General features: G+C 54.5%; 52 protein-coding genes and 1 tRNA gene (1 of these 53 running past the window's edge). 36 read left to right on the top strand and 17 right to left on the bottom strand.

What is annotated here, in order from left to right; all coding sequences use genetic code 11:
- The 4 genes from LPB19_RS11475 to LPB19_RS11460 form a co-directional block, all read left to right on the top strand.
- On the top strand, positions 1 to 497 hold the 3' portion of the coding sequence (locus LPB19_RS11475; RefSeq protein ID WP_206643038.1) for a DUF2878 domain-containing protein. Its footprint begins 25 nt before the window's first position; the window shows 497 of its 522 coding nt (coding positions 26–522); its start codon lies beyond the left edge, outside the window; it ends in the stop codon at positions 495 to 497.
- The gene (locus LPB19_RS11470) at positions 494 to 1,240 is read left to right on the top strand and encodes a hypothetical protein (protein ID WP_206643037.1); all 747 of its coding nucleotides are present in this window, start codon (positions 494 to 496) and stop codon (positions 1,238 to 1,240) included. Before LPB19_RS11475 ends, LPB19_RS11470 begins: the two co-directional genes overlap by 4 nt.
- A gap of 87 nt (positions 1,241 to 1,327) precedes the next feature.
- A complete protein-coding gene (gene xthA, locus LPB19_RS11465) occupies positions 1,328 to 2,140 on the top strand; it encodes an exodeoxyribonuclease III (RefSeq protein ID WP_206643036.1) in 813 nt (270 codons plus the stop codon).
- A gap of 18 nt (positions 2,141 to 2,158) precedes the next feature.
- Entirely contained in the window at positions 2,159 to 2,788 is a 630-nt protein-coding gene (locus LPB19_RS11460; protein ID WP_206643035.1) for a TetR/AcrR family transcriptional regulator, read from the top strand.
- Between the two features lie 7 nt (positions 2,789 to 2,795).
- Here LPB19_RS11460 and LPB19_RS11455 read toward each other — a convergent pair whose 3' ends face one another.
- Positions 2,796 to 3,212, bottom strand: a complete 417-nt coding sequence (locus LPB19_RS11455; RefSeq protein ID WP_206643034.1) for a phasin family protein — start codon at positions 3,210 to 3,212, stop codon at positions 2,796 to 2,798.
- A 346-nt stretch (positions 3,213 to 3,558) separates the two neighbouring features.
- Between LPB19_RS11455 and LPB19_RS11450 the strand changes: the two genes are divergently transcribed.
- From LPB19_RS11450 to LPB19_RS11420, 7 genes are all read left to right on the top strand, one after another.
- Positions 3,559 to 3,993 carry a YeeE/YedE family protein gene (locus LPB19_RS11450; RefSeq protein WP_206643033.1) on the top strand — a complete coding sequence of 145 codons (435 nt, stop codon included), beginning with the start codon at positions 3,559 to 3,561 and terminating at the stop codon, positions 3,991 to 3,993.
- A gap of 4 nt (positions 3,994 to 3,997) precedes the next feature.
- On the top strand, positions 3,998 to 4,423 hold the full coding sequence (locus LPB19_RS11445) for a DUF6691 family protein (RefSeq protein WP_206643032.1): 426 nt from the start codon (positions 3,998 to 4,000) through the stop codon (positions 4,421 to 4,423).
- 103 nt (positions 4,424 to 4,526) lie between these two features.
- Positions 4,527 to 4,958: a TIGR01244 family sulfur transferase gene (locus LPB19_RS11440; protein WP_206643031.1), complete on the top strand. Its 432-nt coding sequence runs from the start codon at positions 4,527 to 4,529 to the stop codon at positions 4,956 to 4,958.
- Positions 4,959 to 4,992: 34 nt separating this feature from the next.
- The gene (gene hemH / locus LPB19_RS11435; RefSeq protein ID WP_206643030.1) at positions 4,993 to 6,102 is read left to right on the top strand and encodes a ferrochelatase; all 1,110 of its coding nucleotides are present in this window, start codon (positions 4,993 to 4,995) and stop codon (positions 6,100 to 6,102) included.
- 3 nt (positions 6,103 to 6,105) lie between these two features.
- The gene (locus tag LPB19_RS11430) at positions 6,106 to 6,846 is read left to right on the top strand and encodes a 5-oxoprolinase subunit PxpA (RefSeq protein WP_206643029.1); all 741 of its coding nucleotides are present in this window, start codon (positions 6,106 to 6,108) and stop codon (positions 6,844 to 6,846) included.
- Positions 6,843 to 7,529 carry a 5-oxoprolinase subunit PxpB gene (gene pxpB / locus LPB19_RS11425; RefSeq protein ID WP_206643028.1) on the top strand — a complete coding sequence of 229 codons (687 nt, stop codon included), beginning with the start codon at positions 6,843 to 6,845 and terminating at the stop codon, positions 7,527 to 7,529. Before LPB19_RS11430 ends, pxpB begins: the two co-directional genes overlap by 4 nt.
- The gene (locus tag LPB19_RS11420) at positions 7,526 to 8,473 is read left to right on the top strand and encodes a 5-oxoprolinase subunit C family protein (RefSeq protein WP_206643027.1); all 948 of its coding nucleotides are present in this window, start codon (positions 7,526 to 7,528) and stop codon (positions 8,471 to 8,473) included. Before pxpB ends, LPB19_RS11420 begins: the two co-directional genes overlap by 4 nt.
- Positions 8,474 to 8,482: 9 nt before the next feature.
- On the opposite strand, the gene LPB19_RS11415 is transcribed toward LPB19_RS11420, so the two are convergent.
- Positions 8,483 to 8,677 (bottom strand): hypothetical protein, encoded by a 195-nt coding sequence (locus LPB19_RS11415; RefSeq protein ID WP_206643026.1) that lies wholly within the window; start codon positions 8,675 to 8,677, stop codon positions 8,483 to 8,485.
- Between the two features lie 813 nt (positions 8,678 to 9,490).
- Here LPB19_RS11415 and LPB19_RS11410 point away from each other — a divergent pair.
- The 6 genes from LPB19_RS11410 (at position 9,491) to LPB19_RS11385 (ending at position 16,212) form a co-directional block, all read left to right on the top strand.
- Positions 9,491 to 10,663 carry a helix-turn-helix transcriptional regulator gene (locus LPB19_RS11410; protein WP_206643025.1) on the top strand — a complete coding sequence of 391 codons (1,173 nt, stop codon included), beginning with the start codon at positions 9,491 to 9,493 and terminating at the stop codon, positions 10,661 to 10,663.
- A 575-nt stretch (positions 10,664 to 11,238) separates the two neighbouring features.
- Complete coding sequence (locus tag LPB19_RS11405) at positions 11,239 to 12,537, top strand: tyrosine-type recombinase/integrase (RefSeq protein ID WP_206643024.1); 1,299 nt, start codon at positions 11,239 to 11,241, stop codon at positions 12,535 to 12,537.
- Positions 12,534 to 13,433: a hypothetical protein gene (locus LPB19_RS11400; RefSeq protein WP_206643023.1), complete on the top strand. Its 900-nt coding sequence runs from the start codon at positions 12,534 to 12,536 to the stop codon at positions 13,431 to 13,433. Before LPB19_RS11405 ends, LPB19_RS11400 begins: the two co-directional genes overlap by 4 nt.
- A 132-nt stretch (positions 13,434 to 13,565) precedes the next feature.
- Entirely contained in the window at positions 13,566 to 13,757 is a 192-nt protein-coding gene (locus LPB19_RS11395; protein WP_206643022.1) for a helix-turn-helix transcriptional regulator, read from the top strand.
- Positions 13,754 to 15,964: a hypothetical protein gene (locus tag LPB19_RS11390; RefSeq protein ID WP_206643021.1), complete on the top strand. Its 2,211-nt coding sequence runs from the start codon at positions 13,754 to 13,756 to the stop codon at positions 15,962 to 15,964. Before LPB19_RS11395 ends, LPB19_RS11390 begins: the two co-directional genes overlap by 4 nt.
- Positions 15,964 to 16,212: a hypothetical protein gene (locus tag LPB19_RS11385; RefSeq protein ID WP_206643020.1), complete on the top strand. Its 249-nt coding sequence runs from the start codon at positions 15,964 to 15,966 to the stop codon at positions 16,210 to 16,212. Before LPB19_RS11390 ends, LPB19_RS11385 begins: the two co-directional genes overlap by 1 nt.
- A 144-nt stretch (positions 16,213 to 16,356) precedes the next feature.
- Here the strand turns inward: LPB19_RS11385 and LPB19_RS11380 are convergent, their stop codons facing one another.
- Genes LPB19_RS11380 through mads1 form a run of 4 tightly spaced genes read right to left on the bottom strand, consistent with a single transcriptional unit; the run spans position 16,357 to position 24,086 of the window.
- Positions 16,357 to 19,032 carry a TnsA endonuclease N-terminal domain-containing protein gene (locus tag LPB19_RS11380; protein WP_206643019.1) on the bottom strand — a complete coding sequence of 892 codons (2,676 nt, stop codon included), beginning with the start codon at positions 19,030 to 19,032 and terminating at the stop codon, positions 16,357 to 16,359.
- Positions 19,025 to 20,965, bottom strand: a complete 1,941-nt coding sequence (locus tag LPB19_RS11375) for a site-specific DNA-methyltransferase (RefSeq protein WP_206643018.1) — start codon at positions 20,963 to 20,965, stop codon at positions 19,025 to 19,027. The genes LPB19_RS11380 and LPB19_RS11375 overlap by 8 nt, the downstream gene beginning before the upstream one ends.
- 5 nt (positions 20,966 to 20,970) lie before the next feature.
- The gene (locus tag LPB19_RS11370; RefSeq protein WP_206643017.1) at positions 20,971 to 23,880 is read right to left on the bottom strand and encodes an ATP-dependent helicase; all 2,910 of its coding nucleotides are present in this window, start codon (positions 23,878 to 23,880) and stop codon (positions 20,971 to 20,973) included.
- Complete coding sequence (gene mads1, locus LPB19_RS11365; protein ID WP_206643016.1) at positions 23,877 to 24,086, bottom strand: methylation-associated defense system helix-turn-helix domain-containing protein MAD1; 210 nt, start codon at positions 24,084 to 24,086, stop codon at positions 23,877 to 23,879. The genes LPB19_RS11370 and mads1 overlap by 4 nt, the downstream gene beginning before the upstream one ends.
- A gap of 130 nt (positions 24,087 to 24,216) precedes the next feature.
- Here mads1 and LPB19_RS17110 point away from each other — a divergent pair, with 130 nt between their 5' ends.
- Both LPB19_RS17110 and LPB19_RS11350 read left to right on the top strand, forming a co-directional pair.
- A complete protein-coding gene (locus tag LPB19_RS17110; protein ID WP_228289099.1) occupies positions 24,217 to 27,546 on the top strand; it encodes a sacsin N-terminal ATP-binding-like domain-containing protein in 3,330 nt (1,109 codons plus the stop codon).
- Positions 27,547 to 27,894: 348 nt separating this feature from the next.
- Positions 27,895 to 28,518 carry a hypothetical protein gene (locus tag LPB19_RS11350; protein ID WP_206643013.1) on the top strand — a complete coding sequence of 208 codons (624 nt, stop codon included), beginning with the start codon at positions 27,895 to 27,897 and terminating at the stop codon, positions 28,516 to 28,518.
- 270 nt (positions 28,519 to 28,788) lie between these two features.
- On the opposite strand, the gene LPB19_RS11345 is transcribed toward LPB19_RS11350, so the two are convergent.
- Positions 28,789 to 28,879: transfer RNA gene (locus tag LPB19_RS11345), tRNA-Ser, on the bottom strand.
- 213 nt (positions 28,880 to 29,092) lie between these two features.
- Between LPB19_RS11345 and LPB19_RS11340 the strand changes: the two genes are divergently transcribed.
- From LPB19_RS11340 to LPB19_RS11320, 5 genes are all read left to right on the top strand, one after another.
- Positions 29,093 to 29,806: a Bax inhibitor-1/YccA family protein gene (locus LPB19_RS11340; RefSeq protein ID WP_206643012.1), complete on the top strand. Its 714-nt coding sequence runs from the start codon at positions 29,093 to 29,095 to the stop codon at positions 29,804 to 29,806.
- An 80-nt stretch (positions 29,807 to 29,886) separates the two neighbouring features.
- Positions 29,887 to 30,303: a sulfurtransferase complex subunit TusD gene (tusD, locus tag LPB19_RS11335; protein ID WP_206643011.1), complete on the top strand. Its 417-nt coding sequence runs from the start codon at positions 29,887 to 29,889 to the stop codon at positions 30,301 to 30,303.
- Between the two features lie 3 nt (positions 30,304 to 30,306).
- Positions 30,307 to 30,657 (top strand): DsrE family protein, encoded by a 351-nt coding sequence (locus tag LPB19_RS11330; protein ID WP_206643010.1) that lies wholly within the window; start codon positions 30,307 to 30,309, stop codon positions 30,655 to 30,657.
- Positions 30,658 to 30,678: 21 nt separating this feature from the next.
- Positions 30,679 to 30,960, top strand: coding sequence for a sulfurtransferase complex subunit TusB (gene tusB / locus LPB19_RS11325; RefSeq protein WP_206643009.1), 282 nt, complete (start codon positions 30,679 to 30,681; stop codon positions 30,958 to 30,960).
- A 5-nt stretch (positions 30,961 to 30,965) separates the two neighbouring features.
- On the top strand, positions 30,966 to 31,295 hold the full coding sequence (locus LPB19_RS11320; RefSeq protein WP_206643008.1) for a TusE/DsrC/DsvC family sulfur relay protein: 330 nt from the start codon (positions 30,966 to 30,968) through the stop codon (positions 31,293 to 31,295).
- On the opposite strand, the gene LPB19_RS11315 is transcribed toward LPB19_RS11320, so the two are convergent.
- The 3 genes from LPB19_RS11315 to nfuA all read right to left on the bottom strand — a co-directional run bounded on the left by LPB19_RS11315 (position 31,292) and on the right by nfuA (position 33,683).
- The gene (locus tag LPB19_RS11315; protein WP_206643007.1) at positions 31,292 to 31,651 is read right to left on the bottom strand and encodes a hypothetical protein; all 360 of its coding nucleotides are present in this window, start codon (positions 31,649 to 31,651) and stop codon (positions 31,292 to 31,294) included. The genes LPB19_RS11320 and LPB19_RS11315 overlap by 4 nt on opposite strands.
- Positions 31,652 to 31,668: 17 nt before the next feature.
- Positions 31,669 to 32,874 carry a DUF445 family protein gene (locus LPB19_RS11310; protein ID WP_206643006.1) on the bottom strand — a complete coding sequence of 402 codons (1,206 nt, stop codon included), beginning with the start codon at positions 32,872 to 32,874 and terminating at the stop codon, positions 31,669 to 31,671.
- A 221-nt stretch (positions 32,875 to 33,095) separates the two neighbouring features.
- On the bottom strand, positions 33,096 to 33,683 hold the full coding sequence (nfuA, locus tag LPB19_RS11305; protein WP_206643005.1) for a Fe-S biogenesis protein NfuA: 588 nt from the start codon (positions 33,681 to 33,683) through the stop codon (positions 33,096 to 33,098).
- A 244-nt stretch (positions 33,684 to 33,927) separates the two neighbouring features.
- Between nfuA and metH the strand changes: the two genes are divergently transcribed.
- The 4 genes from metH (at position 33,928) to LPB19_RS11285 (ending at position 40,434) form a co-directional block, all read left to right on the top strand.
- The gene (gene metH, locus LPB19_RS11300) at positions 33,928 to 37,626 is read left to right on the top strand and encodes a methionine synthase (protein WP_206643004.1); all 3,699 of its coding nucleotides are present in this window, start codon (positions 33,928 to 33,930) and stop codon (positions 37,624 to 37,626) included.
- Between the two features lie 41 nt (positions 37,627 to 37,667).
- Entirely contained in the window at positions 37,668 to 37,904 is a 237-nt protein-coding gene (locus tag LPB19_RS11295) for a DUF2970 domain-containing protein (protein ID WP_206643003.1), read from the top strand.
- A 381-nt stretch (positions 37,905 to 38,285) separates the two neighbouring features.
- The gene (locus LPB19_RS11290; RefSeq protein ID WP_206643002.1) at positions 38,286 to 39,938 is read left to right on the top strand and encodes a nitrite/sulfite reductase; all 1,653 of its coding nucleotides are present in this window, start codon (positions 38,286 to 38,288) and stop codon (positions 39,936 to 39,938) included.
- Positions 39,931 to 40,434 carry a DUF934 domain-containing protein gene (locus LPB19_RS11285; RefSeq protein ID WP_206643001.1) on the top strand — a complete coding sequence of 168 codons (504 nt, stop codon included), beginning with the start codon at positions 39,931 to 39,933 and terminating at the stop codon, positions 40,432 to 40,434. The genes LPB19_RS11290 and LPB19_RS11285 overlap by 8 nt, the downstream gene beginning before the upstream one ends.
- A gap of 49 nt (positions 40,435 to 40,483) precedes the next feature.
- Here the strand turns inward: LPB19_RS11285 and LPB19_RS11280 are convergent, their stop codons facing one another.
- Positions 40,484 to 41,476, bottom strand: a complete 993-nt coding sequence (locus LPB19_RS11280; protein ID WP_206645783.1) for a YhdH/YhfP family quinone oxidoreductase — start codon at positions 41,474 to 41,476, stop codon at positions 40,484 to 40,486.
- A gap of 32 nt (positions 41,477 to 41,508) precedes the next feature.
- Positions 41,509 to 42,573 (bottom strand): protease SohB, encoded by a 1,065-nt coding sequence (sohB, locus tag LPB19_RS11275; RefSeq protein WP_206643000.1) that lies wholly within the window; start codon positions 42,571 to 42,573, stop codon positions 41,509 to 41,511.
- Positions 42,574 to 42,802: 229 nt separating this feature from the next.
- Between sohB and LPB19_RS11270 the strand changes: the two genes are divergently transcribed.
- Positions 42,803 to 43,117 (top strand): SCP2 sterol-binding domain-containing protein, encoded by a 315-nt coding sequence (locus tag LPB19_RS11270; RefSeq protein WP_206642999.1) that lies wholly within the window; start codon positions 42,803 to 42,805, stop codon positions 43,115 to 43,117.
- 74 nt (positions 43,118 to 43,191) lie between these two features.
- On the opposite strand, the gene LPB19_RS11265 is transcribed toward LPB19_RS11270, so the two are convergent.
- The 5 genes from LPB19_RS11265 to LPB19_RS11245 all read right to left on the bottom strand — a co-directional run bounded on the left by LPB19_RS11265 (position 43,192) and on the right by LPB19_RS11245 (position 47,753).
- Positions 43,192 to 43,833, bottom strand: coding sequence for a multidrug transporter (locus LPB19_RS11265; protein ID WP_206642998.1), 642 nt, complete (start codon positions 43,831 to 43,833; stop codon positions 43,192 to 43,194).
- Positions 43,834 to 43,837: 4 nt separating this feature from the next.
- The gene (locus LPB19_RS11260) at positions 43,838 to 45,544 is read right to left on the bottom strand and encodes a chemotaxis protein (protein ID WP_206642997.1); all 1,707 of its coding nucleotides are present in this window, start codon (positions 45,542 to 45,544) and stop codon (positions 43,838 to 43,840) included.
- 226 nt (positions 45,545 to 45,770) lie between these two features.
- The gene (gene dnaQ / locus LPB19_RS11255; protein ID WP_206642996.1) at positions 45,771 to 46,472 is read right to left on the bottom strand and encodes a DNA polymerase III subunit epsilon; all 702 of its coding nucleotides are present in this window, start codon (positions 46,470 to 46,472) and stop codon (positions 45,771 to 45,773) included.
- Positions 46,473 to 46,500: 28 nt separating this feature from the next.
- Complete coding sequence (rnhA, locus tag LPB19_RS11250) at positions 46,501 to 46,944, bottom strand: ribonuclease HI (protein ID WP_206642995.1); 444 nt, start codon at positions 46,942 to 46,944, stop codon at positions 46,501 to 46,503.
- A 14-nt stretch (positions 46,945 to 46,958) separates the two neighbouring features.
- A complete protein-coding gene (locus LPB19_RS11245) occupies positions 46,959 to 47,753 on the bottom strand; it encodes a class I SAM-dependent methyltransferase (protein WP_206642994.1) in 795 nt (264 codons plus the stop codon).
- A gap of 89 nt (positions 47,754 to 47,842) precedes the next feature.
- Between LPB19_RS11245 and gloB the strand changes: the two genes are divergently transcribed.
- The 7 genes from gloB to LPB19_RS11210 all read left to right on the top strand — a co-directional run bounded on the left by gloB (position 47,843) and on the right by LPB19_RS11210 (position 57,070).
- A complete protein-coding gene (gene gloB / locus LPB19_RS11240) occupies positions 47,843 to 48,637 on the top strand; it encodes a hydroxyacylglutathione hydrolase (protein ID WP_206642993.1) in 795 nt (264 codons plus the stop codon).
- 155 nt (positions 48,638 to 48,792) lie between these two features.
- Complete coding sequence (locus tag LPB19_RS11235; protein ID WP_206642992.1) at positions 48,793 to 50,493, top strand: LysM peptidoglycan-binding domain-containing protein; 1,701 nt, start codon at positions 48,793 to 48,795, stop codon at positions 50,491 to 50,493.
- Positions 50,494 to 50,623: 130 nt separating this feature from the next.
- Positions 50,624 to 52,456 (top strand): extracellular solute-binding protein, encoded by a 1,833-nt coding sequence (locus LPB19_RS11230; protein ID WP_206642991.1) that lies wholly within the window; start codon positions 50,624 to 50,626, stop codon positions 52,454 to 52,456.
- Between the two features lie 42 nt (positions 52,457 to 52,498).
- Positions 52,499 to 53,584 (top strand): microcin C ABC transporter permease YejB, encoded by a 1,086-nt coding sequence (locus LPB19_RS11225; protein WP_206642990.1) that lies wholly within the window; start codon positions 52,499 to 52,501, stop codon positions 53,582 to 53,584.
- A 2-nt stretch (positions 53,585 to 53,586) separates the two neighbouring features.
- Positions 53,587 to 54,609, top strand: coding sequence for an ABC transporter permease (locus tag LPB19_RS11220; RefSeq protein ID WP_206642989.1), 1,023 nt, complete (start codon positions 53,587 to 53,589; stop codon positions 54,607 to 54,609).
- 1 nt (position 54,610) lies between these two features.
- Positions 54,611 to 56,215, top strand: a complete 1,605-nt coding sequence (locus LPB19_RS11215; protein WP_206642988.1) for an ABC transporter ATP-binding protein — start codon at positions 54,611 to 54,613, stop codon at positions 56,213 to 56,215.
- Positions 56,216 to 56,281: 66 nt separating this feature from the next.
- Complete coding sequence (locus tag LPB19_RS11210) at positions 56,282 to 57,070, top strand: enoyl-ACP reductase FabI (RefSeq protein ID WP_206642987.1); 789 nt, start codon at positions 56,282 to 56,284, stop codon at positions 57,068 to 57,070.
- Positions 57,071 to 57,671: the final 601 nt, after the last annotated feature.

Genomic DNA, 57,671 nt, shown 5'->3' with positions numbered 1-57,671 from the left:
ACGTTGTCAATTTCCTGCTGTTCCAGGCTGGCTGGCTGATTTGTGTGATGTTTCCGGGCAAGCTGGCTGCCGCACTGGTGGTCGGGTTTGTCGTGCTTCACTTTATTCTGGTCAGCCAGAAACGTAAGAGCGAACTGCAGTTTATCGCCTTGGGCACGGTGGTGGGGGCCACTCTCGACTGGCTCTGGTTCCGCACCGGCGTTCTTGGGCTGGACAACCAGGAGGTGCTGCATACGCCACCCTGGCTGGTCGCCATCTGGGCGATATTCATGACGACTCTGTGCCACTCACTCGACTGGATCAGCCGGAAGGCCTGGTTGCCGTTCGTGCTGGCCCCTGTTGCCGGTCCGTTTGCGTATTGGTCCGCCAGCAAGCTGGGCGCGATAACACTTCCACAGCTTGCACCGTCGCTGGTGGCCATGGCCCTTGGCTGGCTCGTGGTATTCCCCTTACTGCTGTTCATTCGCAAGTCGCTGTACCCGGAACTTCAGGCATGAGACGCCAACACGCCGCCCTGCTGTTCGTTACTGCGATCGCATGCGGCATTCCGCTGTCCGGTGCCGCTGAAATGCGGTTTATCGGCACCGCCAAAAGCTTCTCCGGCGACACCCTGTACACCGAAACCCATGAAGTGTCTGGCAGTTGTCGTGAAGGAAGTTTTCAGCCAGACGTCCACCAGGTGCTCTACCGGTGGCCGGATCAGGACCAGCCGTTCGCCCAGAAGGATCTGCGCTATCAGGAGTCCCTGATTCGACCCACGGTGGATTTTCGGCAACCCCAGTTCCGTGAATCCATCGCAGTGGATTACACCGGGGCTTTCGAGCTCGAAGTGAACTGGCAATCGCCGCAGGGAGAAACCCTGACCTTCGATGTATCCTTCCCGGAAAACCTCGTAGTGGATGCCGGGTTCGACAATTTTGTGCGCCGACACTGGGGCCAGATAACCGGCGGTGAATCGGTCTTTTTCCACGTGCTGGCCCCCACGCGCGGCGAGCACTTTGCTTTCGTTCTCGAGCCTGCCAAGAGCCCCGATATCGAAGCCGACCATGTCTTTCAGATCCGGCCAACCGGTTTTGTGCTTCGTTTCCTGGTTGACCCCATTCAGCTGGGCTATGACACCAATGGTGCACTCACTGACTATGTCGGACTCACCAATATCCGAAAAAACAAAGAAGAAAACTACACCGCTCATATCCGTTACAGCACAACGACGTGGCCGGATTGTGAACTGACTCCCTGAAACCGTCGCGACTGCCAAGGCAGCCTCCCGGGGCCAATGTGGTACACTCCTTACGCCTTACATTTGTAGAGTTCAGAGTCCGTACCCATGATATTCGTGTCGTTCAACGTGAACAGTATTCGCACCCGCCTGCATCAGCTTCAGGCAGTCATTGATCAGCTCAGCCCTGATGTTATTGGCCTTCAGGAAACCAAGGTCCGGGACGAAGAATTTCCGGTCGATGAAATTCGAAGCATGGGGTATCACGTCAGCTTCCACGGGCAGAAGACCCACTATGGTGTGGCGCTGCTCTCCAGGCAGGAGCCAGATGAGATTATCAAGGGCTATCCATGGGATGGCGAAGACTCCCAGCGCCGCCTGATCACCGGGCACTTCACCATCGACGGCAAGCAGCTAACCGTTATCAACGGGTATTTCCCTCAGGGTGAAAGCCGTGATCATCCGGTGAAGTTCCCGGCCAAGGAAAAGTTTTACGCCGACTTGATGCAATATCTGGACAACCTCAAGGAAAAAGACGGACATGTGGTTGTGATGGGCGACATGAATATCTCCCCCACCGATCGCGACATTGGCATCGGCCCCGATAACGCCAAGCGCTGGCTCCGAACCGGCAAATGCAGTTTCCTGCCCGAAGAGCGGGAATGGCTGGGGCAGGTTGAGTCCCGGGGTTATACCGATGTGTTTCGCCACCTCCATCCTGACGAGGCCAACACCTTCAGCTGGTTCGATTACCGCAGTAAAGGCTTTGAACGGGATCCCCGGCGCGGCCTTCGGATTGACCTGATCATGGCCAGCGACAGCCTGCTTCCAAAAGCTGTGGAGGCCGGTGTCTCTTACGAGATCCGCGGAATGGAACGGCCTTCGGACCACTGCCCCGTCTGGGCGAAGTTTAATCTGTAGGGATGCGTTCGCTATTGCATGAAGAAAATTAAAACCAGGGACCGGATCCTCAACACCAGCCTCGCCCTCTTTAACAACATGGGCGAGCCCAACGTCACCACGCTGCTGATATCCGACGAAATGGATATCAGCCCGGGCAATCTGTATTACCACTTCAAAAGCAAGGGCGACATCGTCGAGGAGTTGTTCAAGCTCTACGAAGCGGAAATGCTGGAACTGCTGGCCGTGCCTGAGGATGCTGAAATCAGCCTGGATCAGAAAGGATTCTTCCTGCATCTGATGTTTGAGGCAGTGGCGCGCTACCGCTTCATCTACCAGGATCTGGTAAACATCCTCTCACGCTATGATCAGTTGCAGTCTCGGTTTCGACGCCTGCGAACGAAGAAAACCGAGGCCTTTCGAGTGATCTGCCAGAGTTTTCAGCGCCAGGGTGTGATGCGCATTGACCCGGAACAACTTGAAGCTGTATGCGAACAGCTTACGCTAACTGCATGCTACTGGAGTAGTTTTGACACGCTTTCGCATTTGAATGACCGGGAATCCGTGGACCCGGGCCGTGGGGTCTACCAGATGTTGCATCAGGTCATCCCCTACCTGACTCCCGAAGAGCAGGAGCAGGCAAGGGTGATGAGCCGGGATTACCTCTAGACCGGCCTTACTCTTCTTCGTCCGCACCACCTTTACCGCGCAGACGCTTGAGTTCGCTTTCCAGCGCTTCGATCCGCTGTTCCAGCGCTTCAATCTCCTCGCGACGATGAATGCCCAGCCGGCGCAACGCTCCGGATACCCGCTCGTCAAACATGTGCTCCAGCTTGTCCCAGGTACCGGTAGCGCGCTGGCGCACGTCATCTACCCGGGTTTCAACCGACTTGATCTGCTTCTCGACAACGCCACGAGTTTTGTTTTCGATCTGCTCGCCTTCCTGTACCAGACGCTCGAAAAACCGACCCGTATCCTCTTCAGCCTTGTTGTAAGCCCCTAAACCCGCCAGCCAGATCTGGCGGGCGGATTCTTTCACTTTTGCCGCCAGCTGCGGATCGTTCTCCGGCTTCTTGTCACTTTCTTCAGACATTTAAAAACCTCAGGGGGTGGGGATTGAATCAAGCCCCTATTGTATTACACCGCCAGCACAATTTCAGTGCGCCGGAAAGCCTTGCTGGGTAAGGCTTCAGTATAAGCAGCTGGCCCATATGAAAAAATGTTTTGATTAGATATAGGGCAGAACTTGCAGTGTTCAAATTATGTACAATACTACCTAATACCGGTGTCCCTGCTGATGCCGGTTTGTCTGGAAGTCTTTCATGGATACTACTCGCACGCCTCTGCCCGGCACCCTCTGCCGGGCTTTTTTTTGCTAAGATCGCCCCCACTGTTTGTGCAATCTATCCATACTGTTACCAGATCCGGAGTCTTCGACAATGACCATTGCCTGGAGTGATTTCACCCCGTGGGCCGCGCTCAGTGGCGGCATCCTCATAGGGGTCGCGGCAGCGATCTTCCTGCTGTTTAACGGCCGTATTGCGGGCATCAGCGGCATACTCGGGGGGCTGCTGAATCCGGCTCAGGGTGGCACTTCATGGCGGATCGCCTTTCTGGTCGGATTGATAGCATCGCCATTGCTTTGGCTGGGTTTTGCTGCCCTGCCGCCCATCGAAATCAATGCTGGCTACCCGTCTCTGGTGATTGCGGGCCTGCTGGTTGGGTTGGGCACCCGGTACGGCTCGGGCTGCACCAGTGGCCACGGCGTTTGCGGTTTATCCCGACTCTCCGTGCGTTCTCTCATCGCCACCCTTGCGTTCATGACTGCGGGCTTCGTCACCGTATTCGTGATCCGTCACGTTCTGGGGGCCTGAACCGATGAAGCATACCCTCGTATCGCTGATTACCGGCCTTGTGTTCGGCCTTGGCCTGATCGTCTCCGGCATGGCTAATCCAGAAAAAGTTCTGGGATTTCTGGATCTCGCAGGCTTGTGGGACCCATCCCTGGCGTTTGTCATGGGCGGCGCCATAGTTGTCGGGCTGGCTGCGTTTGCCGTTGCCCGGCGACGTACCCTGTCTTTCCTCGGTCTTAAAATGAACATCCCGGAAGCCACCCACATTGACAAACGCCTGGTGGGCGGGGGGCTGGTGTTCGGCATTGGCTGGGGTATCGCAGGATTTTGCCCCGGACCCGGGCTTGTCGCCCTGGGTGCTGGCGAGGCCAAAGCAGCGGTATTCGTTGCCTCAATGATCGCTGGCATGGCCCTGTTCGAGATCTTGGAGCGCAAAAAAACAGCTGCCTGATGACCTTGGTACGCGTGCGCTCGTCGCCGCGTATCTGACAGTTCGCATCGGCTTGTGCGATGATGATGGCCACCCTTGTAAACGTTTCCAAAGGCAATATTTCATGGATATCAGAAAGATCGATGACACCATTTCGGTAGCACCCCAGATTTCTGTCGATGATGTCGCAGAGATTGCGCGCCTGGGGTACAAAACCCTGGTTGCCAACCGGCCGGATCAGGAAGAGTTCGGACAGCCGCCAATGAGCGATATCGAAGCCGCAGCGCAGGAACACGGTCTGGCTTGGGTTTACATGCCGGTGGCGTCTGGAAACATCACCGATCAGGACGTCGATCAGTTCGCTCCCATGATCCGCGACGCAGACAAACCCGTACTGGCTTTTTGCCGGTCCGGCACCCGTTGTACCGTCCTGTGGGCGTTAAGTGCCGCACGAAACGGCGGAGTACAAGACATCTTCACCAAAGCACGTAACGCAGGCTATGACATCACTGCTCTGACTCCCAGACTTGCCCAGCAAGCCCAGAGGCAGAACTGAACAACGGACATCACTCACGACATCAGGATGATCTATGCGCTTTAAAGGTTCAGAGAATTTCAGCCACAAACAGCCGGACAAGCTCGGCGTACTGGTCACCAATCTCGGCACCCCCGATGCCCCGACCCCGTCCGCTCTTCGCCGCTACCTTGCTGAATTCCTCTCGGACCCAAGGGTCGTTGAAGTGCCCCGACCGATCTGGTGGTTGGTTCTGCACGGCATCATCTTGAGAATTCGCCCCAGGCGGAGCGCCAAGGCCTATGCAGGCGTCTGGCAACCAGAAGGCTCGCCGCTACTGATCCACACGGCCAAACAGGCCGAGGGCATCCGGGACAGCCTGAAAAAAAAATACGGCCAGAACATCGTGGTGGGTTTTGCCATGCGCTACGGCAACCCCTCTGTGCCCAAGGTGCTGGATGAAATGCAGCAGCAAGGCGTACGAAAGCTGCTTGTGGTGCCACTATACCCTCAGTATTCGGCATCCACATCTGCGTCTACCTTCGATGCCATAGCCAAGGATTTTATGGGGCGGCGCTGGTTGCCGGACTTTCGGTTTGTAAGCCACTATCCGGACTACCCACCCTATATCGAAGCCATGGCCCGTCACATTGAAGCACACTGGGCAAATCACGGGCGCAATGAAAAGCTCATTCTTTCCTATCACGGCGTCCCCTTGAAGTACCTTCAAAAGGGCGACCCCTACCATTGCGAGTGCCATAAAACCTCGCGCTTACTGGCGGAGCGACTTGGCCTGAGCAGTGACGACTACATGACCACCTTCCAGTCCCGGTTTGGGCGCGAGGAGTGGCTAAAACCCTACACCGACCACACGCTCAAAGCGCTGCCGGGCCAGGGTCTGAAATCCATTGATGTCTTTTGCCCCGGGTTTTCTTCCGACTGTCTTGAAACTATTGAGGAAATCAACGAAGAAAACCGGGATTATTTCATGGAGGCTGGTGGCCAGTCCTTCAGCTACATCCCGGCCCTGAACGCGACACCCGGGCATATCGAGGCGCTCGTTAAGTTGATCGAAGAGAACCTTCAGGGCTGGGCGCTGCCTAACAACGAGGCGAACGAACTGGAAGCCCGGGCACAACGGGCTGACAACCGGAAAAAGGCCACCTATCCCGGCAGGAATATCTGAGCCATGAAGCTTAACTGTGACATCGGAGAGAGCTACGGGGCCTGGACCATGGGACAGGATGAGGCCGTCATGCCTCTGATTGACATGGCTAACGTCGCCTGCGGTTTCCACGCAGCCGACCCGGTGGTGATGCGGAATACCGTGGCGCTCGCCCTCGCACATGATGTTGAGATTGGCGCACATCCTTCCTACCACGATCTGGTCGGATTTGGCCGCCGTTCTATTTCGCACACGGCGGAAGAAATCCATGCCCTGCTGCTGTATCAACTCGGTGCACTGGATGGTATCTGTCGAGCCGAGGGCACCGAAATTCGCTACGTGAAACCTCATGGCGCGCTCAACAACGATATGATGCGAGATGACGAGCTACTCCTATCCGTCGCCAGAGCGGTGGCCAGCTATCGCCGGGATCTGCCATTGATGATACCGGTGACGTGCCGCCACACCGAACAGCGCACACTGATCGAATCCTGCGGCGTCCCTGTCTTGCTGGAAGCCTTCGCAGATAGGGCGTATACCGATGAAGGCCTGCTTCTGCCCCGCTCCGAAACTGGTGCTGTGCACACCGATCCGGAAACAATTGTGGCCCAGGCACGCTCTTTTGCCGACAAACGAGGCGTCACTAGCCATAGCGGCCAGTGGTTGGAGCTCCCAGCCGACAGCCTGTGCGTCCATGGTGATAACGAAGCCGCCCTGCAAGCCGTCAAGGCAATCCGCGAGGCACTGACGACCCGGCGCCAATGATCCAGAGCGTTTCAGACGACAGCCTTCTGATCACCCTGGGTGATCAAATTGCCCCGTCACTCACGCCACGCATTGCTCGCCTGTGCACGGCCATCGAACGGGCATGCGAACCCTGGCTGGTGGATATCGTCCCGTCCTACACCACGATTCTGGTCGTGTACGATCCGTTGCGGATCGATTTTCGCGGGGCTGAAGCCCGCATTGGGCAACTTGCGCGGGAATTGAACCATGCAAGGTCGAGCGAACACCGTGACACCGCTGCCTCCCGAACTCATGACATACCGGTTTATTACAGCGATGAAACTGGCCCCGACCTCGAACGGATCGCAGGCGCAAGCGGTGTTGCGAAAAAAGAAGTCATTCGCCGCCATACTGAAATCACCTATCAGGTGTATGCACTTGGCTTCATGCCCGGCTTCGGCTTTCTTGGCTCGGTTGACGAAAGCATCGCTACACCTCGTCTGGAAACGCCGCGAAACCGGGTCCCGGCCGGCAGCGTTGCTATCGCTAACCGCCAGACGGCAGTCTACCCCGAGGCGTCTCCGGGCGGATGGAACCTGATCGGCCGAAGCCCCACCAGGATGTTTGACCCGGTAAATCTTTCACTTCTTAGCGTGGGCGACCAGGTAAAGTTTCGCTCAGTATCCCGCGCCGAATACCTGGACCTGGGGGGACAGCTGTGAAGCTGTTTGAGGTCCTAAGGCCCGGCCCCAGAACCACAGTGCAGGACGCCGGCCGTCGTCATTACCAGCGACACGGGCTCGCGCAAGGCGGCGCCGCCGATCGGTTTGCGTATCTGATTGCCAACAAGCTTCTGGACAACGATCCAGCGGCTGCAAGCCTTGAAATAACGCTCGGCGGCCTCGGACTCCGGGTGCTCGCTGAGACAACCGCGGCCATTACCGGGGCGGATTGCCTCGCGACTCTGAATGGCCTGCCGATAAAGCCGTGGCAAAGCCTTGCCGTTAAGCCTGGCGACAAACTGTGCTTTTCCTCTCCGGCCAGCGGTCGTTACACCTATCTTGCCGTGCGAGGTGGCCTGAGGAGCATCCAGACATTTGGCAGCCGCTCAGTGGTTGTGCGCGAACGTATTGAAGGGCTGGAAGCGCTTCGCGAAGGCACGGTACTGATCGGTCAGGCAAGCCCTGCGGTTCCCGCCCGCCAGCTACCGAATGAATTCCAGCCTGGCTATGAGGACACCTTGCAGCTGAGGATGGTACCCGGTTATCAGCACGAGCAGTTTTCGGTGGCTGATCGGGCACGCGTCATCACCACAACCTACCAAGTCAGCGCGCAGTCAGACCGTATGGGATTCCGGCTCGAAGGCGCCCGCCTTCGCCACCCGCCTCCCGGTATCGTATCCGAGGGCATTGCGTTTGGCTCCGTTCAGGTGCCCGGTGACGGAAATCCGGTGGTACTGCTTCAGGATCGGCAAACGATTGGCGGCTACCCGAAGTTGGGTACCGTCATTGCGGTGGACTGTTATCGACTCGCCCAAGCCCGGCCGGGACAAGCGGTACAGTTTCAATGGGTTGACATTGCGGAAGCGCAAACGGCCCGGCTACTGTTCGAGGAATGGCTCAAGCAATCCCGTTGGACTGAAACCGGATCCCTGACCTGGGCTTAACATCAGGCTCTAGCGCTTTTCGTTCCCGCGAAAGCTTGAATCCGGTACTGGCTTGGCTTCGCAAAACGCGCACTCTTCCAGATCAACGCCTGCACCGCCGGTTTCAACGTACCGAACACGGTGGCGGGAACTGGATCGATTCGCCGAAACCGAGTATTTCCGGTCAGTTTCACGATCTGCGGGGGTGTCTTTTCGGGGGTCCATAACGCTCTCCTATAAGGCACAGAGCCTAAGCAGCGGCAATGAGTTATAAGTAAGAGTGAATACAGGACAATTCAAGTCGGGAGGGATAAAAATGCGCCCCCGAGGTTTGTTGCGGGTAGCCTGAAGCCCACGCATCCAAGACAGTGAAAACTTGCATTTAAGCCACGGCCTCTGATTGCCCGTGGACTGCCCTGCACTAGCTTGCTTTTCGATGCTTTACGCTCTTATCTCTCCAAGTCTTCACGTCTTTATGACTCTCTAGGAGTTCTAGCATCCGTTCCGCAGACCTTATTGCGTCTTCTGCTATCTCCCGCTCACTGGTTGCCCACCTTGGGTCATCCCGAAAATCACCGCACTGATCCCCGGAAGCCGATGACAGCATGACCAGAAAGCGATAGCCGCCAAAAAGCGAATAGAGTTTCATTATTGCATCCCCCACAAATATCAGAGGCGCCACGCCCCCAGAAGAGATGCAAATACCACCAACTCACCCAATACATCATCGGCTGAAGCTGTCCGCATCTCTACTAGATCATCGTCCGGAAAACCGCCGCTTTTCTGAATCACCTGTATGGGGGAATCTCTATTCGAATCGGAACTTTTTACGGGTTACAAGTGCCAAATTGGTATAAGAAGGCACCGCGCTTAAGCCGAATTTCTGAAGGATTGCACCCGACACCACTGGACAGTGGCCGAATCGGAGCTATTTTGACTATCAATCGCAGAAAGCCGCATGGTTGCGCAACCTCGTAAACCGCATTCCGATTATTTACTTAAGGATGAGTCTGGCTCTTTTTTTAAAAGGAGACCGATTTGTCCAGTAACTCTGATTCAACTTTTTGGTCTCCCGACTATCACGACCTGATCGGCCTGATTTACGATGCTATCGGCCACCCAAACGGTTTTTTCCCCTTCATAAACAGGTTTATTCGGGTATTCGATGGTAAGAGCGCTTGCTTTGCGATCTACGATCTCAATGCCGGCTCTGTAGCAGGGGTGTGGCCGGTCAACATCCCAGATGACGTGCTCAAGTTTTATGCTGACCACGTAGCTGACCAGGATGCGCTGCTAGAGGCCGCCCTGGCGGTTAACGAGCAAGGAAAGCTGGGCTTTGTAGCAAGCAACTTGGATCTTGAGAACGTGGAATTCATCCGTTCCCAAACCCGGATCGGTGAATTCATGGATCTCCTCGGAGCGCGCGACGCCGTGTGCGCCGTCACCTTTCGTGATAAAAACTACCTTAATTTTTTCGTAATGCAGAGATCGAAGCATCAATCCTCGTTCAGTCCAGAGGAGCTCGCCGCTTTCAACCTGATTCTGCCCCACATCAATCGAGCAGTAAGCCTGTTCACCAAATTAGCAAGCCTCTCCAACATTAATCCGACTCCGGAACGCATGGTTTTGCAGGATTTAAAACGAGGCATATTGATATGTGACGCCAGCTTTCGGGTTGTGTTCCGGAATGCCTATGCACGCACCATAATCTCTGAAAACCCCGCCATTAAAATAAGCGATCAGGGCCTATTAACACTCGGCCCCAACTCACCTTCCACTTCCTTAATGGTCGCTCTGACGAGTGCCGTCCGTGCGTCGATCGAACGCCGCGAGACGCCCGACAAAATTATTGCCCTAAAAAATGGGAGTAGTAGCGTCACTATTACGGTTTCCCCTTTGCAGGCCCCAGAGGGAGAGCTGGCCACCAAAAACCATAAACACAGAGGTGGAGCCATTATTGGCCTTTACGACTGGTCCATCAGGCCCTACATCGACCCAGATGTTCTCAAGGCTGCCTTCAGCTTAACGCCATCGGAGGCCCAAATAGCGGCAATGCTCTCGAATGGCTTAACCATCTCTGACATCGCCACTCAAACCTACCGCACACGAGAAACGGTAAAATCACACTTGAGATCAGTGTTTCGTAAAACCAACACCAGTCGCCAAGCGGAATTGGTAGCACTATTAGCCGCAAGCAGTGAGATAGCATAATCCGCGACCCTCGCCCGAACGGGGCCAATGCCAGGGTGATTCCTTCGATCAGGTCAGCGGAATGCTTGCCCGCCCAATCACACGGGGTACTTCAGATCACGCCGTTGATCTGTAAAAAGGCCGCTGAGTAATAGGGGGTGAAATTCGCCCCTTTTCCAAGATCGTTTTATACAACTGTATAAAAGAAGTCTTAGGCAAGGGTGATTTCGGGGGATATAGCAAGAGAAGGAAGGAAGTCGCAAGAGCTCGAAGCTGTATGGGAAAATGGCGGTGGGCCAGACCTTCCAAAAGTTCTGTAGGCATTTGCATTTATTAGTTTTTTTGAAGTGCTATCCGCATAAAACCTGCATTGGCCACAATTGCTTGTAACAGTCGGTTACATCCTGTAACGTGGAATATTAGACTTAATGATAGGTAGGTAGTTAGGTTTCTGGCCAAGATTGATTACAGGTTTCATCCGACTGTCCATGCTCTACTCTTCACCGGACACCTTCCTGCTCCTTTGACGCTACTGGTCGGAGTTTATAGCTCTTTTCCAGATTTGAGCTCTCATCGCCTGAATGGAATCAGCTGACATGCCCAAAAAAGTTAGAGAGTTGAGTGCCACCGAGGTCAGACGACTGACGCATGCTGTAAGTAAGACCAGCGGGAAGGCATACAATGCGTTGCATCCAGTCGGCGGTGTATCCGGTCTACTCCTACAAGTTACTCCTAGTAATGCAAAGTCTTGGATCTACCGGACCGTGATCGCAGGCAAGCGCCGGAGCATAGGGCTGGGCGCTTTTCCAGACGTTACATTGGCGCAGGCCCGAGACAAGGCCCGAGAAACACGGGACAAGATTACAGCCGGAATCGATCCAGTTGAGGAAAAGAACGCAAATAAACGCGCCCTGCTGGCCGCCAGATTAAGCACTGTTACCTTTGTCGATGCGATGTCCGACTATATCGATATGAAATCCAAAGAATTCAAAAACCCTCGCCAGAGGCAGCAATGGGAAAACAGCCTGAATACATATGCTGTACCCCACATTGGCAAGGTACCTGTCCGAGAAATTGCGCTCCCCCATGTCAAAGCAGTACTTGATCCCATCTGGTATGAAAAAACCGAAACCGCCAATCGTGTTAGGGCAAGAATGGAGAACATACTCGGCTGGTGTGCTATTCACGGTTACCGCTCCAATGAAAACCCGGCAAAGTGGCAAGGCTATCTCGATGAAGTTTATCCCTCACCTGAGAAAATCAAAAAGAAGGCCCACTTCAATGCCTTGCCTGTGGAAGCCATGCCCGATTTCATGGCTGCATTAAAGAAGCGCACTGGCACTGCTGCCCGCGCCCTGGAATTTCTCGTTCTGACCGCTGCCCGCACCAACGAAGTAATAGGCGATAAGCGAATTCATAAAGCCGGAGTAACTTGGCAGGAAGTAGATCTCAAAAGCAAGGTTTGGACGGTGCCCGCCCAGCGTATGAAATCTGGCAAGGAACACCGCGTTCCGCTCTCTGAGACTGCCGTGAACTTATTGAAAGACATGCCTCCAGGCGAACCGAATCAATTAATATTCCCTGGCCCGAAAGGCGATATCCCCTCAAACAACTTCCTAACAGCCCTGCTCAAGCGAATGGAAATTGAGAGCACAATTCACGGTTTTCGCTCAACTTTCAAAGATTGGGCCAGAGAGTGCACAAGCTACGCTGATGAAGTTTCAGAGCTTGCCCTAGCTCACGTAAACAGCGACGCCACTCGAGCCGCCTATGCGCGCTCCGAACTAATAGACAAGCGCCGCTTACTCATGGCGGATTGGGAAAAGTTCTGTACTGAGGGAGAAAAAGCACAAGAAAACCCTAAAGTAATTTCTATTTCCGGAGGTGTCGGTTGAAAGATTTTGATGGAGGAGGCACCGGCGCAAAATGGTTGTACTGGGTAATCGATCCCATTGAATCCTTCAAAGATAATGGGGAAGGTGAAAAAAATCATGCTCTAATTATTCCCATCCCGGGTAGAGCCCCACAGATTATTCATAATCCCGTTTTGTGGAAGTTTGGCAAACGGGCCTTTGACTGCTTAGCATCGAAATTAGATCTAGAAATCACACGGATAGTTATTGACACTGTTTTTTACTACTTCCTTGGCGGCCTAATTAAAGTGTGGAATGGACACGAGGAAATGCTGGAACCTCTAATCGAGGGTGGCCATATACGCGTGATCAATTCAGATTCAGAAGAGTCTATTCCAGGGCAAGAGTCTATCCGGGTAGACCAAACCGATCCTTGGACAGCCTACGGCCACCGGATCGAACCATTAATCCGTATACTTGATAACATCATGGAGACCGTTAATTTAGAACAGGATTTTGACGATTGGCCTTACGATCGCGAATTCCTGGCCGCCTATTTTACCCTTTGCCACATCGATAATATCGCAGTGAAGTACGCTCTTGATGATGCTTACGTGGATGATCATGAGTTGGCCCGTTACTGGTTCGACAAAATCGACAACTATAAGAGGATAAGAGACGCCATCAGTCGACGCGAGCGTTTTGCGAAATGGGAAAAGTCCGAGACAGGTAACAAGGTGCGACATGCAAGACGAAATGAAGCTCGCAGCCTCGTCACCGAAGACTGGAACGATAAGAAGACTACTTTTGCAAGCACTGAAAAGGCTGGGATTCACTATGCCGACTGGCTTAGAGAAAAGGGGTTCGAATACGAGCCCCGGACCGTTACGAATTGGATTCGTCAATACGCCAAGGATAATGGAATTAGGCTTAGATAACCTCCTCCCTGGGAGACTGTTCATTGTCCCAAGGTAAGCGCACATCGTCCCTGGGATGCTTGTCTCTAAAACTTGTTTCGCCTGATTAACTGCTCATGTGTTCAACCAGCCCCGTAACAGGAAGGCGCAACCATGAGCAAGCAGTCCCTTCACTATGCATCAGATAAACAGCTATCCGAATTTCTTGAAGTCAGTCGGCAGACAATCTGGCGCTGGGTCCGAGAAGGAAAATTCCCCGCTCCCCTAAAACTAGGCCCCAATTGCACCCGCTGGAAGTTATCGGACGTCAAAGCATGGGAAGCTGGTAGAGAGGCTGAAACATGAAACCCCACCCCTACCTCATTGAGAAAGAGATTGAATGGCAAGCTATGGAACCTCTCGGCTGCTCTATAGAGCAGGTCACTCTCTCTTGTTTTGACAGCGAAGGAAAGCCGATTACACCGTGGGAAGGCGACGCTATATTTCGGCCACTTTTTCTGATTGACACTCAAGAACACTGCGGGCATGAACGAATCCTTTCGGAGCCTGTTCAGCGAAATCCAGATGAGAAGCCAAAGAACAAGTTAGTTACTAAAGGCGCTAAAACAGCTGGATCCTGCACACCTATTGGGTTCGAGCTTGCAGACCTAGCTACCTTGACCGGGAGACTGATTGTTTGTGCCGGGCTAGCCGATGGATATCGACTGCACGAGGCAACAGGACTTCCAGTGGCGTGTGGCGTTGGTGAACTGAACATTCCCGGCAACGTAGAGGCAATCAGAAAGCTGACCCCTACTCTCAAGCTTATTGCCGCAGTGGATAACGACAATGCAGGCAAGAGAGCAGGCCAAAAGTCCGGCTGTTCCTGGACATGCCCGCAAACGGAAAAAGATTGGAGCGATGTTCATCAGATGTCAGGATCAGATGCAGTTCTGGCTGAGTTTGAAGATGGTATCACCCCACCGATCAAGCCTGATTCCCAGACAACCGAAAAAACAGAACGCGAGCGCCAGTCGCAATCGGACCAAATTGTCGCTTTTGTTCAAACATTCAATGAATTGTTCCACGACAAAAACAATATCGCGCACGCGCGGAATATTGAAACAGGCGAAGTGCGTTCAGTCGCCAGTAAGGCCTTTAGGCATTGGCTGACTTCAGCTTTCTACCAGAAATACGAAAGGGCCATCAGGGATCAATCGTTACGCGAAGCAAAAATGACGCTCGAGGGCATCGCAATGCAGGAACAGCGATCGGTATACCTTCGAGTCGCGAGCGTAAATGGTCAACACTGGCTTGATCTTGCTGAGCCCGGCCAAAGTGCCGCCATCTGCATCATGCCTGGAAAATGGGACATCTTTGACAGTCCGGTGATGTTCCCAAGGTCTGAAAGCACGCAGCCACTTCCGCGCCCCGTCAGGGGTGGGAGTATTGAGCCACTATGGCGAATCGCCAACATCCCAAGCCATCAGCAACTCCTTGTGACAGCATGGCTAGTGGAATGTTTAAGATTAGATACTCCGTTCCCGATTCTGGAGATGTTCGGTGAACAGGGATGTGCAAAAAGTACCACTCAGTCTGCTCTCCGGCGGCTTATAGATCCTAACGCTGCCGACCTCAGAGCCGCACCGAAGTCCGCTGAAGATCTGTATGTGACCGGCGGCACAAATCACATCCTCAGCATCGAAAATGTAAGCCATTTGCCCGCGCCAATTCAGGACGCACTGTGCGTAATTGCGACCGGCGGGGGATTCGCGAGGCGCAAGCTTTACAGTGATAGTGACGAGGTTGTTATCACGCTAAAACGCCCTGCAATCCTCAACGGCATTGTGGCTGCCATTACTCAGCAAGACGCGGTATCACGGGCAATCAGTATCGAACTGCCGGTTATAACTGATGCGTGCCCCAAGGATAAGCTGGAGGCTGACTTTGAGAGGCATCACGCGGGCATTCTCGGGGCGCTCATGGATATTGCAGCAAGGGCTTTCGAATACCTTCCAGACATGACCTTGCCAGCAGAACAACGTCCACGCTTGGTCGAATTTGCCTATCTTGGCATGGCAGTAGCCAAGGCCATGAATCAGCCACCTGAAAGTTTTATGAGGCAATTTAACGCTGCTCGCCAAGACGGACTTGAACGCACACTGGACGCAAGTCCTGTTGCCTCGGCAATTCGGGACTGGGCTGAATCAAAATGTGACCTAATCGAGGAGCACTCAGCAAAGAAATGGCTGAATATCCTGGAAGGTTTCAAGCCCCGAAACTGTGATTCATGGCCCCGGTCACCCAGGGGGCTTGGTGATGCAATGCGCCGGGCAGCCCCCGCGTTGCGTCAGCTCGGTATCGAGTGCAAATGCCTTGGGAAAATCGGGTCTACCGTCAAATGGAGAATCGGACTGAGAAATTCTTTAGTCCAAAGTCATCAATGTCTTGAAGTCGTGGATAACACTACAAAGAAGGAAAAACTTCCGACTTCTCTGACTTCAGATCCGAGTAGGTCCATAGACCTCCCTCCAAAAACCGGCAATTCAGCCGCAAATAGGAGGGTGTTCTGATGAACGCACTTGCCTATCTTCATGAGCATGGATTAGACGCTGAAAACCTGATGGGTAATCGGATTGCCGTCTGCCCAGAAGACTCTATAACTCCTGTCATCGAAACGTGGATCATTGAACAAAAACTCGAATCAATCACTGTAAACATCCCTGTTTCAGCTGCACAAGCTTTATTCAATCCACAACCATTGGCGCTTCAGGAACATACCTTTTCAGAAACAAACATGTTGCAACTTACCGAGTGCTAATGCCTTTTTCCTGCGCTAAAGCAAGGACTCGGTCACACTTCGAGCGCAGGGACATTGGAAGCACCCTCTTTGAGATTCTCATCCTTGCCATTACATTTTTCTCCCTACATTCTCAAACACGAACTCCACTACTGCAGAAAGTTCCTACAGTAGCATTCGGAAATGCCGCTTATCCGCATCGGAGGACTTCAAGATGCGGTACTCCATCCCACTGGCCACCGCGATCTGCTGAGCGAAGTCCTTTTTGGCCTGCACCACAGAGTCCTCAACCTGGTTGTCAGCCTTTACTTCAACGATTACATACTTCAGGCTTCCATCTGGTTCCTCACGCTGAAAAATGAAATCCGGATAGTAGCTTCGGACAGTGTGCGAATCGGGGTCGATGTACTGAATAAAAAAATCCGATTGGCCGTGCGTCAACATCCCGGTGAAATAGATTTTCTTCACCCGCTGCTCACGAAGCAGGTCCCAAAACAGCCAATTCTCAGAACCAGAATCGAAGCAGTAGGTGTCAAGGTGGAAGCTCTTGGAGCGTCCCTCCTCTTTGACCTGCTCGTCGCTCATTCGCACAATCTTGTCCTTTTCCGCAGACATCTCGTAATAGCCGGCGGAAGGAACTTTTATCAAATCGACCTCGTGCTCTTCGGTTTTCTGCGATTCATCAAGGTCGTATAATTGACGGAATAAACGCGGAATTATTTCGTCATAGAGTAGCTCGTTAAATTCATTGGCTATAGCAACCAACTCATCAGCACCTTCCTCAGTAGCATCGAGAAGCTCCTCGACGTCTAGCGGCGCAAGGTTCAGATAGCGGGACACCTCCGCAACCAACGATAGCCGTGAGAAAGTCCGCTTCTCCCGGCGCTCAGTCAAGTCGAAGGTCTGACTACCGGAGGCACGCGCCGCCTCAGGAGTTGCCAAACCTTCCTGCTGAATTTCTACCAGTCGATACTTTTCTACCAGCAAGTTCCAGCTCTCCTTATCAGCTCGGTTTAGGCCTAGAGGCTGACCGGGCACGAGCACTTTCTCCCGCATCTGATACTGTTTACGTACTCGTACTAACCTGATTTTGACAGGGGGCTCAACCACCCGAATTTGTACCCGCTCTTTATCCTTCCCAACTTTCTGTAACTCATCAGTACTAATATGGAAATTTTGCTGGAGTTCGTCGTTCAGGGTTTTCAGGTTGTCGTCCGACAGGAAAACATGGCCGGTATACTGGGCCTTACCGATGGCTCGCAAACAACGCATCGTGGCCTGCAGTACAAACACCTTAGATTTAGGTTCCCGGAAAAGGCCAACACCGAATAGCGAACGACAGTTCCATCCCTCGCGACCCTTATTTACAAGAAGGATGAATTGTTTCTCCGATTCTGCCTTGTCTAGCCTATTAAACTCCCGGATATCGTCGTTCGTGGTTAGCTTGTTGTCACCCACGTTAACCAGAATGCGCGAGGTTGGAATGCCGTGCTTAAGCAACACGCGCTCCACCGCCGGCCTCAGCTCGTTATTCAATTCGTCAATAGTGGCCGCGAAGAAGGCCAACTTTGGCAGCAGCCCCTCGGGTCGAATTTCGCCAGTTTCCTCCAAAAATTTCTCGATGGCTATATCGACAAATTCATCGGTCCGTGTGTTGGCATAGCCATGAAGCATCACATTCTTAAGAAAGCCCTTATCGATGGCGTCCTTTAGTCCGTAGGTGTAGACCACCTCTGGTAGCACCTCACGCCCGACGTAGGGAGTGCCGGTAAAGTTATAGCAGGCAACCACCCTGGTGCCCGACGCGCTAAGACTGGCGGACAAGATATCAATTGTAGTGCGCAGACTGGTATCAGTTGCCTTCGCTCCGATACCCATATCCTTTGCTAATGCCTTGCCAAAAGCGTGATGGGCCTCGTCGACATATATACCCAACTGCTCCAAGCGACGCAGCTTCTCAAATCGCTGGTTAGTAGTTAGCTCGCCCTCTTCCTCGGGCTGATCAAAATCGTAGAGATCCGCGGCGTCAGAATAGACGCCGGTTGTTCTCAGTGTTTGTCCGTTAGCCCCAAAAAGTTTGTCGACAGAAGACTTCTCTTTATGCTTGCGCTTTAGAATAATTTTCTGTGTGTTGGAGACGATAATATTGAAACGCGACCGGTCCAAAGTGTCGAGTGAGGTACCAGCTTCTTCAAGATAATGAAAGCGCAGGTGTGTGGTCAGGAAACTAACGTACTCTGGTGGCACCACGCACGTAAGGTCAAAGGACTCGATCTCCTTCAATGACTGCAGCACAGTCTTGTCAGGGGCAAACACCAGCGCATTGTGGCAATATCGCGCGTCTTTCTCGAATTTGTTGCCCAGCAGGAATTCATAGAAGATGCAGGTCGCCATCAGGATGGTTTTGCCGGTACCCATCGTTAGCGCAAAAATGTAGTTTGGGTAGGCACGCGAGTTCTTGCGCATTGCGGCGAATACAGCTTTGTACTGATCCTGTGTTATCTGGTCAAGTAAGTCTGCCTGGCCAGATTTATCTGACACGATTCCGCCTTCAGCCCGACCCCCGAATCGACCTTGCTTTTCGAACCACTGCTGAAAAATCTTTTCAACTTTGGCGTTACCAAGGAACTCCTTGAGGAAGATATAAACCTCTAACGCCTCGAATTGTGGCTGACGCAAGAAAGCCTTTGGATTCTTCTCTGGGTTGTTGAAATCCAGAAATTTGCGCGTCAGCTCTTTGTAATGCGTGCGGATCGTGCCTCGATTGGACTGATAGAATTGCCACAAGAATTGGAAGAAGGCGAAGTCGAGCGAGGCACTTTGGATTTTTCGCTTAGCCATTACTCAATTCTCCTTCCCACGACTCCGAGAGTAGGTCCGTGATCTTCACGCGGATGGTTCCAGCCTCGGCGGGTATCTTGTACACCCCTTTCACCATGTCTTTTTTACCGGGGATATCCACCACTGCGGGCTGTAACACTCCGCCATCGTAGTTCCAGTCGACTAACACGGACTCGACCAACTCTTTCCAGTCCTCAACCGACTCCTTTTGCAGCGAAAGTTTTTGCAGAAGGTTCATCGGGTAAAACTTCTCAATGACAAGCTCTCCATTCTTGATAACAACTTTCGCCTGCGCGTCGCGCTTGAACTCTAGATCAGCCTTGTCGCGTAAGATATCCACCACCTCTACATCGATCTTGAAGGGCTTGGCGGCAAACTCCAGTTGCGCAGCCAAATCTGGCTCGTGTCCCATGCAGATAAGGGCTATCTTCTCGACCGGCTGGTTAGGCCTCTCGTTCTGTTTACGTTCCCATGCCTTATAGTCGAAGCCCGCAACAAGCTCGTTCAGATCGGCACGAGTAGAGATGCGATTGACCGGCATGATCTTTACCATACGGCCATCTTTCTCACCATCGAATACGGTACTGAATTCTAACTTCTGTATTTCAAGCGCTTCGACAAGCAGTTCCTTAGCTTGAACGGGGTTGCGGAAAATATCGTAGTGGTTGACGTTATATACTTCGAAGCCGGTCCAACGGTCGTGCTCTTCATCTAGGTTTTTTTGTCGAACTTTATCGGCAACACCAATCAAGCGCCTTGTACTGGTCTGGATTGATCCGAGATTGATATCCGCACCAATAAATCTGCGACCGAGTTTCATCGCAGCAACCTGTGTAGTTCCTGAACCCATGAAGAAATCAAGTACAAGTGCACCCGGCGGAGTGGATGCCTCAATCACTCGCTTTAGCAGCGCTTCTGGTTTTTGAGTGGGGTATCCTTCTCTCTCTTGTGCTTGAGAGTTGATGGCTGGAATATCGGTCCAGATGTCTTGGATTGGATTTCCTTTGGCTTCATCTAAATACTGCTTTAGACGAGGCAGTCCTCCACCCGGGGGCCAAAAAATATAGCCATCTTCATCAAGCTTCTCAAGCTTCTCGACCGTGGTCCGCCAATGATTTCCGTTCTTAGCCACGTCAATTCCACGCCAAGGCTTACCAGTCGAACCGGCTCGTAGCCCCGCTGCAATTAGGCTTATTGGTTGGAACTTACGACCATCTGGATCGGCATAGCTAAAACGCTTTTTGTATTCCTCATCGTATGGCGTGGTGATGCCAGACCAATGAAAATTTGGCCCCTTAGTGTAGAAAAGTAATGTGTCATGGATCGGACCGTAACGTTTCGCACTATTATGTGACCCAGTACGCTTCCAAATCACATCATTCATGAAATTTTCAACCCCGAAAATTTCGTCTAGCAAGCACTTGATGTAGTGCACTCTGTGCGAGTCGCAGTGAAAGTAGAGTGAGCCTCCGTCCGTCAGCAACTCTTTGGCCAATATCATCCGCTCATAAATGAACTGTAAATATTCGTCATTGTTCCAAATATCGCTATATTGCTTTTCCTCGAATGGTGATGAGTCCGATGAAGCGCTTGCATTTTTAAGTCGAATCGATTTTTTGTATTCCGCCTTGGAATCAAAAGGCGGATCGATGTAAATTAAGTCTACTTTCCCACGAAACTCTTTCAGCAAGTGGCCCATCACCTGCAGGTTGTCACCCCAGAAAACCTTATTGCGCCAACCATTCACTTCTTCGCCGTGTACTTCCTTCAATTGCGCAGGATAGTACTGCGTTGATGTGAATGGTCGTTTGCCCCGCCAGTTAAGCATCGGATAGCCCCTGATCGGCTCAAACTCATAGTTCTCGACGTTGGTGGTTTCCCCATCGGGAGTGGCAATCTGAAGGCTTTCTTGCACAGGAGTACTTTTAGTCATATGTCTCAATTCCTGAAGTTCCAATTCTTGTTGTCGCAGTAGCCACGCATGTCGCAGCTCTGACACAGTTTTGTAGGGCGTGTTTCGATCTGGTAATCCTGGCTCTCGATACGTGCCACGATGTCATCAAAGCGCGCGATAGTATTCCCGATGGCCCGGTCATCCTTTGAAAAGGAGACGTAAGGGTTACCACCGTCTTCGCCCGTATAGTAAAGATGCATTCGGCTAACCCGCTGGCCCGTACGCTCTTCCACCAGATGGGCATAGACCTCAAGCTGGTGCTGATATTGGCGCAGCCGCTCCCGATCCTTCTCCATATCCGGCTTCTTCTCAGACTTGAAGTCGATGATTTCGACCGTATTGTTTTCGCCGCGGATCAAGTCGACACTGCCCTTCAATATGTACTGATCCTTGACAAGCGAAATATCGACCTCGGCCTCCTTGATGCGATCCCAATTTCCATTCTCGCGCTCGTAATAGCGCAATACGTGCAGCAACGCCGCCCGCTGCGAAGAAGGAGCAAGGTATACGCGCTCCTTCTTCGAGAGCATGGCGTAGTTTGCCGAGAACCAACCTTCAATGGCGTCTAAAGAAAGCTTTCCCTCTTCACCCCGCAAGACGCTCTTGTGGATGTCCTCGATAGTCTGGTGCACCAAGGTGCCGAACAGCATCGGACTTTCGCGAACAGGTGCGAATTCAAGCTCCTTGAAGAACCGGTACTGCTCGGCGCAGTTCTCGAACACCGTAATGTGCGATGTGAATGAATATTCGCGTTTGAGGTTGATCTGCTTCACCGCTTCGAAGGTCAGCCCTGAGAGATCAATGTCGCGCCAGTTCGGAAGCTCGTAAAACAGGCGCTGGAAATATTTGGAGGGCGACCTCCCCTGACCTTGCTTTTCCTGCGCAGCAAGCACTAGAAGATTCTGGGCGCGAGAGAAAGCGGTGTAGAACAGCCGCCAGAAATCGAACCTTTTGATATGTTCGAGTGGCTCAAAACGCTCTTTAGAGAGGTAGCCACCGTCTTCCAGCATCACATCCAGGGTGCTGTATTGCTTGCGCGGTACCGCTTCCAGCGAGCCGCAAACCACCACCGGGAACTCCAGCCCTTTGGACTGATGAATGGTAAGAAACGAGACGCAGCCCTTGGGCGCGTACTCTGCCTCGTCCTCGTATTCGCCGATACCACCGCTCAGGAGAAAGCGTAGGAATTGGTTGAAAAAGTCACGTAGATTTTTTTCCAGAAATTCCGGGTTGAGTACGCTGACATAGTGTAGGTACTCGAATTTAGTCAGCAACTTGGAAAAAGTGCCGAGGTTTCTCGCTGCACGTCCCTTATCAACCCCCTGCAATACTTCTTCACTAAGAAAACGCGAAAACAGAGGGAATTGCAGTAGCTGGTAAAACAAGCCCGAGAACGAGTAGTCAGTGTTCTGTGCTAGCACGGCGTGACGCTTGGCCAATGGCCGCGCCCAATCCAGCAATGGTTTGTTCTCCGGCTTCCGCAATTCGTCGGTGAACGGCTTGAAACACTGGTGGTCGTAGTAGTCCCAAATTGGCAGCGTAACGCCTTCGACCCACGCCCTCACCTTTGGAAACTGCGGGAATAGGAAAATCAGCGCACCGATCATCAAACGGATTTCTTCACGCTCGAAGAACATGTTCGAACGAGGCGAATAGACCGGCACCCCTTGTGCTTCGAGAAAACGCGCCAGCGCCACTGCCTTGTCACTTTTAACCGAGCGAAAAAGGAACGCCACCTGATTCCAGTCCGCGACCTGACCTGAGTCCTTCAAACCATTGAGGAACGCGAGAACCTCGGCGTTCCAGTTTGTGTTGCCCCCATCATCATCACCGGCTGCCAAGCGGACTGCCGTGGGCTGCTCTGTAAAATCGTCCTCTCGCGGCAAGATCTGCTTGGGAAAGCGAAACACGCGGGTACCATCGTCCCAAACCTGCTCCTTCATCCACTCGGTGTAGAAGCGGATGATGTCTGGGTGCGAGCGGTAATTGACAGTAAGTTTAACCTGCTTACATCGACCCTCACCGAATAGCGTAGGGAACTCCAAAATGTTGCGAATGGTGGCCCCACGAAAGCGGTATAGGCCCTGATCGTCATCCCCTACCACGCACAAATTTTGGTGCTCGCCTGCGAGTAACAGAAGAATGCGTTCCTGTATGGTGTTGGTATCTTGGTACTCGTCCACCATCAGATGTGTAAGCTTTTCACGCAATTGCACCAACACTTCGGGGTGCCTTTCTAGCAGCTGCAGTGCTTCGTATTGAATACCGGAGAAGTCGAGCGAGTTGTTCTCGTTCAGAAGATCCAGGTACTTACTGAAGCACGCCGCAAGGACGCGAATTTCTGGCTCTGACGCCGCCGCCAGTGTTGCTGCATCGAGCGCCTCTTCGCTGACTTTATTAAGCCACTTAAGTAAGCTCTCCGACTGTGCCCAGCGCCCCTTCTGGTCTTCACCCATTACTAAATGGGCATCGGGCATCTCACGAAAGTCCTTAATGCGCTGGTAAAGGAAGTACTGTTGGTCGAACTGGTCAAATAGCGTGAAGCTCCGCTTTAGCCGCGTGAACTCACGATAATCTTCCAGCAACCGCAGACAGATCGAATGGAAGGTACCAAGGTACATTTCGTTCAAATTGAACTGAATGCCCAGCTCGGCTAACCGATTCGAGATACGGGTGGTCAACTCTCGTGCAGCCTTGTCGGTAAACGTGACAACTAGCAGCGACTCGGGCTCGACCCCTTTTTCGGTTATTAAATAGACAATGCGCTCGACTAGCGTGAAGGTTTTACCCGATCCCGGCCCCGCAATGATTAGCACCGGGCCGTCTGTAGCCAGGATAGCTTTTAGCTGCTCAGGGTTGGCTTTGGACTGAAGGTGAGCAGCACCGGTAGTCATTCTGCCCCCTCGCTGTCATCTACCTTCTTGTTGATACGGGTGGCGATCCATTGATCCAGGTCACCCCGCCTAAACCGCCATGTGCCACCTAGCTTAAACCCGGGCAGTTTGCCGCTGGCAGCCAGACGGTATACCGTACGTTTGCCGGCCTTTAGATATGCAGCAACCTCATCAATCGTCAGAATTTCATCAGAGCGGTCACTCATCTGGTCACCTTTTAGCCGCTGCACCAAAGTTGGTCTGACGTGGAATCTTGTCATACGATGGCCTGATCGGGCAAACATGGGCAAACCTGGCAAGCCGAGAGCTGCCAAAAGGCCGTATTGAGGGGGAGCAGTGGCATCTAACTACGAAGCGATTTGCGACGAAAACCGGCGGCGCTATGGCACGGAAGGCGCTCAAAAGTCAGGGGCGCTGGCGGCGGGGTTGTATGACAATCAAACGCACTTCATTTTCGAACTGCTACAGAACGCCGAAGATGCCCTAGGTCGACGCGGCGCTTGGCAAGGGCCGCGTAAGGTCTCTTTTGAGCTGACTCCAACAACATTGACGCTTTCCCACTTCGGCAAGCCATTCGATGAAGCAGACGTCCGAAGCGTGTGCGACATTGCAGAGAGCACAAAGAACGAGGCGTCCATTGGACGCTTTGGACTGGGCTTCAAATCAGTCTACACGGTTACCGACCTGCCAGAGATTCACTCTGGTGAAGAAGACTTCGCTATCCAGGAATACGTCTTCCCCAGACAAACAACTCGAACGCGCCGCCAAAGTGACGAGACACAGATCATCCTGCCGCTCAGGGCTGAAGAACCAGATGTAGAACAGGACATCATGACAGGGTTCCGGCACCTAGGGCCCGGCGCACTGATGTTTCTGCGCAACGTCGAGGAGATTAGCTGGAGCGTCGAAGGTGGCGCATCCGGGCTCTACATGCGCAACCGGCCGGAGGCACTCGGGCAAAACGTCAAGCGCGTGACGGTCATCGGCCATGAAACCGGGCAAGTTGAGGTCGACCAGAGCTGGCTAGTATTCCACCGCGACGTCTGCTCGGAGGAGCAGAAGAAGATTGGCAGGGTGGAGATCGCGTTTTCTCTGGTCGAACCCAAGGATGCTGCAGGTCGTTGGGTCGTTCATCCCCTGGCCACCTCCCCGCTTGTGGTGTTCTTCCCGACTGTGGTGGAGACCCACCTTGGTTTCCTCGTGCAAGGCCCATATCGCACCACGCCCAGTCGGGAAACTGTTCCACCAAGCGACCCTTGGAACCAGTATCTGGTCATGGAAACGTCCAGTCTACTGGTGGAAGCGATGCGTTGGATGCGCGATGAAGCGATGCTGGATGTTTCGGCTTTTCGCTGTCTACCCATCGACCCCGAAAAGTTTCCTCAAGGATCGCGGTTTACGCCGTTATTCGATGCCGTCCGGGAGGCGTTTCAAGAGGAGGCTCTGCTACCAACTTTCGACGGCCGGTACGTGACCGCCCATCAGGGAAAGCTGGCGCGCACGCAAGAATTACGTGAACTGTTCAGTGCAGACCAGATTGCGGCGCTGTTAGATCCTGCGGTCACTGCATGGTTATCAGCTGATATTACACAGGATAAGGCACCCGAGGTCCGCCAGTATCTGATGCGCGAACTCGACATAGACGAGATCACGCCAGCCAGACTCATACCGAGCCTAAACAAGCAATTCCTTGAAGCGCAGCCCGACGAGTGGGTGCTGCAGCTATACGAGTTTCTGAATGGCCAGGAGGCTGCGGCACTGCGTCGCCGCCTCGATACCATTCCACTAATCCGTCTTAATGACGGATCCCATGTAGTCGCGCGCGAAGACGGCATGGCCAACGCATTCCTACCCAGCGATATCACTACAAATTTTCCCACTATTAGCCGTGCGGTATGTTCGACACCCGAGGCGATATCGTTCCTGAGCTCACTGGGTATCACCAAGCCTGATCCAGTGGATGACGTAATCTGGAATATTCTGCCGAAGTATCAGCACCAAGAAGTGAGCGTGGATGACGATGCTTACGCGGCGGACATCGAGCGAATCCTATCTGCTTTCAAAACAGATTCAGGTAAACAGAAGGAAAAGCTCCAGGCAGCCCTACACGAAAACAACTTCGTAATGGTGATTGATAGTGGGGATGGCGCGACCTATGTCGCCCAGCCCAGCGCAATTTATATTGCCACTGAGCGCCTGCAGCAACTTTTCGCCGGCGTACCCGATGTACTGCTAGTCGACAACGAGTATGAATGTCTTCGCGGTGAGGATATCCGCAACCTTTTGGTGTCATGTGGTGCTAGCCGCTACCTAACCCCCGAGGCAACACCGTCACAACTAAGTTACTCCGAAAAGGAAAAGCTCCGAAAAGAAGCCGGCCTTGAGCGCGCTAGCTGGGAGACCGAACCACAAGACTTCACTCTTCGGGGGCTGGAAGAGCTTTTAAAGCTCTTACCAACTCTGCAGCACAGTGAAGCGGTAACTAAAGCAACGGTACTTTGGGAAGCACTGATAGATCTTGAAGGGCGCGGAACCGGGGCATTTTATGGTTCTTATGAATGGAGCTACTACCGTGAAACAAAGAATGCACGATTTGACGCGGCCTTTATTCGAATGCTTAACCAGATCGCCTGGGTGCCCAACGGCCATGGCGAACTGACTACGCCGAGTCAAGTGATATTCGACACCCTTGGCTGGAAGCCCAACCCCTTCCTGCAGACCAAGATTGCCTTTAAGCCGCCAATCATCAATCAGCTGGCCAAGGAAGCTGGTATTGATCCAGAAATTCTAGATCTGCTTCGAAGAGATCCCGCTATCGTTGCAGAGCTCGCATCCCGATTAACGCCCAGTCCAGTACCAGAACCGAACAAACCGACAGATACGGAACCGGAAGCCGACGCGCCACCCGACATCGACGTATACGACGATGCCAATGATTTGTATGGCGATGATATGCCAGATATCCCGCCAGGAACCCCTGACCCCGATGGAGGCGACACAGGTGGATCTGGTGGATCTGGTGGATCTGGTGGATCTGGTGGATCTGGTGGGTCTGGCGGGTCTGGCGGGTCTGGCGGGTCTGGCGGGTCTGGCGGGTCTGGCGGGTCTGGCGGGTCTGGCGGGTCTGGCGGGTCTGGCGGGTCTGGCGGGTCTGGCGGGTCTGGCGGGTCTGGCGGGCCTCGTGGGTCTGGTGGCCCAGGGAAAAGAAAGCCTGGGCACGCGGGAGGACGGCCATTCATTTCCTACGTCGGCGCACATCCGGATGACAATGAAGCCGATCCTGATGGCCTCGATCAATCGGCGCGGATGCAGATCGAAGCGCACGCCATCAATCTAATCACTAACCTTGAGCCGACACTATTTCGAACGCCAGAAGGCAACCCCGGGTTTGATCTTTATGAGGCCGACAGCACTGGCAAGCAGATTCGATGGGTTGAAGTGAAGTCGATGACGGGGAGCCTAGAAGATCGCCCCGTGGGCCTGTCATACACCCAATTCGACTATGCACGCGAAAAAGGCGATGCATATTGGCTGTATATAGTCGAACACGCGACCGATCCAGCACAAGCCCGCGTGCTCAGAATTCAGAATCCCGCTGGCCAAGCTCGAACATTCACGTTCGACTATGGCTGGAGCCAGATAGCCAGAACTGATTCGCCCCGTTGATCGGCACAGCGGCGTGCGTTCAACGGGTGTTGCTACGCAACTGGCGCCAAGCCACGACTTGGAACTTACCTAATTATTTCAAGAACCTTTTTATATGCTGTGATTGAATTTAAAAAAAGAAGGCGAAATGGTTTTTAGCTGGAAGACAAAAGCATTCTATAGAGAGCATGATTTTGATTCATACAGATCTACTGGACAAGGCGGAGTAATACCGCTCTCGAAGATCGCGACGCTCTGAACTGAGAGTGCCTCTTTGCGTTCTGGTGCTAGCCACGTGCATGACGTTTCCTTATTCTCAAATTTCTTGACCGTAATTTGTCTATTGATTTCGAAAAAACGGAGCGATAGATGGGCGGGATATTTAGCGGAAGAAAACCTTCAAGAACGGCAAAACCTTTCCCCGAACAGTTCGTGGCACTCGATATCCGAAAACTCCAGAAGAGCGACGGGCTCAAGCCCGGGGCAGCGTACAACCTGCATATGTACAACCAAGGCAAGAAGTGCGGGATATTTTCGATAGTCGTTTACGACGACTGCTTGGAACTCAAATACAGCCCATTTGATAACCAAACAAACCTGTTTCCGTACCAAACCATCGGCATCGCTCGAACCGCCTGTCATTTTGGCGGTGATCGTCCTTGGTTTCTTTGCCCAGGTGACCAATGCAGTAAAAGAGTGGCAATTCTCTATGGACCGAATTCGATGCTCTGTCGGCATTGCTGGGGGATCGCTTACCAGAGCCAGCGAGAAAACCAAATTCAGCGAATGTTCCGAAAACTCCGGTCAATCGAAGCTAGCTACACCGGCCGGCCAAACAACTCTGCGCCCAAGGATCGAACGCGTCCAAAAGGAATGCACATTCGCACGTTTGAGCGATTGCAGGAAAAGCATCAACGCATGTTTACCGAAATGCAGTTCGCTCAAATAGAGGAGTTTAGGAGATTGGACGACATACTATCCGACTGGGCCTGATCGACTGAAAACCTCAGAACTCCAACACAAACTGGCGCGACTTCACGACAATTAAGACATCGAAATGGAGAGTTTTTTTCGATGAGGGGGATGGGAGGCCTGCTGATTTAAAATCAGGCAGTTACAGGAGATTGGTTCGCCCCGTAGAGCCAGATTATGAAGCCTCTAATCAGTCAGCGAACGCCTGAATGTTCACTATTTCTCTATTGATAGGTAGGAAGGAAGGTACAGAAATTACTCTTCCCTAAGATGCTGATTATTGGAAAAAAATGGCGGTGGGCCAGGGATTCGAACCCCGGGAAGGCTATTAACCTTCGGCGGTTTTCAAGACCGCTGCATTCAGCCACTCTGCCAGCCCACCGTTTTTTCCATTACTGCCTTGCGACAGCGGTGAGCATGATACCGGAATTGCCTCAGCTGTCAACGCCCCCAAAACACCGCGAGGGGTTTTTTCCGCATTACCGCCATTTAATGGAATCCATAGGCAGGTTTACGGTCGTAAATGATTGAAAGTTACGTAGCTGACATTATTATGGGACAATAGAACTCAGAATCGTCATCAGTGGAGATGAGAATGGAGAACAGACATATCAACAGTCAACAAGGCACCTATGCGGCGCCTCACGCCGGAACGTCGACAGGTATCAATGCCGACGTCACCAAAGTGTTGCGCAACACCTATACCCTGCTCGCTATGACACTGGCGTTCAGCGCGGTGATGGCAGGTGTGTCGATGGCCGTTGGACTGGGTCGCGGCGCGAGCTTGCTCTGCAGCCTGGGCGCTTTGGCGCTGATCTGGCTGGTACTGCCTCGTACCGCTAACAGCTCCAAGGGCATCGCTGTCGTTTTTGCCTTCACCGGCCTCTTGGGCCTGTCGCTCGGCCCGATCCTCACCTACTACCTGTCGATGTCGAATGGCGGTAGCATTGTGATGCAGGCTCTGGGTGGAACCGCATTGGTTTTCTTCTCGCTGTCGGCTTATGTGCTGACTACCAAGAAGGATTTCAGCTTCATGGGCGGCTTCCTGTTTGCCGGCCTGATGGTTGTGATCTTTGGCATGCTGGGCATGTTTGTAGCCTCCATGTTCGGTGTCGAAATCAGCGCGTTCAGCCTGGCACTGAGTGCAGCAATCGTTTTGCTGATGTCCGGCCTGATCCTGTTTGACACCAGCCGCATCGTGAACGGCGGTGAAACCAACTACGTGATGGCAACGACAGCGCTCTACCTGAACATCTACAACCTGTTCACGAGCCTGTTGCACCTGATCGGCGCCTTCAACGACGAATAAAACGTTGCTGGCATTGGACAGAAAAGCCCCGGCTCTGGCCGGGGCTTTTGCTTTCTGAACGTTTTCATGTAAAAAAAACTATGCGCGAACAAGCCTCCGAATCTTTCACTCTGGTGATAACCGGCGCTCCGTATTCATCTCAGGCGCCTCAAACCGCACTCGCCTTCGCCAAGGCCGCCGTCGCAAAAGGCCATAGAATTGACCGGGTCTTCCTTTACGGGGACGGTGTTCACCTGGCGTCTTCACTGGCAACACCACCATCAGACGAAACACACTGGCCGAATGCCTGGGCTTCTTTCCTGGATGACCATCAAGTAGCCGGCGTTGCATGCGTCGCTTCAGCCCTCCGTCGGGGCCTGATCGATGAAGGTGAACAAAAGCGCTACCAATTGGCATCCAATAACCTGCTCTCACCCTTTGTGATCGCGGGGCTCGGCGAATGGGTCGAGGGTACAATCAAATCCTCCAAGACCTTGTATTTCCACAGCGGGAGTTAACGCATGACAACGCTCATCGTGATCGACCAAGCGCCCTACGGTAACTGGGCCGGCCGCGAGGCGCTGGACATGGCTTTCTCGCTGGCAACCTTTGATCAAGAGGTGAGCCTGCTGTTCACTGGGGCTGGCGTGAACTGGCTGCGCAAAGGCCAGGCGCCGGAGGCAATCGGGCAAAAATCAGCCGAAAAAAATATCACCGCAGCGCCCATTTTCGGTATCGACAAAATTATGGCTGATCAGGTTTCCTGCGAGCGCTACGGCCTCGCCCAGGATGAGCTTATTGCGGGCACAACGATCACCAAAAGCAGCCACGATCTGCTTGCCAGCTACACCAGTATCGTTTTCTCAAACTGATTTCTCTTTAAGATGGCTAAAATGAGCGACATCCATACCTTACATATCCTAAACAAGACGCCGGAGCATCCCCGGTTCAACGAGTGCCTGGCCATGCTCGGGCCGGAGGACGCGCTGGTCTTGACGGAAAACGGGGTCACCGCCCTTCCTGTGACGCAGCAGTTGCCGCTGCACTCGGTGTTTGCCATTCAGTCAGACCTAGAGGCACGCGGACTTCCCGCCGACGGAAGTGCTGCGTCAACTCTGGATTATGAGGGACTGGTCGATCTGACTCTTCAAGCGAAACGCGTAATCAGCTGGTGATCCGCATGGCAATTGATCAAAACCTACCTGTAAGAAATAACGAGGGTTTTCTGGAGGACGCCAACGCCTGGACTCATGAGGTGGCAGAGCTGATTGCTGAAGAGGACGCAATTGAACTTTCAGAAAATCACTGGGAGATCATCGACTTTCTGAGATTCTTCTACACCAAGCACGAAATCTCTCCACCTTCCAACCGACTGTTTGTTAAAGCCGTTCGGGAAGCCCTGGGTGAAGAGAAAGGTAATAGCATCTACCTGATGCAGTTATTTCCGGGCACTCCGGCCAAAACCGCCTGCCGGATTGCCGGCCTGCCCCGGCCCACCAACTGCCTCTAATCCTCTTTATCGGCCTTTGGTGAACGAGGTGTGCGGCGCTCTAAATCATCGGCATTGCCAATAAAGCTGCTCAGGCCGTTCTCGAACAAAGCAGATCCGAATTTTCGAAACTGCCGGGTGGATTCCTTCAGGGTTCCATCCAGCGCGGTCTCCGGTATTTCCCGAAAAGCCTCCCGGACACCTCGCTTCACACCCTGACTCACCTTTAGCTCAATATTCTGGGAAGCCTCGATCAGCTGCTCAACCTTCCGGTCCAGATGGGGCCGCACAACAAGCAGCCAAACGCCAAGCAACACAAGCGCCACGACGGACCCCGTCACCAGAGCGATGACTGCAATGAACGTCCAGTCAGACATGTCCGGCCTCCCGCACCTCAGCCTGAGAATTGAAAATAGGTCAGTGAAATAAACTGGGCTATTCCAGCAACTGCACCGAAAAGGCCGCCAACAAACATCAGTAGCAGCTCCTCCTCACGGAAGGCTGGACGAAGGATATCCTGAAACTCGGCCGGCCCAAGCGCCTTGAGTTGAGACGACAACACATCAGCGACCACCGGCGCACGCTCCCGATTGAACTCCGGGTCACTAAAAACCTCTTTCGTTGCCTTTACCGCTTTCTGGTTCATCACCTTCTTCAGTTCGGTGTAGCCGGCCATCCCCACACTGACTTGCGCCGTCAGCTTCATAATCATCGAATCATCGAGCAATGGCCGCAGATGCTTCTGGATAATAGCCCGGGTTCGGTCACCACGGTGCCCGTTCAGCATTGCGTCAGCCACTTTTTCAACCGTGATCAGCTCATCAGCCACCAACTGAGCCCAAACCTCGGCAATTTCCGGCTGGCGCCGCAGAAACAACCCCTGAATTGTCCAGAACAGGAACCGGCGAGGGCGAACCGGCGTAAAGATCAGATTGATCGCCAGCCAGTTGGTCAAAAAGCCAACCAGAAATCCACCGACCGGTAGTATCCAGGGTTCCGGGAAACGCGTCCAAAGCGGAATAAGCGCGGCCCCTAACAACCCCCCAAGGAGCGCGCCGCAATTGACTACCGAGCGCAACTCCACGGCCCCCGCCTGCTGAAAAATGCGATTCATCAGATCCGGATGCTTTTCCAGCTCCTTACTCAGAAGCGCCTTGAGATCCACCAGGTCGTCGAGATCGTCCCCAAAGTCTTCAACCAGCTCTTCAACACGATTGGGCAACTGCTGCCTCGCCCACTGGTAAATGCGCCGTTTCACGAAGAGCGGCAGGTTGTCCCATAGCACCGGCTGGATTTCGTACATGATTTCATCAATGTACTCGTCCATGCGAGGCGTCACCTGGGAAATAATCTGCTCCACAATACGCTGGGGCTCGAGTTTCTCGTAGACGGCGTTCAGGTCGCCAAACTGCTGCATGGTTCGGTCCACACAGATGTGAGCCATTTTTTCAGATTTGCGGGGAATCACACCCTGCCAGCCAATAGCGCCCAATCCGATAAAGCGCACGGGATAGAACGACATCTTGATGGCCAGCCAGTTGGTCGCCCAACCAATCAGGCCCGCGACTATCGGCAGCAAAAGAAGCGTTGCGTCGGACAAAAGAAACCCCGGTAAGAGAATGACGTGCCAGCCATTAAGGGAAAGACCGCCGAAATTCAGGCCACAGGCTTATGCAGTCGGGCTTTACCTGAATCATGTGGGAAAGGCCAAATCGGGACATTGGCCGAGCCGCCAGCCCAACACCGGTAATACGGCAGCCAGACACAAAAAAAAACGCCGGTAGCGAAGCACTACTGGCGTTTTTCAATCAACCACCCGATTTACTGGTAGTAGGCGTTTTCGGTATTGGTGTGGTCGGTGATGTCCCGAACACCGGTAATCTCCGGAAGACGTTCTTTCAACGTCGTTTCAACCCCCTGCTTAAGGGTCAGGCTGACCGCGGAACAACCCTGGCAACCGCCACCAAAGCGAAGTACGGCCACGGACTCATCGACGATCTCGACCAACGACACCTCGCCGCCGTGAGCGGCCAGGTTTGGATTGATCTCCGAGGCCAGAATGTAATTTACCCGATCCGGCAGGGGCGCATCGTCAGAGACATTCGGCACCTTCGCGTTCGGCGCCTTGATGGTCAGCTGGCCACCCATCTGGTCTTTCGAGTAATCGACAAATGCCTCTTCCAGAAACGGAACCGAACTGTGGTCCAGGTACAGGGTGAACTTGCCCAGATCCAGCTGCTCGTCAGTTGGAACAATTTCATTGGGTGGGCAATAGGCCAGGCAGGTCTCAGCGTTTTTCGTGCCGGGCTGAGTCACGAACATACGGACACCCATGCCTTCTACATCCTGCTTATCGATAAGTTGTGCGAGATAGTCCCGGGCGGGATCTGTCACAGTTACCATTGCCATGTTTTCAACCTGTCTGAATGTTTCAGATATTCTAAGGGACTCACTCGGAACATGAAAGACCAAGTAAAATACTAGGTCTTTTAAAGCGTACTAACTTCTACGTATAGTGGGCCGGCCGCAATTTCAAGGTTCCAATGTGCGAAAAGAGGGCCATCGCTGAGACGCTCCCGCGCATTTTTGCTATGATTCCGCGCCATTGCCGGCAATAAGACGCAACACTTTACTTACTCTCGGAAGTTCAGATATGACCGATCGCAAAATCCGCCTCGAACAGCTTCATAACGCCCTGAAAGAACGGATTATGGTTCTCGACGGTGGTATGGGCACCATGATCCAGAGTCACAAGCTGGATGAGCAGGCATTTCGCGGCGAGCGGTTCGCGGAGTTCGACCGGGAGGTAAAGGGCAACAATGACCTGCTGAATCTGACCCAGCCGAAACTCCTTAAGGAAATCCACGCCGATTACCTGGACGCCGGCGCAGACATCATTGAGACCAACACATTTAACTCCACCCGGCTCTCCCAGGCGGACTACGGGCTGGAATCCATTGCCCGGGAACTGAACGTTGAAGCCGCCAGGCTGGCACGGGACATTGCCGACGAATTCACTCGCCGCACCCCCGACAAGCCCCGCTTTGTGGCCGGCGCCGTGGGTCCTACTTCAAGAACAGCCTCGATCTCGCCGGACGTCAATAACCCCGGCTTCCGAAACGTTGATTTCCAGACCCTCGTCGACAATTACTACGAAGCCGTGGAAGGCCTGGTGGAAGGCGGTTGCGATCTCATTCTGATCGAAACTATCTTCGATACACTGAATGCCAAGGCAGCCATATACGCCACGCAGCAATACTTTGACGATAGCGGCATTGAGCTGCCGATCATGATTTCCGGCACCATTACCGATGCCTCCGGCCGGACCCTTTCCGGCCAGACCACCGAGGCTTTCTGGAACTCCATTGCCCACGCCAAGCCACTCAGCGTTGGCCTCAACTGCGCTCTGGGTGCTGACGCCCTGCGACCCTACGTCGAAGAGCTGGCAACCAAGGCGACCACCTATGTCAGCGCACACCCGAACGCTGGCCTGCCAAACGAATTCGGGGAGTACGACCAAACCCCGGAGGAAATGGCAGACATCATCGAGGGTTTTGCTCGCGACGGCTTCCTGAACATCATTGGCGGGTGTTGCGGCTCACGCCCCGATCACATCGAGGCGGTTGCCAAAGCCGTCGCGAAGTACCCTCCTCGACAGATTCCCGACATCAAGCCGGCACTCCGGCTGTCTGGTCTTGAGCCATTCACCGGCGACGAGAATGTCCTGTTCATCAACGTTGGCGAGCGCACCAACGTAACCGGCTCCCGCCGCTTCCTGCGCCTGATCAAGGAAGAACAGTATGAAGAGGCACTGAGCGTTGCCCGCGACCAGGTGGAAAACGGCGCCCAGATTATCGATATCAACATGGATGAAGGGATGCTTGAATCCAGGGAGGTCATGGTCACCTTCCTGAATTTGATCGCCTCGGAGCCGGATATCTCCCGCGTCCCCATCATGATCGATTCCTCCAAATGGGAAGTGATTGAAGCGGGCCTGCGCTGCATTCAGGGCAAAGCGGTAGTGAACTCGATCAGCCTGAAAGAGGGCGAGGAGGAGTTCATCAAGCGCGCCAAAGACTGCATGCACTATGGCGCCGCTGTCGTGGTGATGGCCTTTGACGAACAGGGCCAGGCCGACACCTACGAACGCAAGACCGAGATTTGTAAACGCTCCTACGACGTGCTGACCGGCATCGGCTTCAATCCCGCCGACATCATCTTCGACCCCAACATTTTTGCCATTGCTACGGGTATTGAGGAACACAACAATTACGCCGTGGATTTCATCGAGGCGACACGCTGGATCAAGCAAAACCTGCCTCATGCGTCCATTTCTGGCGGCGTAAGCAACGTGTCCTTTTCCTTCCGCGGCAACGACGTCGTGCGTGAAGCGATCCATTCCGTGTTCCTGTACCACGCAATCAAGGCAGGTATGAACATGGGGATCGTCAATCCCGGGCAACTGGTGATTTACGACGAAATCGACTCGGACCTGAAAGAGCGTGTTGAGGACGTAGTGCTGAATCGCCGGGACGATGGCACCGATCGCCTGCTGGAAATCGCGGAGCAATTCAAGGGACAGAGCAAGAAGACCCAGGAAGAAGACCTCGCGTGGCGTGAATGGCCGGTGGCAAAGCGCCTGGAGCACGCACTCGTTAAAGGTATAACCACCTACATCGTCGAAGACACCGAAGCCTGTCGCCAGAACGCCACGCATCCGATCGAAGTGATCGAAGGCCCTCTGATGGACGGCATGAACGTGGTCGGCGACCTGTTCGGTGACGGCAAAATGTTTCTGCCTCAGGTCGTCAAGAGCGCCCGCGTTATGAAGCAGGCGGTTGCGCACCTGATTCCCTTCATCGAAGCGGAAAAGACGTCGGAACAAAAAGCCAAGGGCAAAATCCTGATGGCCACCGTAAAAGGCGATGTTCACGACATCGGAAAGAACATCGTGGGCGTGGTGTTGCAGTGCAATAATTACGAGGTCATCGATCTGGGCGTCATGGTGCCCTGCGAAAAAATCCTGGACGTCGCCCGCAAGGAAGATGTCGACATCATCGGCTTGAGCGGACTCATCACGCCATCGCTGGATGAAATGGTTCACGTTGCCAAGGAAATGCAGCGGCTGGATTTCAATATCCCACTGATGATCGGCGGCGCGACCACCTCGAAGGCACATACAGCGGTCAAAATTGAGCCCGAATACCAGAATGACCTGACGCTTTACGTGTCCGACGCTTCCCGCTGCGTGAACGTAGCCTCACAACTGCTCAGTCAAACCGCGAAAGACCCACTGGTGTCGGCCACCCGGGAAGAGTATGACCAGATTCGCGAGCGGCGGAAATCCCGGGGCGAACGAACCAAACTGGTCAGCCTGAAAGAGGCCCGGGATAGAGCACCGGAAATCGGGCTGGACGATTACGAGCCGCCAAAACCGGCATTCACCGGCATCCGCGAGTTCAATAACTACGACCTGAACGAGCTGGTCGAGTACATTGACTGGACACCGTTCTTTATTTCCTGGGACATTGCAGGAAAGTACCCGGCCGTTCTGGATGATCCGAAACGGGGCGAAGCGGCCCGCAGCCTGTTCAATGACGCTCAGAAGATTCTTCGCCAGATGATTGATGAAAAACGGATTTCGGCCCGAGCAGCGGTCGGTTTCTGGCCCGCTAATCGGCGCGGTGATGACATCGTGGTCTATAAGGACGAAAGCCGGACGGAAGAACTGACCACCCTGCATCACCTTCGTCAGCAGGATGAAAAGGCGCCCGGCCAGCCCATGAGGGCGTTGTCCGACTTTGTTGCACCTGAGGGTTCGGCCTGCTGCGATTATGTGGGTGGTTTCGCCGTGACGGCCGGTATCGGTGCCGAGGAATTCTCCAATGAGTTCAAGGATCGCAACGACGACTATAACGCCATCATGGTGAAAGCCCTGGCAGATCGCCTGGCCGAAGCCTTTGCCGAGCGCATGCACGAGCGGGTTCGAACAGAGTTCTGGGGCTATGCCACGGACGAAAGCCTGGATAACGATGCGCTGATCAAAGAGCGCTACCAAGGCATCCGCCCGGCCCCAGGCTACCCGGCCTGCCCGGACCACACAGAAAAGGCCGCCTTGTTTGAGCTTCTCAACGCCCCCAAAACGGCAGGCATCGAACTGACCGAACACTTCGCCATGTTCCCGGCTGCGGCGGTATCTGGCTGGTACTTCGCGCATCCGGAATCGAAATATTTTGCCGTGGGAAAGATTGGCGCAGACCAGGTGGAAGACTACGCTGAACGTAAGGGCATGACGAAGGCCGAGGCGGAACGCTGGCTTGCACCCAGCCTGGCTTACGATCCAGCGGAATAAGCCGCCGACCAAACACCAATTGGAATGGAAAAGGACGCCCGATGAAGAGTGGGAGCAAAGGACAGCCTGAAAAGGATAACGCTCCGCAACGCCCGGGGGTCCTGAAAATCCTGCAGAGTATTCTTGCCGGCGCCTTCGGCGTCCAGTCTGACAAGCGCCGGCAAGAAGATTTCGCCAGTGGCAGCCCCTGGCCTTACATCATCGCCGGTGTTCTCTTCACGGCGGGATTCGTCATTGGGCTGATCCTGATCGTCAACATGGTGCTGGCGAGTAGCTGACCCGCTTACTGGCCGGACACCCACATCACTGCAAAGGCAACCACCAGCATCACCAGAAGGACCGATGCCACCGCATCCACATGACTGTCTGAACCTGCTGTTTTTTTCATCGCACTTCCCTCTTTCGAAATTGCTTCGCTAATGTTTATTTTTATCGGAAACTGAAGGAGTTACCTCGTTCCTTGTTTCAGTTAAGACAGCAAACGGCGATTCGTCCAGTTTCACTTTTCCTATATCGCCTGAATCGATAAACATATTTTGAAATAATCATTTTAGAAATATAAACGTGGTGATATCCTGCGACGCAGATATAAGACCCGGCCTGAACGTGGGTTTCAGAGCCAGGCTTCCAATCGATGAGTTAGAGCAGGATCTCGCATTATGTACGTATACGACGAGCACGATCGGCAAATAGCGGCCGAACGGGTAGCGCAGTTCAGAGACCAGACCGATCGCGCCCTCGCGGGCGAATTGGCAGAGGAAGAGTTCCTCCCACTGCGCTTGCAAAATGGCCTCTATGTTCAGCGGCTTGCCCCCATGCTCCGAATTGCGGTGCCTTACGGCATGATGCGCTCAAATCAGCTCCGTCGTCTGGCTCGAATCAGTCGCGACTACGACAAGGGTTACGCCCATTTCACCACCCGCCAGAACGTCCAGCTGAACTGGCCAAACCTGGAAGATGTGCCGGACATTCTGGCCGAACTTGCAGAAGTCGAGATGCACGCCAACCAGACCAGCGGAAACTGCATCCGGAATACCACCACGGACCAGTTCGCCGGGGTTCAGGACGACGAGATTGCCGACCCACGCCCCTACTGCGAGATCATTCGCCAATGGTCCACCTTCCATCCGGAATTTGCGTTTTTGCCCCGGAAGTTCAAAGTAGCGGTGAATGCTTCTGAGAAAACCGATCGGGCAGCCATTCAGGTGCACGATATTGGCTTGCAGATAGTCCGCAACGAGGCGGGCGACCTGGGTTTTCGTGTTCACGTTGGTGGCGGCCTGGGCCGCACGCCCATGGTGGCGCCGGTGATCCGTGAATTCCTCCCGGAACTCGACTTGCTAACTTACCTGGAGGCCGTGCTGCGGGTTTATAACCGCTACGGCCGACGGGATAACAAATTCAAAGCACGGATCAAAATCCTGGTTAAGGCGCTGACACCGGCCGGGTTCGCCGACAAGGTGGAAGCCGAGTGGGCGCACATCAAGGATTCCCCGACCAAGCTGACGCGTGACGCGATCGACCGCATCAAGAGCTATTTCACTGAGCCCAGCTACGTCAGCCTGGAAAACGCATCAGACCTACTGGCAAAACAGCGCTTCGAGAACCGCGCCTTCGATCAGTGGCTGAGCCACAATGTGGATACTCACAAAAAGCCGGGCTACTCGATTGTTAATCTGACGATTAAGGAAACCGGCACCCCACCGGGCGACGTCACCGACCGTCAGATGGAGCAGATTGCCGATCTTGCCGATGAATACAGCTTCGGAGAGATTCGTGTCACTCATCAACAGAACGTGGTGCTGGCCGACGTACGACAGGATCGCTTGTTTGAGTTGTGGCAGGCCATCGTTCCGATGGGTTTTGGTACCGCAAACCTGAACACCCTGACGGACGTAATCTGCTGCCCTGGCGGCGATTACTGCGCTCTGGCCAACGCCAAATCCATCCCCGTGGCGGAAGCAATTCAGCGTCGCTTTGATGATCTCGATTATCTATATGACCTTGGCAACATCGATCTGAACATCTCAGGCTGCATGAACGCCTGTGGCCATCACCACGTGGGCAACATCGGGGTTCTCGGCGTAGATAAAAAAGGCGAGGAGTTCTACCAGATTAGTCTGGGGGGCTCATCCCATCACGATGCCTCCATCGGCAAGATTCTGGGGCCATCTTTCGCCCGGGAAGCCATGCCCGATGTTATTGCCAAAATCATTGATGTCTACGTAGGTCGGCGGACCGAGGAAGAGACCTTCCTGGACACCTATCGCCGCATCGGAATCGACCCGTTCAAGGAGAGCGTTTATGCCTGAGATCGTATTACACAACGGCAGCATTAAACAGGACGATTGGGTTGTTGTTCCGCGCCCAGAAGAAGGCGAGTCTCTGAACGTACCGGACCAGAAGGCGCTGATTCCGGCCGACCTGTGGCTCGCGGGTTACGAGCGCTACGCCGGCCGAGCAGACATCGGCGTCTGGCTCGACAGCCATCAGGAACCGGAATCACTGGGCGACAAGGTAAACGAGCTGCCCGTGATCGCCGTGAACTTCCCGAAATTCACCGATGGGCGGGGCTATAGCATCGCCCGGATTCTGCGGGAAAGGCTGGGCTTTGAAAACGAATTGCGAGCGATTGGTGACGTCCTCTTGGACCAGCTCCAGTTTATGAAGCGCTGCGGCTTCAACAGCTATGCCCTGAGACCGGACAAGGACATCCAAAAGGCTGCGAAATGCCTTGGGTTCTTTACCCAAGGCTATCAGGCCGCGACGGACACCGACACACCGCTGTTCCGCCGCCGCGCCGGGTAAGGAAACCATCAATGAAAAAAGCCTGTCGTTGACAGGCTTTTTTATGCTTTTACTTGCTGTGATCCAGCACAATCTTTCCGGCCGACTCACCCTTCAGGAACGCCTTAAGCGCCGCATCAAGCTCGGCTCGACCAATATCCCGTGCAGAAGCTTCGGTTTTCGAGCACGCCCAGTCGCTAGAGAACTTCTGCCATATCGTCTTCTTATCCTGCAGGGGGATTTCCACCGAATCGACGCCCAGCAGATTGACCCCGCGCAGAATAAACGGCAGAACGGTTGTTTCAAGCTGCGGTCCCGCAACAAGGCCACAGCAAGACACAGAGCCCCCCGGTTTCACCTGCTTTAACAGTTCGGCGAGAGGCGTCCCGCCCACGGTATCCACTGCGTTGGCGAACACCGGCTTGAGCAGGGGCTTTTTCTCCTGCGTCAACGCATCCCGACCGACAACTTCTTTCGCGCCAAGCGCCTTGAGCGATTTTTCATGATCGGCCTTTCCGCTGATCGCAACTACCTCAAACCCCAGCCTGGCCAGCAACTCAACCGCGACACTACCAACCGCACCACTTGCACCCGATACAGCAACAGCCCCCTGCTCCGGCTGCGCGCCCATGGTGAGCAGCTTCTGCACACATAACCCAGCCGTGAGCCCGGCGGTACCGTAAATCATGGCGGTGCGCGCATCCCAGCCCGATGGCATGGGCACACACCAGCCAGCTGGCACCCGAATGTATTCACCGAAGCCGCCGGAGGTGTTCATCCCCAGATCGTAGCCTGTGACAATCACCTGGGAACCCTCAGCTATCTCAGCAGAAGACGATTCGACCACCTCACCTGCGGCATCGATGCCGGGCGTATGTGGAAAGTTTCGGGTCACGCCCTTATTACCGGATGCCGACAAGGCATCCTTATAGTTCAGGGAGGAGTGGGAAACGCGAATCAGCACCTCACCTTCAGGCAGATCCCCAATATTCAGGGTTTTCTCAGACCCGACATAGTCACCGTCTTGTTCCTCTACCCGCCAGGCTTTGTATTCTGTATTCATCGTCACAATCACACCCCTTTCCGTTTGGTTGTCTACTGGATGTTCTGCTTCCGAAAGGCGCTCAGCACCTTCCAGACCGTATGTTCAAGAGCTGCGCTGGTCGCCAGCCCGAACTTTTCCGCCAGCGTGCGCTTTCGCTGGTAAGACACAGAGACTACGTCGGCACGATCACAGGCTTCAATGAGATATTCGTCTGAGGTCTTGATGTCATCGATCAGCTTTACATCCAGCGCGCGGGTGCCAAACCAAATGTCACCATTGGCGACCTCGGCAATGTCAAGGTCCGGGCGGCGCTGGCTCACGTAGTCTTTGAACAACACGTGAGTGTCTTCCAGATCTGCGAGAAACTTCTCACGACCTTTTTCGGTATTTTCACCGAACATTGTCAGGGTCCGTTTGTGTTCGCCGGCGGTCAGCACTTCAACATCGACGTCATTTTTCTTCAGCAGGCGATGGAAATTCGGCAACTGGGCCACGACCCCGATAGAGCCAAGGATGGCGAAGGGCGAGGCTACAATCCGATCTGCGACACAAGCCATCATATAGCCGCCACTGGCAGCCACCTTGTCTACGCAAGCGGTCAATCGAATACCTTTACCACGAATCCGGTCCAGCTGGGCTGCCGCCAGCCCGTACGCGTGGACCATGCCACCACCGCTTTCGAGGCGAATGACGACTTCGTCCTCATCAGGGTTGGCAATACTCAGCACTGCGGTAATGGCGCGGCGCAGCTGGTCGGTTTCGCTTGCCTTGATATCACCATCGAAATCCAGGACAAAAACTCTCGAGCGCTGGTCTTCTGCGCTTTCGCCCAGCTTCTCTTTGGCCTTCTCCGACTTCTTTCTGGCCTTCTCTTCTTTCTTGCGGGCTTTCGCCGCCGCCTTGCGCTCGCCTTCAGACATCAACCGGGCCTGAATGGATTCCCGCAGTTTCTTATAGCTGTCGTTCAGCTTCCGGATTTTTAGCTCACCGTCACCACCGTGATCGTCGCGATCTTTATGGGCGGCAGAGACAATCACCGAGATAATCACCAGAGCCGCCACAACAAAGGTGACAACCTTGGCGAGGAACAAACCATACTCTGTCAGAAACTCCAAAGTGCTTCTCCGTAACCTGTTCTGGGCGTAACAGTGTAACTTACCGAATTTACGCTGATAAGGTGAGCAAAATTATTTAAACAAGCGTTCGATCGAGCTTGACAGCTCCCTGCACTCACCATAAAGTCGATTTCGAGGTCGGCTCTGCTAGAGCGCCCGTTCAGGCTTACCTGTCAAGGGCATCCAAGCCGTCGCCAACACCAGACAACCAGCCAAAAAGGGAAAGATAATGTCTGTAGCTCAGGTATTCGAACAACTTGAACAGAACTTCAACGCTGACGCAGCGCAAGGCCTGGACTTGGTATTCCAGTTCGACATCGAAGACGACAAGAACTACCACGTTGTAATCAACGACGGCACCTGCAATGTTCAGGAAGGCGAGCACAGCGATCCTTCGGTAACCCTGATCATGAACTCCGAAACCCTGCACGGCATCGTGTCTGGCGAAACTGACGGCATGCAGGCATTCATGGCCGGCCAGCTGCGCGCTGAGGGCGACATGATGCTCGCCACCAAGCTCGGTGAGCTGTTCAAGATGGGCTGATCAACCCCATCCTGATGCAAAAAAGCCTGCGTTCACCGCAGGCTTTTTTTTTCGCTTTGAATCCAGAGACGGCGTTACCAATATTGGACGGCCTTACGGGCCTCCTCATTGACCGGCACTGCCACCAGGCCTGAACCGGAAAGCCGGACGTCGAATGCCGCTCCATCCCTCATGGGCATAAACGTCGCGTTACCGTAGACGCCCTCAACAAAGGGCAGGTCAAACTGACGATCCAGTTCCCAGATATCCGCCCATACTGTATCGCTCAGACCGATAACGGACCTTGGCAAATCGCGCTCCTGCTCGAGCGATGTATAACGACCACCGAGCCTCTCCAATCGATACGCAGGCCCGATTCCCAGCCAGCGCAACGGACCCGTGAATCGAATAATCTTGGCGTCGACCTGCCATTGATCCCCACGAAGGGTTGCAACCACCGGCTGCGCGTTCCGGGCTTCAAAGGTGACACCCCAGCGCTGCGCCCCCTGCTCCTGAGTGGACACGGTAGCAACAGTCTGCATACCCGCGAGGGATTGATAGCTGTAAAGATTAAAGGCGATAACCAGAAGATAGGCGCCAACGGTCATTACACCGAAAACCGCCATCCCTTTCAGCCAGGCCAGCAGCCAGCGAGGACGGAGAAAGAATGTGAGTCCGGCGATAACCAGAACCGCACCGAGACCGGCTAGCGCAATGGTAGCGAATTCCTGCGACATACAATCAGAGACCCACGTCATCCAATGAGCTGGTCGCCAACTTGAGGAGATCCTGATTCTTGTCCTCTCGCTGACCGATGCTCTCTATGTAGTACTCCATCGAAGTCAAAGCGTCGGCCAGGGCTTCCAGCACCTGTGCCGATGGTGCGTCACGACCATCCAGGAGCTGAGCCTGTATGGAACCCGCCACCCGCTCGAGAACGCTCGCAGCAGCCGGATCATCCACCATCTGCAGCCCACCCCAGATGCTATGAAGGGTACCCGGCAGGTTCGCAAGATGAAGTTTGTCATAATCCGACTCAACAAAGGCGGTAATGGCTCGTTTTGCCAGTGTCAGCGCACTGCGAGCCTCATCGGCTACGACAAACAGAGCCTCCCGCAGGTAGATCGACTCGTCCTGTTTGTTTTGCGCTACTGCAAGGGCGTCGGTTTCCGAGGTAATACCGCGATTCACGATCTGGATAACCGCGTCTTCAATGCTCAATACGGAACCTGCCAGACGATAGAGTTCATCATCCTCTGGCAGCTTGGAATCCGCCTCCCATCGACGCAAGCGCGCGGCTTCCTCTCGGGCAACCGACGCGAGCTTGTTCAGGTCCAGCATCAACAGCGTATTGGCCAGCCGGTCCAGTGCAGAGGCAATGGACGACAGCTCCGCAAGGTCAGGCTCAATGCCTCGCTCGATAATGTCGAGCTTGTCTTTCAGCTGGTTCAATTCATCCTGCAGCGCTTCGGACAGGGATTTCAGAACGTCACTGCCCGGCCCGTACAGCCGGCGGGCATGGCTTTCCAGCATGGAGTCTGTAAAGTCTGCAGGCGCCAAGCGGTACGCCGAGAGCACCCGCGTCACTTCCGGGTTGCCCGAGCCGCTGCGGTACAACAGGTAAATCAGGTCACGAATCAGGGAATCCGGTGCGTGCTTGGCGGTCGCAACCTTGCCGACGTACACCACTTCCCTGGCGTATTTCTCGATGCGCATGAACATGCGCTTGCGTGCCTTGCTGAAGCCCATAGCGCGGTCGAGCATGGTGTCAGCCACGACCGAAACCAAACACCACATCTGCCCCATCGGAGCACCGGAGCACAGGCGAGCCATACCGCGGGATGCACGACCAATCAGCTTCTTGTTAACGAGGTCATTGCGCTCTTTGAGAATACCAAGCAACGCAACCTGGAAGGTCAGGCGCATACGGCGCGCCATGATTTCGTATTCGGAGTCGCCACCGGTGAATGGGTCGATCTGCATTCCAGCACAGAAGTCCGGCTGGTCTTTGACGTCTACTTCAAAGAATACCGACTCAGGATAGGGCTTTTCACGACGGGCCTCGCGCAGGTCGTTAATAACCGGCAAAAGCAATTCGGGGTGGTCTGCACGCTGCTGGTGATAATACTCGACATAACGACGAAGGATGAAAAGCGCGCTATTGAGGGTGGTCAGCAGAATGTTCTTGTCGTCGTTGGCGCCCACGGGAACATCGTTCGCCATGGATACGGCTTCTTGGCAAAGCAAAGCACCACCACGGAGTTCCACAAGAACAAAAATGCCTCGGAGCTGGTTGATGAAGTCAACACAGTTCTGGAGGTCTTCGCCACTTTCCCGGTTTTCTTGGAAGCGTTCTAGACTGGATTCTGCCTGCTTGATGGTCTGCTCGATTTCTTTTTTGACCAGATCAAACGACTGGGATTTCGTCGCTAGAGACGACTGAACCATAAACGCTTCCTGTTATTATTAGCGGAGACTACCGCAACCTCATGGTAACCATTACCCGCCCGATACACTGACAGGCCTACTCTTGTTATTGCGTAATCCAGGGTTTCAGCTCACTCTTTTTAAACCAAAACCGGCTAACTGACCACTACTTATATCATAAAACTCAAGCACCTCAAGAAAGGCAGAATGTAACATTTGGTATAATCCGAGGTATTTCTCATTCGAGCTACTGAAGTTTGCTCCAGACTGTTTCACCTGCCTGCTTTTCCATCATGCCCAGAAACTCCTCGTGGGCGTCCTGCTCATCCTGACTGGCGGCAACCACAGCCAGAGGGGCACGCTCAGAAGATAACCGGCGAATTCCCCCCACACTGCCACCGTCTTCCGATCCGGTGTCAAGGGAGAGCGCAGTCTGCCCACCCGTGAGCAACAGGTAGACATCAGCGAGAATCTCAGCATCAAGAAGTGCGCCGTGCAGCTCCCGATTACTGTTGTCCACGCCATACCGCTTACACAAGGCGTCAAGATTGTTCTTCTGGCCAGGATGCTTTTTTCTCGCGATGGCCAGTGAATCCACTACGCCACAATGATCGGCCGTTTTGCGAACCGGTTTCAGGCGGGCAAATTCAGCATCCATGAAGCCGACGTCAAACGCCGCGTTATGAATAACCAGTTCGGCGCCATCGATGAACGCGAAGAATTCGTCGGCAATCTCCGCGAACTTTGGCTTATCAACGAGAAACTCGTTGGTAATACCATGGACCGAGATAGCTTCAGCCTCGACCTCTCGTTCCGGGTTTATGTAGACGTGATAGGTCCGGCCCGTCAGCTGGCGCTCCATGAGCTCAACACAGCCGATTTCGATAATCCGGTGTCCGGAAGACGGATCAATACCTGTGGTCTCGGTATCCAGTACAATTTGTCTCATAACTTCACATAAATCCGCGTTGCTTGCGTCAGGCCCGACTTAACTCGGACACACCACGATTGGCCAGTTCATCGGCCAGTTCGTTATCCGGGTTGCCTGAATGGCCTTTTACCCAGTGCCAGTTCACTTGATGACGGGCAACCTCGTCATCGAGGGCGCGCCACAAATCTTCGTTCTTGACCGGTTTTTTGGCCGCCGTTTTCCAGCCGTTCCGTTTCCAGCCTTTCATCCATTCAGTAATGCCTTTACGGACGTACTGGGAGTCCGTGTAGAGTTCGACTTCGCAGGCCCGCTTGAGTGCCGACAGCCCCCGAATCGCCGCCATCAACTCCATGCGGTTATTGGTTGTCTCGGCCTCACCTCCGTGCAGCGTTTTACAGGCATCGCCGTATCGCAGGACGACCCCCCAGCCACCGGGACCGGGATTACCCTTGCACGCGCCATCGGTGTACAAAATCACTCTGCCCGACATAATACTCCTGATATTTATTCGGTATTTTCCTGCATCCACTTGCCTGCGTGGGCTCCGCGGGATGCCCCAATGGCTCTGGTGCCAGACAGCGCAATCACTTTCGCCTTGCCCCAGACCGGACGCTTGGGCAATCCCGCATACACCCGTTTTCTGGCCATAATGCAGTAGTAAGCACCAAGGGGCAGGATTCTATTGCCAGCCAGCCTCGAATCCAACCGGCTTTCGACATCTCGCCCACTCCTCTGGAGCGGCAAACGAAAAAACCGCGTGGCAGATACTTCAATATTGAAACCCAGAAGGTGTAACCAGTCCTCCATGCGCCCGCGAAACAGGAACCGCCCACCCCAGGGCCCTTCGCGGAAACGGGAGACTGCCCGGCGCAGCCCCCAGAGGCTCAACGGATTCAAACCGATGAGCGCGATCGTCCCCTCACCCCGCAGGACACGGGCAGCTTCCCGAATCACCTCGTGCGGAGACTTGCTGAAATCCGCACTGTGATGAAGCACGACCAGATCCATGGAATCTGAGGGAAACGGCAATTCATGGGAATCGCACACGACTACCCCGTCGGAGATCTCGCCCGACCAAAAGGGGGTGGTCATGATTCTTTGCGTGAAATCCGTGCCGGTGGCCAACGGTAATCGATGACTGATACCGACCTGCAATTGGCGAGCGCCGGTCAGGCGAGCCAGATCGCTGTCCAGCATTCGCCGCTGATCCGCCAGTAAAGCCCTGCCCAGCGGCGTCTGAAACCACCGCTCGAAACTTTCGTGGCGAGCCGCGTAATCAATCGTTTCTGGCTTTTTCACAAGGTCACCCCGCTTCTGGCCCGGTTTTGGACCGCCCCGGTAATGATCTATCATATCAGTCACACTCAGATTTCACAGGTGAGACTTGTATGTTGACCGTGCATCCCATCCGCGCGTTCAGTGATAACTATATCTGGTGCCTTTCGGACACCGAGACAGGTCGGGCTCTGGTGGTTGATCCCGGGCAGGCCAGGCCGGTGCTTGAGCACCTGAACGAACACCACCTGCGCCTGGATACTATCCTGGTCACCCACCACCACCCCGATCATGTCGGCGGTGTGCCGGAGTTACACACGCATGCGCCGGACTGCCGCATTATCGGGCCGGCAAACTCACCGTTCAAAGGTATTTCCGAGCCCGTGCAACCCGGCGCAAAAGCGACCTGGTACGAGCTGGCGTTTTCGGTGCTGGGTGTTCCTGGACACACGCTTGATCACATCGCGTACTTTTGCGAAACAGCGGTGAACGGCCGCCCAATTCTGTTCTGCGGAGACACGCTGTTTGTCTGCGGTTGCGGCCGACTGTTTGAAGGCTCACCCGGACAGATGCGCCACTCACTGGAGGCAATCCGCTCCCTGCCCGAAAGTACGGCCGTTTACTGTGCCCACGAATACACCCTGGCCAATCTCCGTTTCGCCCGCAGCTGGCTGCCAGAGGACGCCAACCTGAAAGCGTTCGAGGACCACTGCAAGAAACTGCGTGAAAAAGACGAGCCCACGGTACCCTCAAACCTGGCCCAGGAAAGGCAACTTAACCCATTCCTGCGCTGGGACGATCCGTCCGTGGAGCGAGCCGCGTTAGCCTATTGCGAGCAGCACAATCTGCCATCGGATAGTGCCGATGCGATATTTGCGGCCATAAGACACGGCAAGGACAACTTTTGAGTCGTTAACAAATCCTCTCAGGGTCGTAACGAGAGGCTTCTTGACGCTCAGAAGAGGGCTTTCATAGAATCGTTCCACCTTTTTATTGTAACCCATTAAATCTGCCGGATTTTCAATCACATGATCCGGCCCCAACCGTGAGCCGGAACTTTTCTATGTCGGTCAAACGATTGTCTCTGCTATTTTTTACCGGTGCACTGGCCAGTGGATGCAGTGTGTTCGAGACGTCCAGAGAGACGGCAAAACTCAGTGAGGAGGCGCTGCTCGATTCCAACCAGGTCACCGTGGCGGCGGGCGACGAAGGACTCAAACGATCCGTGGCTTCGGGCGGTGGCGCGCCGGATGGAACCCTCGACGATGCCATTGCGCCTTCACTGCGTGCCGCAGCCCAGGATGCCCGTGAAAAGCTGGACAATCCCGAGCAGCAGGCCAGCGCCGAAACCCAGGACCTCTGGCAACGCCTGCGAGAAGGGTTTGAGCTTGACCACGACATCGACAACAAGCGCATCCGGGATCAGCTTGACTGGTATGCCAAGCACCCGACTTACATCAAGCGGGTAGCCGACCGGGGTAGTCGATACCTGCACTACATCCTGAACGAAACCGAAAAGCGCAACTTGCCCAACGAATTCGCACTGTTGCCGATTGTAGAAAGCGCATTTGATCCATTTGCGTATTCCCACGGCAGAGCTGCCGGCCTCTGGCAGTTCATACCCTCCACGGGAAAATACTTCGGCCTGACCCAGAGCTGGTGGCACGATGATCGTCGCGACCTGATTGAGGCCACCGATGCCGCTCTCACCTACCTCGACCGGCTGGCCAAGCGCTTTGACGGTGATTACACCCTGGCACTCGCCGCCTATAACAGTGGTGGTGGCACCGTATCCAGCGCCATGCGCAAGAATCGCAAGCGCAATCATCCACAGGATTACTGGTCACTGGATCTGCCACAGGAAACCCGACATTACGTACCCAAGCTGATCGCCCTGGCCCGAATCTTCGACAAGCCGGAAGCCTACGGAATTGAACTTCCTGCGCTGAAGGATGAGCCCTACTTCGAGGTTGTCGATACCGGCTCCCAGCTGGACCTTGCCCAGGCAGCCCAGCTTGCACAGGTCGACGTGGACGAAATCTATCTGCTGAACCCGAGCTACAACCGCTGGGCAACCAACCCCGATGGCCCCCACCGTCTATTGGTTCCGATCGAAAATGCCGATACATTCCGCTCCGCACTGGCGAACCTGCCGGTGGAGCAGCGCGTCTCCTGGCGCAATTACAAAGTGGCTTCCGGGGACAGCCTGATCTCCATTGCACGCAAGTTCAACACGACCCCTTCAGTGATCCAGCAGGTCAACAAACTGGATACTGACCTGATCCGGATTAACCAGCGCCTGCTGATTCCGTCCGCTCTGAAAGGATCAGACACCTACGCGCTGAGCGCCTCCGAGCGCCTGGAGCGCAAGCAGGACCGTAAGCGGAAGGGCAACAAGGTCCGTTATACCGTGCGCCGTGGTGACACTTTCTGGGACATCGCAAGAGAGCATCGGGTATCCGTACGCCAGGTCGCAGCCTGGAACGGTATGGCGCCTGGCGATCCCCTGTTGCCAGGCAAGGAACTGGTGATCTGGTCCAAGGTATCCAAGCCAACTCAGGTGGCGTCGTCCAGTGCCCGTGGCAGCTCCATGGTTCGCAAGGTGGGTTACCGGGTTCGAGAGGGTGATTCCCTGTGGACGATTGCCAGCCGTTTCTCCGTGAATGTGCGCGACATCGCAAGCTGGAACGACCTGAACACCTCACGATATCTCCAACCTGGCCAAAGTCTGGTACTCTACGTTGATATCCGGAACAGTCCCTGACCCGGAAAGGTCAGGACATTCTGGGAACACATAAGAATCAGATGGGTCAGAATGACCCGGAGCGCGCCGTCGATCGAAGCTTAACGAGAGCCGGCGCCTCTTAACTGACACTCCGGAACGCGCGAGACCTATGACCAGCAAACGGACAGCTTCATACCTGACGACGCTTCTAGCTTCTCTTTCCCTGATGGCCGGTACAACCACCGGATTCGCTGAAGAACCACAGGCGCCCTCGGCTGAACCCAGGCACGGCATGGCCATGCACGGGGAAACCAAATATCCTGACGGGTTCGCGCACTTTGACTACGTCAATCCGGACGCCCCCAAAGGCGGCTCGGTCAAAATGGCGGTTGTTGCCAACGGCTACGACTCCTTCAACCCGTTCGATATTCGGGGCATTGCCGCGGCCGGCATCAATACCTACCTGTACGACACCCTGCTGGAATCCTCTGACGACGAGCCGTTTTCCGCCTACGGCCTGATCGCGGAATCCATCGAAACCCCCGAAGATCGCAGCTACGTGATCTTCAACCTTCGGGAACAGGCGCGCTTTCACGATGGTCAGCCCATCACGGCCGAGGATGTGAAGTTCTCCTTCGAAATTCTGACCACCAAGGGTCACCCCTTTTTCCGCAATTACTACGCCGATGTCTCAAAGGTAACGGTGGAAAGCCCGCGGCGCGTTCGTTTCGATTTTGGCGACACATCCAATCGCGAACTGCCATTAATCCTGGGTCAGATGCCGATTCTTCCGGCCCATTACTGGGCCGATCGTGAGTTTGGCAAAAACGGACTGAACCCGCCCCTGGGTAGCGGCCCCTACCGCATCGGCAAATTCGAGGCGGGTCGTTCCATCGCCTATGAACGTGTGGAAGATTACTGGGGCAAGGACCTGGGCGTGCGAAAGGGTCGATTCAATTTCGACAAAATCCAGTACGACTATTACAACGATGACACGGTCGCTCTGGAAGGCTTCAAAGCAGGGAGTTTCGACTACCGAATCGAGACGTCGGCAAAAAACTGGGCGACAGCCTACAGCGGCCCCAGGTTCACGGAAGGAAAAATTATTGCCGAAGCCATCGAACACCATCGCCCAACAGGCATGCAGGGCTTCATCTTCAATACCCGACGGGGCGTGTTCAAGGACGCGCGGGTCCGTGAAGCGCTGGCCTACGGTTTCGACTTCGAATGGGCCAACAAGAACCTGTTTTATGGCCAGTACACCCGAACCGACAGCTACTTCGAAAACAGCGATCTTGCCTCAAGCGCCCTGCCCGAGGGGCGAGAACTCGAAATTCTGGAAGCGTACCGTGACCAGCTCAGCGAAGACGTTTTCACAGAAACCTACCAGCCACCAGAAGCCGGCGGACAACAGGGTCTGAGGAAAAACCTTCGCACAGCCATGGAGCTATTGAAGGCTGCGGGGTACGAAATCCAGGACCGGAAGATGACCCATGTCGAATCCGGCAAACCACTGGCCTTCGAAATCCTTCTGTTCCAGAAGAGCTTTGAGCGTGTTGTGCTGCCCTTCAAGAACACCCTCGCCAAGCTGGGCGTTGATGTCTCTGTTCGCCTGGTGGACAGCAACCAATACATTCAGCGGGTTCGAGAATTCGATTTCGACATGATCACCCAAGTGCTGCCCCAATCCGACTCGCCCGGCAACGAGCAGCGTGAGTACTGGCACTCCGCCAACGTGAACGCCAACGGATCAAGAAACTACATGGGGATTGCGGACCCGGTGGTCGACAGCCTGGTCCAGCAGGTGATTCAGGCGCCCGACCGGGAGGAACTGGTTCAGCGGGTTCGCGCACTTGACCGGGTTTTGCTTCATGGCCACTACGTGATCCCGCACTGGCACCTGGCCCAGGATCGGGTCGCCTACTGGAGCCATCTGCAACGGCCGGAAATCACGCCCAAAAATGGGTCGGACCTGAACAACTGGTGGGTAAAACCTGAGTAAGACACTCTTACCCAAGCTGTAACGTAAGGAACGCACCACCAGATGGGCATATACATACTCCGACGGCTTGCATTGATCATCCCGACTCTGATCGGGATTATGCTGCTGAATTTCGTCATCGTTCAGGCCGCCCCCGGGGGACCGGTTGAGCAGTTGATTGCGGAAATGGAGGGTCACGGCGGCAGCGCCCTTGCACGGGCATCGGGCGGTGATGCCGGCGGTGAAGTCGCCAGCGGTTCCGGCGACAGCCGTGGAGCCCGCGGCATTCCAGATGAACTGCTGAAAGAAATCGAAACCATGTACGGTTTCGATAAGCCCCCCCACGAACGCTTTTTCAAAATGCTTGGGGACTACGCCACCTTTAACTTCGGCGACTCGTTCTTTCGCGAAAAAAGCGTTCTGGACCTGATTCTGGACAAGATGCCGGTATCCATCTCACTGGGTCTCTGGTCCACCCTGATTATCTACCTGATCTCCATTCCTCTGGGCATTCGCAAGGCCGTTACCGACGGTTCGCGATTTGATGTCTGGACCAGCTCCGCCATCGTAGTCGGCTACGCCATTCCCGGTTTTCTCTTTGCGATACTGCTGATTGTCCTGTTCGCCGGTGGCAGCTACTTTGACTGGTTCCCGCTCCGCGGCCTGACCTCGTCCAACTTTGACGAGCTCGCCTGGTACGAGAAGGTGGCCGACTATTTCTGGCACCTGGCCCTCCCGGTAACGGCAAACGTCATCGGTGGCTTTGCCACCCTGACATTACTGACCAAAAACTCCTTCCTTGACGAGATCAGCAAGCAGTATGTGGTTACGGCCAAGGCCAAGGGGCTTGATAACAAACAGGTGCTGTACGGTCACGTATTCCGCAATGCCATGCTGATCGTCATTGCCAGCCTGCCCGGCGTATTGGTTGCCCTGTTCTTCACCGGTTCACTGCTGATCGAAGTCATCTTCTCACTTGATGGTCTTGGCCTGCTGGGCTTTGAGGCTGCGCTCAACCGGGATTACCCGGTCATCTTCGGTACGCTCTACATCTATACTCTGATGGGGCTGGTCCTGAAACTGGTGAGCGACATCACTTACGTGCTGGTCGACCCCCGAATCGACTTTGAAAGCCGGGAGGGTGCGTAACCATGCCGTCACTCTCTCCGATTCAACAACGACGGCTGCGGAATTTCCGGGCCAACCGACGCGGTTACTGGTCGCTCTGGGTGTTCCTCGCCCTCTTTGGTCTCTCGCTCTGTGCCGAACTGATTGCCAATGATTCACCGCTGATTGTGTCATACAACGGGAACCTGTATTTCCCCGTCGTCGAGGCGGTACCAGAGGAAACGTTCGGCGGATTTCTGCCCACGGAGGCGGACTATCGTGACCCCTTCATTGCCGAAGAGATTGAAGCCAACGGCTGGATTGTCTGGCCACCAATCCGCTTCAGTTATGACACCATCAATTACGACCTGGAAGTACCCTCGCCGGCAACACCCAGTGCAGAAAACTGGCTCGGCACTGACGACCAGAGCCGGGATGTCGCAGCACGGGTTATCTACGGCTTCCGGATTTCGGTGCTGTTTGGTCTGACCCTGACTTTCGCGAGCACCATTGTCGGTGTCGCGGTCGGTGCCATTCAGGGCTACTACGGCGGAAAAATCGATCTGCTCGGACAACGCTTTATTGAAATCTGGTCCGGCTTGCCCGTGCTCTATCTTCTGATCATTCTGTCCAGCATTGTCCAGCCGAACTTCTGGTGGCTGCTGGGAATCATGCTGCTGTTCAGCTGGATGGGGCTGGTGGATGTGGTCCGTGCCGAATTCCTTCGCGCCAGAAACTTTGAATACGTGAAGGCCGCTCGGGCATTGGGGCTCGACAACCGAAAAATCATGTTCCGGCACATTCTCCCGAATGCCATGGTTGCCACTCTGACGTTTCTGCCGTTTATCCTCACCGGCGCCATCACCGGGCTGACATCGCTCGACTTCCTTGGCTTTGGTTTGCCCTCGGGGTCGCCATCACTCGGCGAGCTGATCGCTCAGGGCAAGGCCAATCTGCATGCCCCGTGGTTGGGCATATCTGCTTTCGTTTCGTTGTCGGTGATGCTGACCCTATTGGTGTTTGTTGGCGAAGCCGTCCGGGATGCCTTTGATCCGAGAAAGAGCTGACATGAGCCATTTGCTGGAAATCTCTAACCTCTCCATCTGTTTCGACGAGGGCCCCCGGGTGGTCGACGCGCTGTCGCTGTCGATCGATGAGGGCGAGACCGTCGCATTGGTGGGCGAAAGCGGCTCAGGCAAATCCATCTCGGCGCTGTCAGTGCTGCGGCTGCTGGACGAGCGGCACGCAAGCTACCCCACCGGAGCCATACACTATCGTGGCGAAGACATGCTCAAAGCCTCGGACAAACGGCTCCGGCAAATCCGCGGCCGGCAGATCAGCATGATCTTTCAGGAACCAATGACCTCTCTGAATCCGCTGCACACGGTGGAACGGCAAATTGGCGAGATCCTGGAACTGCACAAGGGGCTGCGCAACTCCCAGGCCAGAAAACGTACGATCGAGTTGCTCGACCTGGTGGGCATCCACAACCCCGAAAGCCGACTCAAAAGCTACCCTCACCAGCTCTCTGGGGGCCAGAAGCAGCGGGTGATGATTGCGATGGCCCTGGCCAATGAACCGGAGCTACTGATCGCGGATGAGCCCACAACGGCCCTGGATGTGACCGTCCAGCAGCAGGTGCTGGAACTTCTGCAAGACCTGCAGAAAAAACTCGGCATGGCGATCCTGCTGATCACGCACGATCTGACCATCGTGCACCGGTACGCTGACCGGGTGGCCGTCATGGAACGGGGCAAGCTCGTCGAGCGGGCCACCTCAGAGGCGTTATTCGCCAGCCCGCAACACCCCTACACCCAGATGCTCCTGAACGCCGAACCGCCCTCTGCACCGCCGCCGAAGAACACCACGGGCAATTCGCTTCTGGAGGTCCGGCAACTGGACGTTAGATTCCCCACCAGGAAATCGTTGCTGGGCAAGGTCAAGGCTTATTTTCATGCCGTTCAAGATGCAAATTTCAGCCTGGAACGGGGCGAGACCCTGGGCATCGTCGGCGAGAGTGGCAGTGGCAAAACCACCATCGGGCATGCCTTGCTCAAACTGATCAACAGTACGGGCGGAATCGATCTCGATGGGCACCAGTTGGGGCCATTAACCCAGCGGGAATTCCGCCCCTGGCGGAAGCGCATTCAAATTGTGTTTCAGGATCCGTTTGGCAGCCTCAGCCCCCGCATGTCGATTGCCGAGATTGTCGGTGAAGGCCTGGAAATCCATGATCCGGATAACCGGGCGGACCACGAAGCGCGCGTCATTCAAGCCCTGAAAGATGTGGGGCTGGACCCGGATGCCAGGCACCGCTACCCGCACGAATTTTCCGGCGGGCAGCGCCAGCGTATCGCCATTGCTCGGGCACTGGCCCTTCAACCGGACCTGATCATTCTGGACGAACCCACCTCTGCGCTGGACCGAACCGTGCAAAAACAGGTGGTTGAACTGCTCAGGGATATTCAGGACCGCTATGGTCTAAGCTATATCTTCATCAGTCACGATTTGGCCGTGGTTCGGGCACTCAGCCATAAATTGCTGGTGCTTCGGCATGGCAAAATTGTCGAATACGGAGACGCCAGCGACATTTTCCAGTCGCCCAAGCAGGATTATACCTGCGAGCTGCTCAACGCAGCATTCTTCTACCAGAAGTCCTCTACGACCAATTGAGTGTTACCCCGCCCTCCAAGCTTCGGGGATAATGCGGAAAATTCAGTCATGCATGGAGATTCACCCATGGGAATACTCAGTGGCAAACGAGCCCTGATCGTTGGCGTTGCCAGCAAGCTTTCCATTGCCTACGGCATTGCCGAGGCCTTTGCCCGTGAGGGCGCAGAACTGGCCTTCACCTACCAGAATGACAAGCTCAAGCCCCGGGTAGAAAAGTTTGCCGAACAATGGGGTAGTCAGCTCACGTTCCCCTGCGATGTCGCCTCCGATGAGGAGATTCAGCAAGTATTCACTGAGCTGGGCAAGCACTGGGACAACATAGATATCATTGTTCACGCCGTTGGTTTCGCTCCGGCGCATGAACTGGATGGTAACTACGTCGACGTGACCACCCGGGATGGTTTCCGCATTGCCCATGACATCAGCTCCTACAGCTTTGTCGCTCTGGCCAAGGCGGCGCGCCCAATGATGCACGAAGGCAGTGCGCTGCTCACCCTGAGCTATCTGGGTGCAGAGCGTGTGCTGCAGAACTACAACGTGATGGGCCTTGCCAAGGCGTCTCTGGAAGCCAATGTTCGCTACATGGCGGCCAGCCTGGGTAAAGACGGTATCCGGGTGAACGGAATTTCAGCCGGCCCGATCAAAACCCTGGCAGCCTCCGGCATTAAAAGTTTCCGGAAGATGCTGGCAGAAAACGCCAAACGAGCGCCTCTTCGGCGCAATGTCACGACAGAGGAAGTCGGTAATGCGGCGGCCTTCCTGTCCTCCGATATGGCCAGCGGTATCACCGGCGAAATCATGTACGTGGATGCCGGTTTCAACATCACCGGCATGGGTGAACTTGAGGAGTCATAGCACACGGTTGATGTGCAAAGACAAAAAGCCGGCCCCAGGCCGGCTTTTTCGTGCCCGAGACTATCCTTGCGTCAACCAGGCGCCAGCGCCTCGGCGATCGCCTCCACCCATTCCACGCAATCGGTGTGGTCAGATTCGAGGCTCTTCGCGCCCACCAGAAAACCCGACGGATTGGACCGACACCAGACCACCTCAAGCATCCGGTGGAACGATCATGCATTTGCTCTCGTCACCACCGCCGCCGCAATGATTGCACCGACGGTGACTGCCTTCCGGGAAATCAGACAAAACCCACTGGCCGACATATCCCGGATGCGGCAAACCAGTCCGGATACCATCAATTCAAAACCCGGCTGGTGCCACCCTGGGCCCTCTCGGCTCCAGCTCCGCGTTGCCAAATTCGTAGTAGAGATCGCTCATGATTCATTTCTAGTCTTGAGCCCGGAGGCCGAGTGGCCCTGGCGATTCATTCTGAAAACTTTCGGTGACGGCATCCGGGGCGAGCTTGCCGGGGGGGATACGGAAGGTCAGGCACACCCACCGCGTCAATCTGACGGGCCACTGAAGAGCACACCCTGAAACCCGGTGTTTTTTTGTTTGT

It is taken from the genome of Marinobacter salinisoli (assembly GCF_017301335.1).
Lineage (GTDB): Bacteria > Pseudomonadota > Gammaproteobacteria > Pseudomonadales > Oleiphilaceae > Marinobacter > Marinobacter salinisoli.
The sequence above is the reverse complement of the archived record's forward strand: the minus strand, read 5'-3'. Positions and strand labels throughout refer to the sequence as shown.

Bases quoted from the DNA above. Each gene is read 5' to 3' on its own strand.
- LPB19_RS11470 (WP_206643037.1), top strand. From the start codon at position 494: ATGAGACGCCAACACGCCGCCCTGCTGTTCGTTACTGCGATCGCATGC.
- xthA (WP_206643036.1), top strand. From the start codon at position 1,328: ATGATATTCGTGTCGTTCAACGTGAACAGTATTCGCACCCGCCTGCAT.
- LPB19_RS11460 (WP_206643035.1), top strand. From the start codon at position 2,159: ATGAAGAAAATTAAAACCAGGGACCGGATCCTCAACACCAGCCTCGCC.
- LPB19_RS11455 (WP_206643034.1), bottom strand. From the start codon at position 3,212: ATGTCTGAAGAAAGTGACAAGAAGCCGGAGAACGATCCGCAGCTGGCG.
- LPB19_RS11450 (WP_206643033.1), top strand. From the start codon at position 3,559: ATGACCATTGCCTGGAGTGATTTCACCCCGTGGGCCGCGCTCAGTGGC.
- LPB19_RS11445 (WP_206643032.1), top strand. From the start codon at position 3,998: ATGAAGCATACCCTCGTATCGCTGATTACCGGCCTTGTGTTCGGCCTT.
- LPB19_RS11440 (WP_206643031.1), top strand. From the start codon at position 4,527: ATGGATATCAGAAAGATCGATGACACCATTTCGGTAGCACCCCAGATT.
- hemH (WP_206643030.1), top strand. From the start codon at position 4,993: ATGCGCTTTAAAGGTTCAGAGAATTTCAGCCACAAACAGCCGGACAAG.
- LPB19_RS11430 (WP_206643029.1), top strand. From the start codon at position 6,106: ATGAAGCTTAACTGTGACATCGGAGAGAGCTACGGGGCCTGGACCATG.
- pxpB (WP_206643028.1), top strand. From the start codon at position 6,843: ATGATCCAGAGCGTTTCAGACGACAGCCTTCTGATCACCCTGGGTGAT.
- LPB19_RS11415 (WP_206643026.1), bottom strand. From the start codon at position 8,677: ATGGACCCCCGAAAAGACACCCCCGCAGATCGTGAAACTGACCGGAAA.
- LPB19_RS11405 (WP_206643024.1), top strand. From the start codon at position 11,239: ATGCCCAAAAAAGTTAGAGAGTTGAGTGCCACCGAGGTCAGACGACTG.
- LPB19_RS11395 (WP_206643022.1), top strand. From the start codon at position 13,566: ATGAGCAAGCAGTCCCTTCACTATGCATCAGATAAACAGCTATCCGAA.
- LPB19_RS11390 (WP_206643021.1), top strand. From the start codon at position 13,754: ATGAAACCCCACCCCTACCTCATTGAGAAAGAGATTGAATGGCAAGCT.
- LPB19_RS11385 (WP_206643020.1), top strand. From the start codon at position 15,964: ATGAACGCACTTGCCTATCTTCATGAGCATGGATTAGACGCTGAAAAC.
- LPB19_RS11380 (WP_206643019.1), bottom strand. From the start codon at position 19,032: ATGGCTAAGCGAAAAATCCAAAGTGCCTCGCTCGACTTCGCCTTCTTC.
- LPB19_RS11375 (WP_206643018.1), bottom strand. From the start codon at position 20,965: ATGACTAAAAGTACTCCTGTGCAAGAAAGCCTTCAGATTGCCACTCCC.
- LPB19_RS11370 (WP_206643017.1), bottom strand. From the start codon at position 23,880: ATGACTACCGGTGCTGCTCACCTTCAGTCCAAAGCCAACCCTGAGCAG.
- mads1 (WP_206643016.1), bottom strand. From the start codon at position 24,086: ATGAGTGACCGCTCTGATGAAATTCTGACGATTGATGAGGTTGCTGCA.
- LPB19_RS11350 (WP_206643013.1), top strand. From the start codon at position 27,895: ATGGGCGGGATATTTAGCGGAAGAAAACCTTCAAGAACGGCAAAACCT.
- LPB19_RS11340 (WP_206643012.1), top strand. From the start codon at position 29,093: ATGGAGAACAGACATATCAACAGTCAACAAGGCACCTATGCGGCGCCT.
- tusD (WP_206643011.1), top strand. From the start codon at position 29,887: ATGCGCGAACAAGCCTCCGAATCTTTCACTCTGGTGATAACCGGCGCT.
- LPB19_RS11330 (WP_206643010.1), top strand. From the start codon at position 30,307: ATGACAACGCTCATCGTGATCGACCAAGCGCCCTACGGTAACTGGGCC.
- tusB (WP_206643009.1), top strand. From the start codon at position 30,679: ATGAGCGACATCCATACCTTACATATCCTAAACAAGACGCCGGAGCAT.
- LPB19_RS11320 (WP_206643008.1), top strand. From the start codon at position 30,966: ATGGCAATTGATCAAAACCTACCTGTAAGAAATAACGAGGGTTTTCTG.
- LPB19_RS11315 (WP_206643007.1), bottom strand. From the start codon at position 31,651: ATGTCTGACTGGACGTTCATTGCAGTCATCGCTCTGGTGACGGGGTCC.
- nfuA (WP_206643005.1), bottom strand. From the start codon at position 33,683: ATGGCAATGGTAACTGTGACAGATCCCGCCCGGGACTATCTCGCACAA.
- metH (WP_206643004.1), top strand. From the start codon at position 33,928: ATGACCGATCGCAAAATCCGCCTCGAACAGCTTCATAACGCCCTGAAA.
- LPB19_RS11295 (WP_206643003.1), top strand. From the start codon at position 37,668: ATGAAGAGTGGGAGCAAAGGACAGCCTGAAAAGGATAACGCTCCGCAA.
- LPB19_RS11290 (WP_206643002.1), top strand. From the start codon at position 38,286: ATGTACGTATACGACGAGCACGATCGGCAAATAGCGGCCGAACGGGTA.
- LPB19_RS11285 (WP_206643001.1), top strand. From the start codon at position 39,931: ATGCCTGAGATCGTATTACACAACGGCAGCATTAAACAGGACGATTGG.
- LPB19_RS11280 (WP_206645783.1), bottom strand. From the start codon at position 41,476: ATGAATACAGAATACAAAGCCTGGCGGGTAGAGGAACAAGACGGTGAC.
- LPB19_RS11270 (WP_206642999.1), top strand. From the start codon at position 42,803: ATGTCTGTAGCTCAGGTATTCGAACAACTTGAACAGAACTTCAACGCT.
- LPB19_RS11265 (WP_206642998.1), bottom strand. From the start codon at position 43,833: ATGTCGCAGGAATTCGCTACCATTGCGCTAGCCGGTCTCGGTGCGGTT.
- LPB19_RS11260 (WP_206642997.1), bottom strand. From the start codon at position 45,544: ATGGTTCAGTCGTCTCTAGCGACGAAATCCCAGTCGTTTGATCTGGTC.
- dnaQ (WP_206642996.1), bottom strand. From the start codon at position 46,472: ATGAGACAAATTGTACTGGATACCGAGACCACAGGTATTGATCCGTCT.
- rnhA (WP_206642995.1), bottom strand. From the start codon at position 46,944: ATGTCGGGCAGAGTGATTTTGTACACCGATGGCGCGTGCAAGGGTAAT.
- gloB (WP_206642993.1), top strand. From the start codon at position 47,843: ATGTTGACCGTGCATCCCATCCGCGCGTTCAGTGATAACTATATCTGG.
- LPB19_RS11235 (WP_206642992.1), top strand. From the start codon at position 48,793: ATGTCGGTCAAACGATTGTCTCTGCTATTTTTTACCGGTGCACTGGCC.
- LPB19_RS11230 (WP_206642991.1), top strand. From the start codon at position 50,624: ATGACCAGCAAACGGACAGCTTCATACCTGACGACGCTTCTAGCTTCT.
- LPB19_RS11225 (WP_206642990.1), top strand. From the start codon at position 52,499: ATGGGCATATACATACTCCGACGGCTTGCATTGATCATCCCGACTCTG.
- LPB19_RS11220 (WP_206642989.1), top strand. From the start codon at position 53,587: ATGCCGTCACTCTCTCCGATTCAACAACGACGGCTGCGGAATTTCCGG.
- LPB19_RS11215 (WP_206642988.1), top strand. From the start codon at position 54,611: ATGAGCCATTTGCTGGAAATCTCTAACCTCTCCATCTGTTTCGACGAG.
- LPB19_RS11210 (WP_206642987.1), top strand. From the start codon at position 56,282: ATGGGAATACTCAGTGGCAAACGAGCCCTGATCGTTGGCGTTGCCAGC.